The sequence below is a fragment of the Kitasatospora sp. NPDC087315 genome (assembly GCF_044744345.1).
In the GTDB taxonomy this organism is placed as follows: Bacteria; Actinomycetota; Actinomycetes; order Streptomycetales; family Streptomycetaceae; genus Kitasatospora.
Window position 1 is genome coordinate 1 of record NZ_JBIUYD010000040.1, and the last position, 50442, is coordinate 50442.

Sequence of the window (50442 nt, forward strand, 5' to 3'; positions counted from 1 at the left end):
GTGCGGTCAAGAGGGTGTTCAGGTCGGTCGTCACAAACTGATCTTGGACACCCTCTGCCCTTTGGCGGGCCAGAACTTCGGATCTACTCGTCTAGAAAACCGCTCCCCCGATCCGACGGCCTCTCGAAGTCGAACTGACCCCCAGGGGGCCGACATGGCCGCGACGGCGACCTCCCGGGCCAACGGCGGCGGGCTCTTCCACCGTCAAGGAAGAGCGCGGCGCTCAGGCACTGATCCTGAACGCCGCGCCCAAGTCCTCGTGCTCCCAGGCCCTCGTGCTCCCAGGCCCTCGTACACGGGTCGGCCACCGACGGAGGCGTCCAGTGCACGACCACGAACGCACGGGCTCGATGTTCCCCCCCGGGTTCACCGCGCTTGTGCTACGTCTGTCAAGGTGCCCGGATCAAGGTGCCCGGATCCGGGCAGGCGCCGGGCAAGAGCCTCAAGGGCACGCGCGAACGACGGCGCCCTCGGAGCCGTCCCGATGCCGCTGATCCGACGGAGCGCGAGCTCACGACGGGGACGGACGTGCCACGGCGAGACAGGCGGAGGACCATGGAGGACAGCGGACAGGTCGGCGACCGCGCCCTCCCTCGGACCTACCGGAGTCGCGGAGTCCGCCGGCCCGCTCACCGGCCGCACACCGTCGGAGGTCACCATGGGCAACGTTTCCACTCACGGTTCCGCCGGCCCGGTAGTGGTCGGTACGGACGGCTCGGAGCCCGCCCGTCGCGCCGTGCTCTTCGCCCTCCGCGAGGCACAGGTGCGCGGCGTCACCGTGCGGGCCGTCTGCGCCTACGGCTCCAGCCACACCGGGCGGTCGGATCTGGGCGGGGCTGCCTGGCCCCGCACGAGCGGCGAGTTTCCGACACACCTGCACGACATCGTCGCGCGCGAGGTGACGGACTCGGTCGACGAGCTACGCCGACAGGTCGGCGAGCCGTTCGTCGAGGTCGAGGTCCACTGCGAGCGCGGCCGGCCCACGCAGGTCCTGCTGCACGCGAGCCGGGACGCGAGCCTGCTCGTGGTGGGCACCCGGGGCGCCGGCATCTGGGGTCGCCTCGCGCTCGGCTCGACCAGCACCGAGGTCATCCACCACGCCCACGTTCCCGTCGTCGTCGTGCCGCCCGCGCCCGAGGCCTCGGCTGCGTGAATCGGCGCACCACGCCACCCGCGGACCGCCCGGACCCGGGAAAGGCCGTCCGATCGGCACCGCCGGCCGCGGCGGCCTGTGGACCAGGGACGCCGGTCAACCGGTTGACCGGCAGATCCGGCAACCGCGGCGCGGATGCCGGTCCGGTCGAACGACCGGCAGAACCCGGCGTCAGGTCAGCTGAACGGCACGACCGCGACGGGGCAGAGCGCATGGTGGATCGCCGCATGTGCGACCGCACCCAGGTGCGGTCCGACGGGCACGCGCCGGACGTGGCGGCCGACCACCAGGAGCCCGGCCCGCGACGCCGACTCCACCAGAGCGACCTCCGGACTGCCGGACACCAAAGCTGTCGCGACCTCCACGTTCGGACAGCGCTCGCGCCAGGGTGCCGGTATCTGCGCGAGGGCCCGCTCCTCGGCAGCCGCCAAGTCCTTCTCCTGGCCGCCGCCGCTTCCGAAGGACAGGTGTGCCCTGCCACCCGGCGGGCTCCAGGCATGGACCACCCGCAGTGGCACCGAACACACCGAGGCCTCCTCGAAGGCGAAGGCGAGCACCTCGTCGTACGGCTGCCGAGGGTCCCTCGTGGGCCGCCCGAGGGGAGTCTCGCGGAATCCGGGGCTCGGGCAGCGGGCGCCGCTCCCTCATGGTGGTCCTGCGTGCGGACCGAGTACTGCGGGCGTTGCTCCGTCGACGCTCCGCCCGTCACCGCTCCGCCCGTCACCTCCGACCTTCCTGCGGCCGGCGGGGCTGCGCCGGCCGTGGGTTCCCGTTCACGATGCCGAGAACGACCTTGCCGTCCACGGTCTCCTGCTCCACCAGCAGCCCGGCCAGCTCCTCCAGCTCGCGGCGGTGACCGCGCAGCAGCCCGACCGCCCGTGCCTCGGCCTCCCGGAGCAGCCGGGCCACCTCCTGGTCGACCGTGCGCTGGGTCTGCTCCGAGTAGGGCCGGCGCAGCAGGTCCTCCGGGCTCTCGCCGAGGTGCTGCGGGGTGGTGATGGCGTATCCCACCGGCCCGAGTTCGCTGGACAGGCCGAACTCGCGGACCATCCGGGTGGCGAGCGCGGTGGCGTTGGCCAGATCGTTCGCCGCGCCGGTCGATCCCTCCCCGAAGACCACCAGTTCCGCGGCCCGGCCGCCGAGCTTGACGGTGAGCAGGTCGGTCAGGTAGCTCTCGCTGTACAGGTGCCGCTCCGCCTCGGGCAGCTGCTCGGTGGCACCGAGGGTGACGCCGGCGGGCAGGATGGTCACCTTGGCGACCGGGTCCGCGTGTGCGCACAACGCGGCCATCAGGGCGTGCCCGGACTCGTGGACGGCGACCGAGCGGCGTTCCTCCGGGAGCAGCGCGTTGGAGGACTCGCGGCGGCCGAGGAGCACCCGGTCGCGGGCGGTGTCGAGGTCCTGCGCGCTGATGGTGGCGCGCTCGGCGCGTACCGCGTTGATGGCGGCCTCGTTCACCAGGTTGGCCAGGTCGGCGCCGGAGAAACCGGGGGTGCCGCGGGCGACGCGGTCGAGGTCGACATCGGGGGCCAGCGTCTTGCCGTGGACGTGGACCGCGAGGATCGCGGCCCGCTCGGCCTGGCTGGGCAGCGGCACGGTGACCTGGCGGTCGAACCGGCCGGGCCGCAGCAGCGCCGGGTCGAGCGCGTCCGGGCGATTGGTGGCGGCCAGGACGACGATGCCGGTGCCCTGGTCGAAGCCGTCCATCTCGGCGAGCAGCTGGTTGAGGGTCTGCTCCCGTTCGTCGTTGCCGCCCAGCCTGCTACCGCCGCCGCGCCGACCGCCGACCGCGTCGATCTCGTCGATGAAGATGATCGACGGGGCTCGCTTGCGGGCATCGTCGAACAGGTCCCGGACCCGGGAGGCCCCGACGCCGACGAACATCTCGACGAAAGCCGAGCCGGTCACCGAGAGGAAGGGGACCTCGGCCTCTCCGGCGACCGCGCGGGCGAGCAGGGTCTTGCCGGTGCCGGGCGGGCCGACCATGATCACGCCACGGGGTCCCTTGGCCCCGGCTGCGGCGTACCGCTCGGGGCTGCGCAGGAAGTCCACGACCTCGCTGACCTCCTGCTTGACGCCCTCGTAGCCCGCGACATCGATGAACCGGGTACTCGGCCGTTCCGCCTCGATGATCTTCGCCCGTGACCGCCCGATCGCGCTCAGACCACCGGTCATCGTCCTTGAGACCGCACGCCCCGACCAGAGGAAGAGCGCGGCGATGACGATCAACGGCAGGAAGACGAACAGGGTCGACAGGATCGAGCCGCCGCCGCTCTGGGTCGCGGTGATCGCGACGTGCTGGGTCTGCAGCTGTCTGGTGAGCTGACTGTTGTCCAGTGCGGTCGGGATCTGGGTGGTGAACCTCGTCCCGTCCTTCAGCGTGCCGGTGATCGCGCCCTTGTCGGTGATGTCGACCGTCTTGACCTGGCCCGCGTCCACCCTGCCCGCGAAGTCGCTGTAGGCGTAACGGGGTTCTGTTCCGGGACGGCTGTGCGTCAGCAGGAGGGCCAGCACCGTGACGGCGAGGACGGCCGGCAGCAGCCATCGCCGCCAGCCCGGCGACTGCGGCGCCGATGTCGGCGGCCCAGGCTTCGACGGCCGCCGCACAGGCCCGGGTCCGGACTTTCCGGCCGCGTGCAGAACGGGAACCAGCATGCGTGCGATCATCCGATGCATTCGAGCCTCCCGTCCCATGGTCCGTCGGCGGCGCGGGCGACGGGCGGAGCCGGTCGGCCCACCGGCCCGGGACATCCGGTCACCGTTGCCGGGTCCGTACGCCGACCCGGCACGGGAGGACGATCCTGCGGGTGCAAGCGCGGGTCGGCCGCCGGAGCGACCTCTCGGCCGGCGCCCCGGGCAGGGCTGGACGGTGGAACGTCCCACCACCCGGAGCCCTCGGGTGGACGTCAGCGGGCGATCGGGTCGCCCTGAACCTGTCGCAGACGCTCCGTCACTCCCGCACCTTGTGGGGGCGGGGGCGCACGACAGCCACGGGGCAGATGCCGTAGTGCAGGAGAGCGTGGCTGACGGATCCGAGAGCAAGACCGTGGAAGCCGCCCCGGCCACGCGAGCCGACGACCGCGAGATCGGCCCGGTCGGAGGCACGGACCAGCAGTGGCGCGGCTCCTCCGCGGACCACGTCACGCTCGACCTCGACATCGGGGAACCGCTGGACGAGGTCGCCGAGCTGTTCGTCCACTTCGCTCCGCTGCCGGGCCTCCTCCTCGTCCGGGTCGACCTCGGCCCCGTCGGTGCCGGCCGGATTCGGCATGCTCCACGCCCGCAACACCTGGAGACGCGCCCCACGCAGCGACGCCTCCTCGAATCCGAACTCCAGGGCGCTGTCGGAATGCGGGGAACCGTCGGTGCCGACAACCACTCTGCGATGGCCCGTGGTGATCTGCCCGACCACCACCACCGGGCCCGCCGCGTGCCCGGCGACCTGCAGACCGACCGAACCGACCAGCAGGTTCCAGAAACCGCCCTCCCCCCGGGCGCCGAGCACCACACTGTGCGCCTGCTCGGACATCGCGCGGAGGATCTCGGCGGGGGAACCGGGGAACTGGGCCGACCCCACCTCCAGACCGGGATGGCTCTCCTTGATGATCGCCTCCGCCTCCTTCAGGATGCCCGCACCCCGTCGGCTGAGGCCCTGCGAGCGTCCGGGCGGGAAGAACGGGGCGTCGAACTCCCAGCCGGGCAGCACATGCACGATGTGCAACGGACAGCCGTGCAGTACCGCCTCGTTTCCCGCCCACACGAGGGCGCGCAGGCTCCGTCCGGAACCGTCCACTCCCACAATCACCGGATCATTCATCGCTCCTCCTGCCAGATCGTCGCGGCGAAACGTCGTAGTGCCCGGTTTTCCTGAGCCGACGGGCCCACGTCGCCGGTCCGGGGCCGCTCATGCCAACGGCTCCTACCATCCAGACTCGCGTGCCCCGTGCCTGCCCGCCATCGGTCGGGGCGACGTGCTCCGAGTGGTCCGGTCAGCCACAGAAGCCGACCGGGCGGTGTCCGTCGAGTACCGGCAGACGCCTGACCCCGGCACGGCGGAAGACCCGGTAGGCGGCTTCCAGATCGTCGGTCGCGTCGACCGTGACGGCAGGTGCGGACATGAACTCCGACACCGGCGTCTCCGGGTCGGTGCCCGTGGACAGTACCCGGACGGCCAGGCCCCGGTCGGTGACGACGCCGTGCAAGGTGTCGTCACCGGCGACCAGCACGCAGCCGACCGCCTCGGTCTCCACCCGGCGCGCTGCCTGTCGTGCGGTCGCCCGTGGTGGCACCGTGACCGGCGGGGTGATCATCACGTCGGCGATCCGCATCGCTACCGCTCCGGGGCGATCGACACGGCCGCGGCCTGCCGCACCAGCAGCGACGCCAGGTCCCCGGCCTCGCCGGGGGTCAACAGGATCCAGACCGCGTCACGGTCGTACGGCTCACAGGCGGTTTCCAGGACGATGCGGCCCTGGTCCAACGGCAGGACTTCCGGGGCGTACCGGGAGATCGCGATCGTACGGCCGCTCCGGGTGTGCATCAGGCTCTGCTCGAAGGGGACCTCGGTCTGCGGCATGGTGCGCCTCCCTCGGAATGCTTCTCGCCTCCCAGGGAAGCGCCGCGCCCGGCGTTGCGGCCAGGGCTGGCCGGTACCGGGCGGGTGGGCCGGTCGGCCCTGGCGGGTCGGGTATCTCCGTCGAACTCGCCCGGGTGCTGGGCCGCCTCCCCCGGCGGCTCGTCGTCTACGCCGTCGAAGGAGCCGACGGCAGTTTGGGCACCGGTCTGTCGGCACCGGTCGCGGCCGTCGTGGCACCGCTGGCCGAACGGATCGCGGCGGAGATCGCGCTGTGCCGGGTGCCCCCCCTCGACGGCGCGGGACGGCGCTGTCCGTCCCTGAGGCCTGGGCGAACCGGCGCCCGGGGCGGGCGTCGGCCGTAACCGGAGAGCCGTCCCCGATCGCCCGTCCCCGGGCGGCCGTTCCCGCCCTGGTGGTCGCCACGTCTCCCCGGACGTTTCGAATCAGCGCGTCAGAAGTCGCCCGCCAGGGTCGGCGACCTGCCGCTGCCGACCCGGCGGCCGGTGATCTTCTCCGTGCGGACGCGTACCCAGAGCGGTCGGTCGCCGCCGGCCCACGGCGTGGTGCCGGGCAGCCGCTGCAGGTGACGGACGGTGTCGGGGTCGTCGACGTGCTCGGCTCTGCCGAGGATGAGGACGCTCCAGCCCTGGCTCAGGTGATCGTCGATCCGGTCGACCTGGAACGCTACCGAGGCTCCGTCGTCCGGCGCCGCGGCGCCTTGTGCGGCTGTCCGGTAGACGATCGTCGCGGCGTCCACGGTGTAGTTGACCGGGAAGACCGCGGGGCCCGGTTCGACGGGCAGGGCGATCCGGCCCACACCATGGGTACCGACCCTGTCCCAGCACTCGGCGGTGGTGAGGTGGACCAGCAGCGGACGCGGCCCGGCGTCCGGCTGTCCCGGCGGGGCGTCGGCGCGCCCCTCGACCAGTTCCTGGTAGGTGAGCCGCAGGGCGGCGGCGATCCGCAGGAAGCCACCCGGGTCGAAGTCCGGTCCGGTCTCCAGAAGGTACTTGAGGTAGCGCGGCGCCATGGCCGCCTGGTTCGCCAGCACCTCATCGGTCAGGCCGAGTTGGGAACAGCGATCGGCGACCCTGCGCGCGACGGCTGCGGGATCGACGCGGCGGACGGCTTCGTTGTGGAGGTTCTGGTTCACCGTGTGCTCCTTGGCTCGCCGGTGTCGGGTTCACGTCCGGAAGAGCGCGACCTTGAGGGCGCCGTCGGTGTCCGCGTCGGCGAAGATGTCGTAGGCGCGGGTGCACAGCTCGAAGGATGCGGGGACGCCGACCGCCTCGATGGGGTCGCGCACCACGGGGTCGGGGACGTCGCCCCAGGTCCGACGGCCCGGTCCGTGGTAGGTCAGCGCCTTCATGGCCTGGTCACTCCTGTCGCACCTTGCCGGAGCGCGACGGCTGCGGTGCCGTCCCGTCCTCCCCTCCAGCGTTCCTCGGGCGACGGGTGATCGCCATGGGCCGGGCGGGGCCGGCGCCTGGGGCCGATGGGCCCTGGTGGCCCAGCGGGACACGACGCGCCCGGGCCGCCGCGTCTAGTCTGGGCAGTGGCACCCGGCGAGTCTCGGAGGAACCGGTGGGCAGCGAAGCGGAGAGTTCGACTCCTCTGCCGCACCTGCGTCTGGACGACCTGCTGGACGAGCTCCAGACCAGGCTGAACGCCGCGCGCGGCACCCGGGACCGGGTGCACAGCCTGCTGGAGGCGGTCCTGGCGGTGGGCCGGGAGCTGGAACTGACCCAGGCGCTGCAGCACATCGTCGAGGCGGCGGTCACCCTGGTGGACGCCGGGTACGGCGCACTCGGGGTGATCGGTGAGGACCAGCGGCTCTCCCAGTTCATCCCGGTCGGTATGACCGACCAACAGGTGAAGCGGATCGGAGCGCTGCCGTCCGGTCACGGGGTCCTGGGCGAGCTGATCCGCAACCCGGTGCCACTGCGGCTCGGCCGGATCTCGGACCATCCGTCGTCCTACGGGTTCCCGGCCGACCATCCGCCGATGCGGAGCTTCCTCGGGGTGCCGATCCGGGTCAGGGACAAGGTGTTCGGCAACCTCTACCTGACCGAGAAGCGGGGCGGCGGCGAGTTCGACGCCGAGGACGAGTCGGTGCTCGCCACTCTGGCCGTGGCCGCCGGGGTCGCGATCGACAACGCCCGTCTGTACACGCAGACCAGGCTGCGCGAGCGCTGGCTGACGGCCAACGCGGAGATCACCAGCAGTCTGCTGTCCGGAAGTTCCGAGCAGCAGGTGCTCGACCTGCTGCTCGCCCGGGCGGCCGGGATCGCCGGCGCCGACCTCGCGGTGGTCGCGCTGCCACTGCCCGGCTCCGACGACCTGAAGGTGCGGACCGCCGTCGGACTCGGGGAACAGCAGCACCGCGACCTGGTCCTCCCGCTGGACGGCTCCTTCGTCGGCGCCGCCGCCCGGACCGGCGGGCTCGTGGTGAGCTGCGATGTACGGAACGACCCGAGGATCACCGTCGGTCCGCCGCGTTGGGAGGGCTTGGGACCCGCCGTCGCGGTACCGATCGGCATTGCGGGGCACGGGGTGCGCGGGGTGCTGATGCTGGCCCGCGCGACAGGATCGCCCGTGTTCGGTGAGGACGAGTCCGGGCCGTTGCTGGGCTTCGCGGGCCAGGCTGCGGTGGCCATGGAGCTGGGTGAGCGGCGTCGGGACTCCGAACAGGTCGGGCTGCTCCAGGAGCGCGACAGGATCGCCCGCGACCTGCACGACCTTGCCATCCAGCGGCTGTTCGCCACCGGGATGACCCTCCAGGGTGCCGTCCGCTTCATCGACCACCCGGAGGCCGCCGACCGGGTCCTGCGGGCGATCGACGACCTCGACGAGACCGCGAAGACCATCCGGGCCACCATCTTCGGCCTGCGCGCCCGCGAAGCCGGCCCCGCGTCGAAGGGGCTTCGTTCCCAGGTGGTCCAGGTGGTCGAGCGTGCGGCGCGGACTCTCGGCTTCGCGCCGGGTCTGCGGATGGCCGGTCTGCTCGATGTCACGGTGCCACCGCTGATCGCGGAGGGCACGGTCGCCGTGCTGGAGGAGGCGCTGTCCAACGCCGCCCGGCATGCCGCCGCGAGCGCGGTCGACGTGTCGCTGACGGCAGGATCCGACCTGACACTCACCGTCACGGACAACGGCTTGGGCCTCCCCGAGGACGGTCGACGCAGCGGGCTGGCCAATCTGGCCGAACGGGCCGTCGAGCTCGGCGGCACGTTCAGCGCCCGGGCACGGCCCGGCGGCGGCACCGAACTGGCCTGGCGCGTCCCGCTGCCCTAGGTTTCCCGGTCCAGGACATCGGCGGCCGCCAGGCGGGGCGTGGGCGCGCCCTCGGGGCCGTAGCCGAGCCGGACCAGCATCTGCACGTGCCCCGGCCGCTGGTGCGGCTCCCTGGTGGTCCAGCGCAGGTGCGGCCACTCCATCGCCTGGTGCAGGAGCGAGGCCCGGACACCGTGCACGGTGGCGGTCAGCAGGACGTGCTCCAGGGCGAGCCCGGTGCGCAGCCAGTCCTCGGGGCGGTCGTGCTCGGTGGTGAGCACCGCGATGCGCGGCTCGCGTTCGAACGACGCGAACGGTTGGTGCTCGGTGGGACGGATGGCGGAGAAGTCCCGCATCGGCAGCCGGCCGGCCCGGTCCTGCGGGCCCAGCGCGTGGACCGGGATTCCGTACGCCGGCTGGTCCCCGCTCCGGATCCAGCTGCGGCTCTCGGCCCGCTGCGCGGGGTCGGTGGTGCTGCGGCGCTCGGCCTCGGTGGTGATCTCCAGCAGCCGGGCCGTCTCCTGCCGGTCGGGCAGCTGGAGCGTGGCCCCCTCCACCCGCGCGGCCGCCACCAACTGGTCCAGGACGTCCGCCGGGACGGGCCGTCCGGTGAACGGGGTACGGATGGAGTGGCGGTGCCAGATCGCGTCGTACAGCTCCTCGGTGCCGGGGAGCCGCACGGGGGACGCCTCGTCCAGCCGGACGCCGGCGAACAGGTCCGGTTCGGCGGGGTCGGGCAGCAGGCGCACCACGGGTGCCCAGCCGAGGTGGCGGGCGGCGACCCGCAGATTGAGTACCGCCGCGCCGACGGAGATGTGCATCGCCCGCCCCTGGGGGTCCGCGGCCGGCACGGCACGCTCCCGCACGGCGCGCACCTCCAGGATCGAGGTTTCGGGCTGGAGCCGGAAGTGCCAGGGCTGGCTGTTGTGGATCGAGGGGGCGGCGACCGCGGCGGAGACCAGTTTCTCCAGGGCGGTGGCGTCGAGGGCGAGCGTGGACATGGCGGTCTCCCGGGGTGTGCCGTCAGCAGGAGGGCGGTCCGCCGCCGGGGCACGGTGTCCCCCGGCGGTTGCCTCATCCCCACCGTGCTGCCCGGACCCGGCTCCGCGCTTGGGCCGACCGGCTCTGTCGGCGGGGCCGGTCGGCCTCAGCGCGAACGGTCGGACCGGTGTTCCGGGTCGGCGTGGGCCGCGAGCACGGCCGCCTGGAGACGCCGTTCCACGCCCAGCTTGGCGAGCAGCCGCGAGACGTGGTTCTTGACGGTCTTCTCGGCCAGGTAGAGCTCCTGGCCGATCTGCCGATTGGTCTTGCCCTCCCCCACCAGGGCGAGGATCTCCCGCTCACGCGGGGTCAGCTGGGACAGGACCGTCCCGGTGTCGGTCTCCTCGTGGTGGCGCAGACTCTCCATGAGCTTGCGCGTGGTCGCCGGATCGAGCATGGACTGACCGGAGGCCACCGTCCGCACCGCGCCCACGAGGTCGGCGCCCTTGACCTGCTTCAGCACATAGCCTGCGGCACCCGCCATGATCGCGTCCAGCAGGGCGTCGTCGTCGTCGAAGGACGTCAGCATCAGGCAGACCAGATCCGGCATCCGGTCGCGCAGCTCCCGGCAGACGGTGACCCCGTCACCGTCCGGCAGACGGACGTCGAGGACGGCGACCTGCGGCCGCAGCGCCGGGATACGGGCGAGCGCCTGCGCGCAGCTGCCCGCCTCACCGACGACCTCGATGTCGGTTTCCGCTTCCAGCAGATCGCGCACCCCACGCCGGACCACCTCGTGGTCGTCCAGCAGGAACACCCGCACGGGCCCCGCGGACTCGGCGGGTTGCACGGGCTCGGTCACGTCCATCGCCGGCTCCCCGGGTGTTGGTGTCCTCTCCCCACCGATTCTGCGCGCCGGACCACCGCAGCGCACCGGAGGAGAAGGACCGGCCGTCCGGCTCCGCCCCGACCGGGTACCGGAAACGGTGGACGAGCGGCTCGGCTCGGCCGGGGAGCGGCCCGACGGCCCGTTGCGCAGACTGGAAGGACGCCGACAGCACGGAGGCCGCGCGTGGAACCGGACACCGCCACGACGACGGCGGCCAACGCCGCGATGCCCGATCCGTGGACCCTGTGCTACCAGGGCTTCGACCCGGCCGAGGAGGGGCTGCGGGAGGTCCTCTGCGCGGTCGGCAACGGCTACCTCGTCAGCCGGGGCGCCGCACCCGAGTCGGTCGCCGACTGCGTCCACTACCCGGGCACCTACCTGGCCGGCTGCTACGACCGCGCCGCCTCGACGGTCGCGGGCCGGGTGGTCACCAACGAGGACCTGATCAACACCCCGAACTGGCTGCCCCTGACCTTCCGCCCCGTCGGCGGCACGTGGTTCACCGGCCCGCCCGCCGAGCAGGCCCTGGAGCTCGACCTCCGGCGCGGTGTCCTGACCCGGACCGCCCTGGTGGTGGACTCCGGCGGGCGCCGGACCCGGCTTGTCCAGCGGCGGATCGCCAGCCAGGCGCAACCGCACCTGCTCGTCCTGCAGTGCACGCTGACGGCGGAGAACTGGTCCGGTCCGGTGGAGATCCGCTCGGAGCTGGACGGCACCGTCACCAACACCGGAGTCGCGCGCTACCGCGGCCTGGCCGACCGCCACCTCCTCCCCGTCGGCCAGGGCGTGGACGAGGACGGTCTGCTCTGGCTGGAGGTCGCCGCCATCGGGTCGCCGCTGCACATCGCGCTCGCGGCCCGCACCCGCCTGCACCACGCGGGCGGCGCGCCCGTCCCGGCCCACCGCACCGAGGAGTTCCGGGACGGCCGGGCGGCCCAGACCCTCGCGGTGGAGATCCGGCGGAACCGCCCGGTGACGATCGAGAAGACCGTCGCGGTCCACACCTCCCGCGACCCGGCGATCGAGGCGCCCCTGCCCGCCTCCCGGCTCCTGGCCGCGCAGGCCGCCGCCTTCGACCGGCTGCTGACCGAACACTCCGTGCGCTGGGCGGAGTTGTGGGGCCGCTGCCGGATCGAGGCGGACTTCGACGGCGCCGGCCCGCTGCACCTGAACCTGTTCCACCTGCTCCAGACGTACTCCGAGCACTCCGCCGACCTCGACGTCGGCATCCCGGCCCGCGGGCTGCACGGCGAGGCGTACCGGGGCCACGTCTTCTGGGACGAACTGTTCGTCCTCCAACTGCTCAACCCGCGCTTCCCCGAACTCGCCCGGGCCGTCCTGCGTTATCGCCACCGGCGGCTGGGCGCCGCCCGGCAGAGCGCCCGCGAAGCAGGACTGCGCGGCGCCATGTACCCGTGGCAGAGCGCGAGCGACGGCCGCGAGGAGTCCCAGCGGCTGCACCTGAACCCGCTCTCCGGCCGCTGGCTGCCCGACCGCAGCCACCTCCAGCGGCACGTCGGCTCGGCGGTCGCCTACAACGTCTGGCAGTACTACCAGGCCACCGGTGACATGGACTTCCTCTCCGAGGCCGGAGCCGAGATGCTGTTGGAGATCGCCCGGTTCTGGTGCTCGACCGCCACCTACGACCCCCGGCGGAAACGCTATTCGATCCGCGGTGTGCTCGGCCCGGACGAGTACCACGACGCCTACCCGTGGGCGGCCGGTCCCGGCCTGGACGACAACGCCTACACCAATGTGCTGGCCTCCTGGGTGCTGGCCCGCGCCCTGGACACCGTACGGATCCTCCCGGAGTACCGCCGCGACGAACTGCTGGAACGACTGGCGCTGGACAGCGCCGAGCTCGACCGCTGGCAGGACGTCGGGCGGCGTCTGCACGTCCCCTTCCACGACGGGGTGCTCAGCCAGTTCGACGGTTACCAACGACTCGACGAACTCGACTGGACGGCCTACCGGCACCGCTACCCCGACCTGCGCCGGCTCGACCGGATCCTGGAGGCCGAGGGCGACACCGTCAACCGCTACCGGGTGTCCAAGCAGGCGGACGTGCTGATGCTCTGGTACCTGTTCTCCGCCCGCGAGGTCCGCGACCTGCTCCGGCGGCTCGGCTACCCTGCCGGGCACGAGCTGCTGCGCCGCACCACCGGGTACTACCTGCGGCGTACCGTCCACGGCTCGACGCTCAGCTCCGTGGTGCATGCCTGGGTGCTCACCCGCTCCGACCGCCGCGCCTCCTGGCGGTACTTCCGCGACGCCCTGGTGGCCGACCTCCGGGACGCCCAGGGCGGCACCACCGCCGAGGGCATCCACCTCGGCGCGATGGCCGGCGCGGTCGACCTGCTGCAACGCTGCTACACCGGCCTGGAGATCCGCGAGGACGCACTCTGGCTCGATCCCCGTCTGCCGTCCGCCCTTGGCCGCCTGGAGCTGGAGCTCCGCTACCGCGGCCACTGGGGTGTGGTGATCGCCACCGACCGGCGGGCGGTGACGGTGAGCCTGCGGCAGAGCCGCCAGGAGCCCGTCCAGATCCGGTTCCGGGGAGCGCCGACCATCGTCCGGCCCGGTGAGAGACACACCTTCAGTCTGTGAGCCGGCCGGACCGGAGCAGTCCACCGTACGACGTGCGGTGCGCCGGCGTGGACCAGCCGGTCGATGCCGTACTCGTCCGGTCCGCCACTGGCGGTGATGCCCGGGGCCGAGCAGGTGTATCGCGGGCCGGGGTGCACCGACACGGTCGCACTGCGGGACGATCCCGCGCCCGAGGACACCATCCCGCTGCTGGAGACGGTGATGTCGGGCGGTGAGCGGACCGCCGCACGGCCTCCGCTCGCCCGGGCCCGGGCCGCTTTCGAGACCGACCTGGCCCGGCTCCCCGCCGGTGCACGTCGGATCAACGCTCCGCAGCCGCCGGCCGTGGCCGTCTCCGGCCGTCTGCGCCGGCACACCGGCGACGTCCGGCGGCTGATCGAGAACCGGCTGCGGGCCGGACAACCGGTGCCCCGTGCGGTCCGGCCCTCCCGCATGGGGCCGGACGGCCCTCGCACCGAACGCCCCGGTCTCCCTACCGTGGGAGCAGGGCCGGTCGTCACGGACCGGCCGGCCGATCCGGTGGAGGAGCCATGACATCCGCCAGCGAGCGCCGCCCGGTCGTCCTCGGCGTGGACACCCTCACCCCGGGGAGGATGGTGGTGGCCTGGGCGGCCGACGAGGCCGACCGCCGCAGACTCTCTCTGCGGATGGTCCACGCCCTTCCGCCGGTGTCCGAGGATCCGCATGCCTTCAAGGAGTTGCGGGAGCGCGGCGACCGGGCCCTGGACGATGCCGCGGCCTTCGCCCGCCGACGGCACCCGAACCTGCCGGTGGCCACCGCCGTCAAGGAGGCGGCACCCGCCCCGCTCCTCTGCCGGGAGTCCGCCCACGCCGCACTCGTCGTCCTCGGCTCGCGCCGGCTGAACCGGCTGGAGGAGGTGCTGAGCACGTCCTCGGTGACCGTCCCGGTGAGCGCCCAGGCCCACTGCCCGGTGGTGGTCGTCCGCGAACCCGAGCACGTCACCCAGGAGCCGCCGTACGTGGTGGTCGGTGTGGACGGCAGCCCGTCGTCCGGGGCGGCCGTGGACTTCGCCTTCGACCTCGCCGAACGGCGGCAGGCCGCGCTGCGCGCCGTCTGGGTCTGGCAGTCGCACCTGGACGGCCACGTCGACGAGGGCGCGACCGTCCAGACCCTGCGGCGGCGGCTGGGCGAGACCACGGCCGGACGCCGGGCCGTCCACCCCGATGTCACGCTCACGCACGAGGTGATCCGCGGCCACCCCGTCGAGGAACTCGCCAAAGCCTCCGAGCACGCGCTCGCCGTCGTGGTGGGGCGTCGTGGGCGTGGCGGGTTCACCGGCATGCGGCTCGGGTCCGTCCCGCACGGCCTGCTGCACCGCGCCCACTGCCCGGTCGTCACGGTGCCCTCCGCCCCGGGCGGCGGACGCTGACCACCGGCGTCGCGGTCCCGGCCGGTCCGTCCGCCGCCGGGCCCGCTCCCCTCGCGGACTCGCGGCCCGTGGTCCCACGATGGAGGTACCGGACACGCCTCGCCCCCGTCCCGGCGGGCCGCGCGGACACACCGGCGGCACCGGTCCCCGTGGACGGGCCCGCGTGGCCCGCCCCCGAACGAACGGACGCGAACATGAACGAGGGCACCGCACCCCAGCCGGCCCGCACCAAACGGTGGACCCTTCGCCTGGACCTCTTCGAGGAGGGGGACGTCACCAAGGTGCACGCCGTACTCGACACCGGCGACAACACGCTGGAGAGCCGGACCACGGCCCGTCGCAACCCCCACGACGACCCCGTACCGGAGATCGGCGACGAGTACGCGGCGGGGCGGGCCCTGGTGGACCTCGGACACCAACTGCTCCGCGCCGGTGTCACCGACGCGGCCACGAACGCCCCGTTCCCGCCGTCCTGACCTGTCGGCGCTGCCCCGCCACACGCGCTGCCCGGTGGCGGCCGTCCGGTACGGCTGACGCGCCGGCATTCCGGTACCGGCGGGCCCGGGCCTGCCGTGGCGGGCGCTCCCTGACCGTGCGGGGTGGCGACGCGCCCGCCGCCCCGGGTTCACCGTCGCGGCCGAACTCTTGCCCGGTGGCGGTCGTTCCGCTGTGGGCCGGGGTGCGGTCAGCCGGCCGGTGGCCCGCCGTCGTCGAGGTCCCAGGCGAGGTGGTCGGCGAGGCCGGTGAGTCCCTCGATGCGGGCGATCTGGAGGCAGAGCGCCCCGGCGTCGCCGCGGGTGCGGGTGCGGCCGGCCACCCAGACGCGGCCGCGCTCACAACGGATGTGCAGTGCGCCGGGGACGATGCCAGTACCAGGGGTGAGGGCGAGGGTGAGCGCCTCGGCACGGATCTCCTCGTCGTCGCGGCGCAGGGCGTCGAGCAGGTCGTGCGAGGAGAGCAGGCCGGTGAGGTGGCCGTCGGCGTCCACGACGGGCAGGTGGTGCAGGGACTTGCGGCTCAGCAGGGCGAGCGCCTCGGCGGTGCTCAGGTCCTCGGTGGCGGTGACCGCCGGGGCGGCCATCAGGTCGCGGGCCAGCAGTTCCCGCTGCGGGTCCTCCTCGGCGTAGGCGGCGAGCAGGTCTGAGACGGCGACCACGCCGGTGACCGTACCGTCCGCCGTCACCACGGGCACGATGCCCCGCCGGGAGGCGCTCAGCACGGCGGCGACGGTGGCGAAGTCCGTCCCGGGGGTGACGGCGACCCCGGGGCGGCTCATGCAGTCGCGGACCCGGGTGCGGGCGGCGGGCGGTGCGGGATGGGACGACGGGAAGGTGTCGGCCGCCGTGCCGTCGAGGATGCTGTGCTTCACGGTGTTCACGTCCCTTCGGCGGTCGCCGGGCGCCGCAGCCGCCGCAGGTAGGGGTCGAAGGACGGCCTGCGTTCGAGACGGACCCGGGCGTCCACGCAGACCGCGCCGTCGGGGCGGGCGATGACGGGGTTGAGGTCGGCCTCGACGAGCTCCGGGAAGTCGTCGGCCAGCCGGGACAGCCCGGCGAGCACGGACCGCACGGCGGCGAGATCCACCGGGGGCGCGCCGCCGTTCCCCAACAGCATTGGTGCGCTGCGGAGTTCGGCGACCATGGTGGTCAGGTCGCGTTCGCTGAGCGGGGCCAGCCGGGCCGTCCGGTCGGCCAGGACGTCGGCGGCGGTGCCGCCCAGGCCGAGGACGACGAGTGGGCCGAAGACCTGATCCTGGACCACGCCCGCGAGCAGTTCCACCCCGGGCGCCGCCATCGGCTGGACCACCGCTCCGGCCAGCTCGGGACCGAACTTCCGCGTGAACTCATGGTAGGCGGCGCGCACTTCGGCGTCGGCGGCGAGGCCGGTCCGGACGGCGCCCAGTGCACTCTTGTGTACCTGGCCGGGCCAGTACGCCTTCAGGGCCACCTTCCCCTCGTACCCGAGCCGGCGCAGACCGGTGGCGGCGACGGAGGCCATGTGTTCGTCCCGGGCCCACACCGAGGCGGCCAGCGGCAGCCCGTACGCCTCCAGCAGGTCGGCGGTGGACAGCGGGTCGAGCCAGCCTCCGTCGGGGTGGGCGGTGAGGTAGCCGTCGATCAGGCTGCGGGCGGTACGCCGGTCGCAGTCCGGGGCTTCGGCGGGTGCGGAGGGGGCTTCGGCGAGCCACCGGGCCCGGTCCCGGGCGTGCGCGAGGGCCCGGGCGGCGGCGAGGCTGTCGGAGTAGGCCGGCAGCACGCCGCCGTCGGCGCAGGTCCGGTAGCGGACGGGCACCTGCTGGTCGAGCAGCACGGCGGCGATCGGGACGCGTCGCCGGGCCGGGCCCTCCAGCAGGGCGCGCACCGGTTCGCGCGCGGGGGTGGCGCACAGTGCCGTCGGCACCAGGCACACCAGGATCGCGTCGACGGCCTCCTCTTGCTCCAACGCGCGGAGGAAAAGGGTGAGTTCGGTCGGAAGCACCGCTGCCGTGGTGTCCACCGGGTTACGGACGGAGGCGCCGGGCGGAAGCAGATTCCCGAGTCCCGGAGGGAGTTCCGGCAGCACCAGTCCGGCCTCGGCGCAGGCGTCTGCGGCCAGGATGCCGATGCCGCCCGCGTTGGACACCACCGCGACCGCTCCGCGTGGAGCGGGCAGCGGCTGGGCGTGCAGCAGGGCGGCGGCCTCGACGAGTTCCTCGATGCTCCGGGTGGCGGTGATGCCCGCCTGTCGGAACAGCGCCTCCCGGGTCACGGTCGGGGTGGCGGCGGCCGCGGTGTGCGAGGCCGCGCCCCGGCGGCCGGCCGTCGAGCGTCCGGCGTCGACGGTGAGCACCGGGACGGTCCGGGTCACGCGGCGGGCGGTACGGGCGAAGGCGCGCGGGCTGCCGAAGGACTCCAGGTGGAGCAGCGCGAGGTCGGTCCGGCCGTCCGTCTCCCACCACTAGAGCAGGTCGTTGCCGCTGACGTCGTACTTGTCGCCGAGCGAGACGAAGCTCGACACCCCGATGCCCAGCCAGGCCAGCCGCGACAGCAGCGCGATTCCCACGCCACCGCTCTGCACGGCCACCCCGGCGGTGCCGGGCCGGGGGAAGGCGCCTCCGAACTCGGCGTCCAGCCGGATGGAGCGATCGGTCTGGGCCATGCCCAGGCTGTTCGGCCCGACCAGGCGCATGCTGTGGCAACGGCAGGCGCGCATCAGCCGCCGGGCCTCCTCCGCCGAGAGTCCGGAGGTGAGCACCACCAGCGCCCGGACCCCGGCGGCGCCACACTCCTCGGCCACCCCGGGGACCGCGGCGGCGGGCACGGCCAGCACGGCGAGGTCCGGCACGGCGGGCAGCTCGCCGACGGACGGGTACGCGGGTTCTCCGTCGATCTGCCCGGTGTGCGGGTTCACCGCCCAGAGAGCCCCGACGAATCCGCCCTGCCGGATCTTCGCCAGGACGGTCCGCCCGACCGACCCCTCCCGGCGCGACACCCCGACCACCGCGACCGAGGCCGGGCGCAGCAGCGCCGCGAGGCTGGCCACGTCGGCCCGGCGGCCGCGTTCGTCCACCGCCGAACGGTAGTGCTCGTCGCTCTCGTCCAGCGGTACCCGGATCCTGACCTCACCCTGTGTGTAGCGGCGCTGGACGGGCAGGCCGAGGTCGGCGAAGACTCGATGGACGGCCCGGTTGCCCCACAGGGTGTCGGCCTCGAACCAGCGGATCCCGGCGGCCCGGGCAGCATGCACCAGGTGTTCCAGCAGCAGGGTGGCCACGCCCCGGTGGTGCCAGCGGTCGGCCACCGCGAGGGCCAGCTCGGCCGTCTCCGGCGGGTCGTCCAGCAGCTCGCAGTCCGCCTCGCCCACCAGTTCCTCCCCCGTCCAGGCCCCCAGCGCCAGCAGGCCGGTCACCGGCGGACCGCACAGCCGGTCGGCGGCCTGCCCCGGCGCGTTGCGGCTGACCCCGAGGAACCGCATCCGGCGGCTCTCCTCTGACATCCCGGTGGCGTGCAGATCGAGCACCGCCTGGTGGTCCTGCGGGCCGAGCGGACGGATCCCGACGGTGGTGCCGTCGGCCAGCAGGGCCTCGGCGGTGGTGCGCGGCGGATGGACGGTGGACATGGCACGCCTCCTCGGCCTCGCCGATCGGTCTCCTCCAGCTTCCCCGCCCGCCCTGCGCTACGGGAGGGCCGACCGGCCCCGCCCGGCCGAACGGTGTCCTGGCCCCGTACCGTCCGACCGCGCACCGGCCGAAGGGCGGGCCGGGAGGCCGAGCCGGGCCTGTGGTGACGGCGGTGACGGTGTGTGTTCTCCGGCCCGGAGCCGCGTTCCCAGGGCCGGACGGGCCACCGGCCCGGGACCTTCCGGCCCCTGCCGTGCCCGGCCTCCGGTGGTGTCATGGAGGTACGGGCGGCCGGCCCCGTCCCGTACCGACCGCAGGAGGACGGCATGAAAGCCGCCGTGGGAGACCGCATCATCGTCCAGGGCACCCGGCCGGGCGCCACCAGGAGGGACGGCGAGATCATCGGCCTGCACCACCCGGACGGCAGCCCGCCGTACGACGTGCGCTGGTCCGACAGCGACCGGGTGACGGAGTACTTCCCCGGCCCGGACGCCCGGATCCACCACTTCCGCCACGAGCACGAGGCCCCCGCCGCGCCCGTACCGCTCAACCCGCACCTCTTCGCCGACTGACGGGCCGAGCGACCGGCCCGCGCCGATGAACACGGTCGCCGGACGCCCGACGACCGACGACCGGCTCCGGCGACTCGTCGAGGCCGGGTTGGCTCTCCGTCGCGACCGCGGCGGCCTCGGCAACGATGCCGGCGCCCCGCCGCACCTTTCACGTGCCCCTCACGGCCAGACCCGCTCGGCCGCGCGACCCACCCACAGGGCGGCCGTCCGGCCCCGGCGGCGGGGCCGTCCGAGGAGCTCGACCGTCCGGGCGACGGCCTCCGGAACCCAGGCCGGCGCACTCGACGACCCCGGCCTACGAGGAGACGCCCCGGCGCACCGCGTAGGCGGCGGCCCCTGCGGCCAGGACAGCCGCGCCCGAGACGACCGCGGACGCCGGCAGGGCGAACGCCAGCACCAGGCAGCCGGCCAGACCGACTACGGGAACCAGCCTCGGCGGGCGGCCCTCGGCCCGGGTCAGCGTCCAGGCCGAGGCGTTCGCGACGGCGTAGTAGGTCAGCACCCCGAAGGACGAGAACCCGATCGCCCCGCGCACGTCCGCGGTCGCCGCCACCACCGCGACGACGGCGCCGACCGCGAGCTCGGCACGGTACGGCACCTGGAACCGGGGGTGGACCGCCGCCAGAGCGTGCGGGAGGTGCCGGTCGCGGGCCATCGCGAGCGTCGTGCGGGAGACCCCGAGGATCAGGGCGAGCAGCGAGCCGAGCGCGGCCACGGCCGCCCCCGCCCGTACCACCGGGGTGAGCCAGTCCGCGCCCGCCGCCCGCACCGCCTCGTCCAGCGGCGCAGCGGCGCCGGCCAGGCGTTCGGACCCGAGCACCAGGAGGACCGCGACGGCGACGAGGGCGTAGACGACGAGCGTCATGCCCAGCGCGACCGGGACGGCCCGGGGGATGGTACGGGCCGGGTCGCGGACCTCCTCCCCGAGGGTGGCGATCCGGGCATAGCCGGCGAACGCGAAGAACAGCAGGCCGGCCGCCTGCAGCACCCCGTGCGCCGTGGCGTCCGCACCGATGTCCAGCCGGACCGCGTCCGCACCGCCCGAGGTCAGCGCGGCCGCCACGACGGCGGCGAGCACCGCGAGCACCATCGCGACGATCACCCGGGTCAGCCATGCGGACTTCTGCACGCCCGCGTAGTTCACCGCCGTCAGCGCCACCACCGCGGCCACCGCCACCGCGTGCGCCTGGCCGGGCCACACGTAGCCGCCCACCGTCAGCGCCATCGCGGCGCAGGACGCGGTCTTGCCGACGACGAACCCCCAGCCCGCCAGGTAGCCCCAGAACGCTCCCAGCCGCTCCCGCCCGTAGACGTACGTCCCGCCGGACTGCGGATACCGGGCGGCCAGCCGCGCCGAGGAGGTCGCGTTGCAGTACGCCACCACCGCCGCGAGCGCCAGTCCCAGCAGCAGGCCTGACCCGGCCGCGGCGGCGGCCGGAGCCAGCGCGGCGAAGATCCCCGCGCCGATCATCGACCCCAGACCGACGACCACCGCGTCGAACACGCCCAGCTGACGGCGTAGTTGCGGCTGCGCGCTCTCGACCCGTCGTCCCATGACAAACCCCTGTATCGCCCCTCGATGACGGTGCACGGTATCCCACCTCGGCGACGGGACGGTTGCCCCTGGATGCGCCGGCCCCGGTCCGGCCGCCGACCGGACCCGATCCCGAGACCCCGCGGCTCTGTCCCGTGCCGCCGGGCCGGGCGGACAGCGTCCGGGGCCGGCGCATCCAGGGCAATCTGAGAGACGAGAAGCCCGCAGTGTTCCTGCCACCATGAGGAGAACCACGAAGTTGCCAGCCGGGCAGGAATTCCACGCGTCCCCCCGGTATTCGGAAAGGCCTGCGGGGCGACCCGTACCGTCGAAAGGGAAGGCGATTACCCATGACCGATCCGAATGTGCTGAGCACGGTTCGCGTCCCGCTGGTGGAGGAGGCCGAGGCCGAGGGCCGGACGAAGGAGCTGTACGACGCGATCAAGTCGCGGATGGGCATCCCCTTCGTGCCGGACATGTTCCGGCTGGTCTCCAGCCGCCCCGACCTGCTGGAGGTCGTGATCGCCGGATACGGCGGAGTCTTCAACGACGGGGTGCTACCGCGCGCGACCCGCGAGATGATCTCCGCCTGGAGCTCCAAGGTCAACGGCTGCCCGTACTGCGTCGGCACCCACAACTGGTTCCTGGCCCAGTTCGGCGGCCCCCGGGAGCTGACCGACGCGATCGAGAACTCCCCCTCGGTGGAGGAGCTGCCGATCGACGAGCGCACCAAGGCGCTGATGCGCCTGGTCACCAAGGTCGGCACCGGCGCCTTCCGGATCACCGACGAGGACTGGGCTGCGACCGAGGCCGCCGGCTGGAGCAACGAGGAGATGCTGGAGGCGGTGTTCACCGCCGCCCTGTTCGCCTTCATCAACCGCCTGGTGGACGGCCTGGGCCTGGGCAACTCGGTGACCCGCAGCCGGATCGCCTCGCAGCCGGAGGACGCCACCGTCTCCGAGGAGCGCCTGGCGGAAGGCAGGTGAGCGGCCCTCGCCCGCGGTCCTGCTGACTGGCGCCTCCTCCAGCACCGGCATGTCCTCCGTCACTATCTTCCTGGGCCCGCTGCCGCCGAACGCCCAGGCCAGGCCAGGCGCTCGGCCCGGTGCTCCGGGTGCTGATCGGCCTGATGCGCGCGTCCGTCCGGGCGACGGCCACGCCGGGCACGTCGCTGTCGCTGCTGCCGGCCGCGCCGCTGCCGCCGGACCTGGACCGGGCGGCGGCCGATCCGCGGATCGCCGACGCGCCGGCCCGCGGCACGGCGGCCGTCGACCGGGTCGGCGCCGAACCGGTGCCCGAGCCGGTCCGGGAGGTGGTGGCCGCCGAAACAGCCCGCCGGGACGGCACCGACCCCGGCCTCGGCCGGGCCCGGCTGGACGCCCCGCTGGGCGAACTTCCGTCGGGCGAACGCCCGGTGGGCGAACTCGCGCTGCTCACCGCGCCGGACCTGCCGGCACTGCCGGAGCCCGACTCCCTGCGGCGGCCCGCCCCCGGCACCGCCCCGGTACACGCGCCCGCCCTGACCGGGACGTGAGGGGCCGCCGCACGGCGCGCGGCGGCCGGACCCGCTCAGCGCCCGACGAGCGGCTCCACCTCGGCCGCGGGCGGCGCGAACGGGCCCCAGGCGAACGCCTCCGCCCACTTCCCGGCCGATCCCCCGGACCACTCCAGGCCCTCGATCTGCGGCCAGGTGCGGCGGCCGGTCAGCGACCGGAACACGTCCACCGCCACCCCGCGCACGGTAGCGGCGGGGGCGCCCTCGCCCACCACCCAGGCCCGCCCGGGGGTCTCGATCCGCAACGCCGGCAGCCCGCCGCCGTGCACCGCCAGGCCGAAGCCCATGGTGCTCAGGTCCAGCGCACCGTCGAACGCGGGGTGCGCGGTCGGCTCGGCGGGCGCGTCCAGCCCCAGCCGCAGGTCCAGCTCGTGCGAGAACACGTCGAGCAGCAGGATCCGCCGGCGCAGCTCCGGGGTATGGCCCAGGGCCTCGAGCAGCGCGCCGTCCAACCCGTCCCAGCGGTCGAGCAGTTCGGCCGCCGGGACGCCCTCCAGCGGGCCCAGGTCGATCTGGCTGTCCTCCAGGGCGACGAACGACTCGCAGATGTGCACCAGGTGCCCGATCAGGTCCCGCACGCTCCAGTTCGGACAGGCGGACACGCCGACGGCGGCCGGGTCCGGCAGCCCGGCCACCAGGGTGGCGATCGCCTTCCGGCTGCGCCGGTAGGCCAAGTGCTGCTCGGCCGGATCGTGCTGGGTCTGCGCCGCTGTCACGGTCGTCTCCTCTGGTTCCGGGGCGTCGCGCGGCGCCGCCGTCATGATGTGGTCAGTTCGCCCGCGGCGCCCGCCTGGCGCCGCGTCAGCAGACCCGTACGGTACAGCCGGTGGACGATGTCGGCCATCGCCTCCTCGACCGGCCGGGGCGCGGGACCGCCGGCCGTGGCGGCCGCCACGGCGGGCACCGCGTGGACGCAGGTGCAGGCCGCGCCGAACTCGGCCGGGATGTGCCGGGCCCACCAGCGCTGCACGGCGTCGGCGAGCCGGGCCGCCGGGAGCGTGGCGTGGCCCGTCCGGCCGGCAGCCACCGACTCGTTCGTTGTTCTGGCACGGCGCCTCCCGGTCCCTCGTGGCGGGCGGGCCGAACCGGCCCGACAGCGAGGAAACCAGCCGCCGAGTGGCCGATCTATACGCGATATTGCCCAATGCGGCCGCGCCCCTCGCCGGGCGGGCCGAGGTAGGTCTGGGCGATGCCCAGCCAGTGGTCGGCCGCCGCGCCGACGGCGGTCAGCGCGAGGTCGTCGCGGTGCCTGCGACGGGTGACGAGCAGACAGAAGTCCGCGGCCGGGCCGCAGATCCGCTGCTCGGCCTCCTCGGGGCCGAAGGCCCAGGAGACGCCGGACGGGCCGGTCAGCTCGAACCGGAACGGCTCGGCGGGGGGCTCCAGGCCGCGGGCCCGGTAGGCCAGGTCCCGGGTCCTGGTGCCGAGGAAGGCGATGTGGCCGATCCGATCGGTGAAGGCGTACGGGACGCCCAGGGCCTCGTGGACGTCCTGGCCGTGCGCGAACAGCTCCATCAACGCGACCGCGGCGAGCACGCCGGCCGGCAGCGGACCGGCCAGCCACGGCACCGGTTCGCGCCGGGGAGCGGCGGCGAGCCCCTTCTCGGCGGCGGCCCTCTGCTCGGCCCAGCGGCGCAGCAGGTCGGGGACGGGCTCGGCGAGGCCTTCGGCGAGCCGGGCCGCCATGCCGGTCCCGAAGTCCTCCCGGATGGGCGCGGTCTCGGCCTCGAAAGCGACCGGGTCGCGCACCCCGAGGTCGATCAGGTGGCTGACCAGCGCCAGGTGCGCCACCTGGTGCCGGACCGTCCAGCCCGCGGCCGGGCTCGGCGCGGACCACTGGTCGGGCGACAGGCCCGTCACCAGCCGGGCGAGTTCGGCCCCTTCCGTCGCCAGGTCGGCGCAGACGTCCTGCATTGCGGTCATGTGGCCATTCCCTTCCTTGCCGAAGCGCGCTCAATCCGATCCCGCGTTCATTTTCCGGACGCGGCCCCGCGCGTGCTTCTCCATACGTGCCGCCCGTATCCGGCACCGGACATTCGCCGGCCCAGGACGACGACCTGCCGCCGCTCACCCTGCCGGCCGCCCGGACCGGCCACGGCCCGTCCACCGTCACCGGGCAGCTCCACCTCCCCTCCGACGTGACCCTGCTACACCCATCCCAACCGAGCCCGAAAGGCCGCACGGCAACCCGGGCGACCGCCTCTCAGCACCTCCGGGCGACCAGACCCGCAACCTCACACGCGCACCTCTATACGGGCGCTACCGCAGCTCAGCGCACCCGACCCCGCGCCTTCAGCGGGATGTCGGGAAGCTCCGGAGCCCTCAGTCGGGCACCGTCGTAGCCGTGCATCTCGCCGAAGCGGGGGGTCTCCCAGTCGCTCCGCGCCTGCTGGACCTCCTCACCGGACCGGCCACCTCTACCCCGCCTTCCGCAGCCGCCGGATAGGCACCTTCGACCACAAGGTCGTCGAGGCCTTCATCCAGACCATGGAGCGCAACGGCGTCGGCCTCGCTACCCAGTCCAACGCCTTCGACAAGCTGAAGTCGATCCTCCTCGACGCCCACCGCCTCGGCCTCCACGACGAGAACCCGTTCGACGGCGTCAAGCCGCCCCAGCACGACCCGAAGCGCGCCGTCATACCCTCCCCAGCCGAGCTCCAGGCGATACGCACCGCCGGCGACGACACCTTCCTCCTGGTGGTCGACCCGATGAGCGGCTGCGGTCTGCGCAACGGCGAGGCCTTCGCGGTGAACCTCGCCGACATCGTCGCCGACGACGTCTACCGCGTCACCGAGCAGGTCAACCTTCAACCGCGTCGGCGTCGCCGCGGCCTCCGTGACGGCGCCGGCCGTTGCCGAGGGAGCCGTCCTGGCGGGTACCGAAACGGGATTGCTCCGCGCCCCCGCGCCCGTCACCGGGCCCGACTGGGACGCACCGGGAGGGCTGTTCAGCAGCGGGAACCACGTCGTCGACCTGGACGTATCGGCGCAGGGCGGGTCGCCGGCCTGGAGGACCCGGAGAGTCAACCTGCGGTGCACCGCCGAGCGGAGCACCGACGGGGCCATGACGTGGCAGGAGCGGGGATCGTGGCAGGACGCCGTCTTCGCCGTCCGCGCTCGCGCAGCCAGTCGGCGTAGAGCATCTCCACCGCGCTCGGCACGGGCACGATGGCCATGCTGCGGTTCTTGTTGGCCGCGCCCTTCGGATGCCCGCCCCGCTTCCGCAGACGGAGATGCGGCCCCGGAGACAGGGGCGCCCCGGCACGGTCCGGCCGATCGGGACGCAGTGGGTGTCCTCGCGCATCAGTGACACGAGCTGGTCGACGCGCGGTGCGCAGCAGGCCGTGATTGCCACCATGTACCTGTCCCGGGCGGTTTCCGCCGCTCTCAGGAGGCCGGCGAACTCGGCGTGGGTTGCGGCCGGTGCACGCGCCGAGCAGTGGCTCGGCCGCGAGTCCACGCGGATCCGCGGCTTGACCTGTGCTTGACGTGCGTCCAGGCCGCGAGTACGTGCACCAGTAGGGCGCACGACGGACCACCCCCGGGCGGCACGGAGGTGCCCCGCGATCGTGCCGGCCTTGCCGGCCCGATCAGCAGCACCCGACCGCGCGCGGAACCGGCGATCACCCCGGGACTCGTTCCTGTCCTGCGCCCGGGGGCGGTCCGCCCACGTGCTACTTGACCAGCGCGTAGAACTCCTCGAAGTCGAGGACGCGGTCGCGGTTGCTGTCCGCCGCCATCGCCTCCTTGACCTTCTCCTTGAGCTGCCCCTGGTGGCCCTCGCTCTTGAAGTGGTTGGCGAGTTCGACGACGTTGATCTGTCCGTCGGAGTCGCTGTCGATCTTTGCGAACAGTTCCCTGGCCTCGGCTTCGGTCATGGCGCGTCCTTCCAGTCATCATCAGGATCCTGAAGATCCATCTGGCCGCAGCCACATTGGCAGAGGTGTGCCGCGCATTGCACGTCAGCGTGGGGCCATGTGGGTGAGAGGGTGGCAGGCTTCCAGCCAACCCCGGCGCCGGCCTATGCAGCCAGCATGGTGCACGCCGACGAGCACCATGAGCATGAGCTGCTGCATGCCGAGGCATGCTCCTGCCGGCCGGTGGACTTGCCCGGGATCATCACCAGGGTCGGTGTCGGATGTCGATGACGCGCATGCCGGCGGCCGTGGCGGCGGTGATGCCCTCGTCGCTGTCCTCGTGGGCGAGGCAGTGACCGGGTTCGGTTCGCAGCAGGTGGGCGGCGTGCAGGTAGGCGTCGGGGGCGGGTTTGGGCTGGGCGACGTCGTCGCGGCCGACGATGGTCCAGGGGAGGTCGTCGAGTCCGATGACGGTCAGGCCGTGGCGGACGATGTCGCTGTAGTTGGCGGAGACGACGGCGAGGGCGGCGTGTTCGGCGGCGGTGCGTGCGGCGGTGGCGACCGCGGAGATCGGTTTGATCCGGTCGGTGTTCGCGAACCAGTAGGCGCGGGCCGCCTGGACGAAGGTGTCCTCGGGCAGGGCGGCGGGTGGGAGGGCGAGGCGGCGGCGCAGTTGGCCGGCGGTGAAGGCGGGTTCGGCGGCGAGCCAGGTGAGGGTGACGGTGATGCCGTGGGCGGCGAGTGAGGCCTGTACCGCGCCGTGGTTGATGTCGGCCGTGTCCGCGAGGGTGCCGTCGAAGTCGAAGGCGTAGGCGGAGTACGTGTCGTGGCCGGCAGGAGTCGTGGTCGCCACCGTTCGTGTGGTCCCTTCCTGGTGGGTCGGCTGTGCGGGTGACGGGTCAGGGGGTGAAGTCCACCGGGAGGCGGGCCGGACCGTGGACGACCCGGTGCCGGTGGGTGGCGACCTCGTCCGGGTCGGTGGCCAGTCGCAGGTCGGGGAAGCGGTGCAGCATGGTGGTGAGCAGGGTGCGCAGTTCGGTGCGGGCGAGTTGGTCGCCGATGCAGTGGTGGGGGCCGTGGCCGAAGCTGAGGTGCTTGGCGGCGTCGGGGCGGTGGGGGTCGAAGTGGTCGGAGTCGGTGAAGCGGGCGCCGTCGCGGTTGGCGGCGGGCAGGTGGAGGACGACCCGCTCGCCCGCCGCGATGGGCTGTCCGGCGAGGGTGAGGGGCTCGCGGGCGACCCTGAGCAGGCCGAACTGCAGGACGGTCGCGTGGCGCAGGGTTTCCTCGATGACGCCGTCGACGAGGTCGGGTCGGCGGCGGACGGTGTCCCACAGGCGGGGCGGGCGCAGCAGGAGGAGGGTGGCGAGGCCGATGACGTTGGCGGTGGTCTCGTGGCCGGCGATGAGGATGAGCTGGGCAAGGGCGGCGATCTCGTCGTCGGTCAGCGTGGTGTCGGTGGCCTGGGCCTGGAGGAGGCCGGAGAGCAGGTCGTCGGCGGGCTCGGCGCGTCTGGTGCGGATCAGGTGCAGCAGGTAGTCCTTCATCTCGGCCTTGCTGGCCAGGAGTTGTTCGCGGGTGCGGTCGAGGGAGAGGAGTTCGGCGGTGAGGCGCTGGTAGCGGTCGCGGTCGGTGTAGGGGACGCCGAGGAGTTCGCTGATCACCAGGGACGGGACGGGCAGGGCGACGGTGGTCATCAGGTCCACCGGGCGGGGGGCGGCGGCCAGGGCGTCGAGGTGCTGGTCGACGATGTCCTGGATCCGCGGGGCCAGCAGGGCCATCCGGCGGGTGGTGAACTGGCCGTTGACCAGGCGGCGCAACCGGGTGTGTTCGGGCGGGTCGCTGGTGAGCAGGTCGCTGGGGCGCAGTGCGGCCATTTCGGCGGGGGTGATGAGGCTGGCCCGGATGTGGGAGTTGAGGTGGGGGCGCCGCGAGCTGAGCCGGGGGTCGGCGAGGGCGGTGCGGACGTCGTCGTAGCGGGTGACCAGCCATCCCGGTGGGCCGTCGGGGAAGGCCAGCGGCGCCACGGGCAGTTCGGTGCGCAGGTACTGGAGTTCGGCGGGCGGGTCCAGCGGGCAGGGGCGGTCGACGGGCAGGGGCCTCGGTGCGCGGGTGGTACTCGCCTGTGCAGGGCGCCCGGTCACCGCGTCTCGTCGCTGTCGCAGCCGGTCAGGGCGAGCAGGACCCAGGTGTCGGTGAAGATGGGCGCGTCGAACAGCAGGGGGCGGGGTGCGACCTGGTCGGGCAGTGCGGTGAAAGCGCCGTCGGGTCCCTGTCGGGACAGCAGATGGGCCACGCCCGCCCGCACGACGGCGTCGTCCTGCGGGCGTCGGCCCATGGCGGCCAGGGCCATCAGCGAGTAGCAGGTGCTGGTGGTGTCGCTGGGGTCCTTGGGCCGGTAGCCCCAGCCGCCGTCCTCGTTCTGCGCCCGGGCGAGGAACCGGTGGGAGGCGGCGCTCGCATCGGCGATGCGCTCCTGGAGGGTGGTGCGGGTCGGTTCGGGCAGCGAGTGCAGCGCCCACATCGCCCGCCAGATCGTGTTCGCCTCGCTCAGGCTCCAGCTGCGCTCGAACGTGCCGTCCTCGTGCTGGGAGTCCAGCAGCCAGCGGGCCGCGCCGTCCAGCAGGTCGCCGTGGTCGGTCCCGTTCCATGCCAGCGCGCTGACCGCGCCGGCGGTCATGCCGACCTCCGACGGATCGCCCTTCACGTAGGTCGGGAACCCGCCGTCCCGTCCGACGATGCCCCGCAGGTACCCGCCGGCGCGCAGCAGGGCCTCACGGTGGCGCACCGGGTCGACGGTTGCCAGGCAGGCCGCGACGTAGGAGGTGTCGTCCACGTCGTTGTGCCGCATGTGCTCACCGAACGCCCAGCCGCCGTCCGGCATCTGCTGGCCGATCAGGTAGTCGCACATGCGGTGCAGCAGCGCGCGGTCCGCTCCCGCCCGGGTCAGGGCGATCCCGGCGGGCGCGGTGCTGAACACGTCCAGGTCCGACATGCTCGGCACCCCACCGTCCGGGTTGCGGCACACCAGCACCGCGGCCACGCCGGTTTCGACCAGCCGGTGGCCGGGGGCGAACTCCTGGACGGCCAGCAGCGCCAGCAGGTGCGCGGCGGGGTAGTTCTCCCACACCGGCGCCCGGCTTGAGCCCAACAGCTCCAGCAGGCGCTCGCGCTCCCCAGCGTCGACCTGCGCACCCGTACCGAGACCGTGCGCGACCAGGACCCGCACACTCAGCATGATCATCTCGACCCAGGTGACCGTGTTGTCCCCGTTCTCGCTGCCCCGGTCCGCCGCGCGTGGCGGGCACAGCATCGACGCGTCGAACGGCACAGCACCCGCCACGGCCAGGCAGACGTCGAACAGCAGCCGCTTGCGCGCCATCGAGAAGTGGTCGAACCCGGCCAGCAGCTCACCGCCGACCACATCGGCGCCGACCGTCCGGCCGTGCAGGACCGCCTGCACCAACGCCGCGTCGAACCCGTCGGCCTGCGCCTGCGGGGCGGCCAGGAACTCCGCGAGCTCCCGCTCCTGCCGCGGGTGGTCACCGCGCCGGTGCAGCAGTACGAGTAACAGCGCCGACTCCAGCGTCCGGCTGGTGCACGGCCTGCGCACCGCGCCGTCCGGGCCGACGGCCGCACTCAGGCTCGCGCACACCCGCTCCCGGGCCGCCGCGAACCCGTCCACCGCTTCCAGCCCGCGGGCCGCGCCCGGGCGGGCCGTCCCGATCTCACCTGTCGTCACCGTCAGCTCCTCGGTCGGGATCACGACAACGAGGACGAGCGAAACGCACACCCCCGCCGCAAAGCCGCCGATGTTCGAAACTGGCGCCCAGACGACCGACTTGCGCCGCTGACTGCACGAACCGAGACCACCCGCTGCCGGAGAGTCGCGCACCCGGTGTGCACCGCGCGACAGACCTTCAACGAACAACCGGCGCCAGGCAGAGCGCCCACCCGACCGCCGCCCGGGTCACCCGGCTCGCCCGCAACCTCCTCGCCGACCTCGGCGAACGGGCCACAGGCTTCCGCTACCCGCCGCGTACCGCGACAGCCGCTACACCCACACATTCGACGCCGTCTTCACCGCCGACGGCATCGAAATCCTCAAGAGCGCGCCGCAGACACCACGGATGAACGCCCACGCGGAGAGGTTCATACGCACCGCCAGGTCCGAGTGCACCGACCGGCTGCTCATCTACAACGAGCAGCACCTGCGGCACCTGCTCGCCGAATACGCCCGGCACTACAACTCCGCCCGGCCGCACCGAGCGCTGCAACTTCGCGCTCCTGCCGACAACCCCGACGTCATCCCGTTCCCCGCCCAGCGGATCCAGCGCCACGACGTCCTCGACGGACTCATCCACGAGTACCACAACACCGCTTGACGAAGACCAGAGCAGCTGACGAACACGCAGCTCAGCGCATGTGCAGGACTTTTGGAACCCTACAGGCCGGCCGTAGCAGTCCGTACAGCAGCGAGAGCAGGGCCGCCGTCACCAGCACGTCCACCCAGCGCAGCGCGGGGCGTCGCCACACCCCGCGCGACGGGAAGCCGCCCTCGCCCGCCACCCGCACCACCCCGCGTCCACACCGCCGCCACCGGTACGCGGACACTCAACCATCCCCGCGCGGCCCAACGGGCGTGCCGGCGCCCGTCGAGGCGTTCAAGCGGCGCGGTGCGGACTTCGTGGTCGCGCGCACGCTGCAGGAGCTCGTGGAACGGATGAACGCGCTCACCGACGAGCCCCTGCTCGACGCGGCGCTGCTACGCCGGCAGATCGAGGCGCGCGACCTCCAGGTGGCCAACCCCTTCGGCAAGGACTCGCAGGTCCAGGGCATCCGCAACGCCCGGCGCCACCTCGGCGACCGGCTCGGCCGCGCCGCCGCGCCGCACCGCATCCTCGACCCGGCGGCCGGCCCGCTGATCGGCGTCAAGCTGCACGTCCTCACTCGCAAGACCCTCGGCGGCATCCAGACCGACCTCGACTCCCGGGCCCTCGGCCCGGACGGGCGGCCCGTCGAAGGCCTGTACGCGGCGGGTGAGGTGGCCGGTTTCGGGGGCGGCGGGGTCCACGGATACAACGCGCTGGAGGGTACCTTCCTCGGCGGCTGCCTCTTCTCGGGCCGGGTGGCCGGGCGCGCTGCGGCTCGCGCCACAGCTGTCTGACTGATCGTCAACTATTGCTTTCCTCTGCTTCTTTCGGCCGAGTTCGGCCCTGGCCTTCGCGTTTCGGTTGGGGCTGGCCGAGCCGGGTCGATCTTTGGGGTGGTGGTGCCCGGCCTGTTCGGGGCGGGGTGGGCATGCCGAGGGCCCGACGCGCGGTCGGGTGCTCCTTGGGTCCTTGGGTCCTTGGGTCCTTGGGTCCTCGGGTCGTGGGTGGTCGGTGGCGGTGTCGTCGGGTCAGGTCACCGTGCGGGGCCGCGCTGCGAGGCGGGCGAAGGCGAGGGTGAGCTCGTGGCGCCAGGGCCAGGCGGAGGCGATTCGAAGGCGGATGCGTCGTGCGGCGCGGGTGATCCGGGCGGCGGTGTGCAGGATCCGGTAGCGGAGCTTCTTCGGCTCGGCGGTGGCCGGCTCGCCGTCCAGCAGCAGGGTCCGCGCCCGGGCGAGCAGGTCGACGGCGGTCAGGGAGAGCTCCGGCCAGGCCGCGTTGATGGCGAAGTGGCGTGAGGAGAGGCGCCCGAAGCCGGTGGTCTTGCCGCTGGGGGTCCCCCGGACGGAGTCTGGGGGAGGATGTGGTCCTCGACTCCGGCGTGGGCGCGGTGGCGGACCTCCGGGTGTTGCGGCGAGCCTCCACCGGCGGCGGGTGTGTCGGCGAGGAAGACCTGGTGGCGCATCCCCTCGTCCAAGTCGAAGAGCGAGAGCTGGGCGCCGGGGTGGGGGCGTTCGCGCCGCACGATGGCCCGGGTGCCGTCCGGGTGGCCGGCGAGATCGACCATGCCGGTCAGTTCGGCGGCCTCGGCCCCGGTGCGGAGGGAGCCGTCCTGTTCGAGGGCGGGGTGCCGGAGCTGCTCGGGCAGCGCGCGGATGGCTTTGCGGAACTCGGCGGTGATGGCGTGCCCGAGGGAGAAGGCGGTCGGGATGCCGCGCTGCCTGAGAGTGCGCAGGTGGGTTGGGAATGCCTTGGCGCTGCCCGCGATGTCGGCGCGGATGAGGATCTCGGTGCCGTGACGGTGGGCGTCGGGGATCTGAGCGAGGGCGGCGTCGACCGTGATGTGGTCGGCGGCGGTGTTCGCTCCGGCGTTGCCTGGTCGCAGGAGGATCACGAGCGCCCGGCCACCCGACCTTCGAGTGAGCCACCCCGACTCGGCCCTCTGGATCCCCCCGGGTACTTCATTGCGGCCCATACGCCGATCACGCCGAGCCATGACATCGCCCTCCTCATCCCTGATCCCCCAAGGAACATACGCAGAACCGAAAAAACCGGCCAGCCGTCATGTTCGCCCACTTGCCCCCTGGGCACGGCGGCACCGGTCGCCGGCAAGTCGCCGGAGATCGCACGGAGGGGTGAACTCCCCGGTGCCCCATTGGTGTTCACTCACCCCTCGGCACTTTTCGACAGCCGGCCGATGACACGCGGATCGTTTCAACCCGCCGCGATCTCAAGTGGGGGGCGAAACGCAGACGCAAAACATGCGCAGATACGACAAGTTTGAATAAACCAGTGCTTTACTCCCCTTCAGAATCGGGTGCTTGCCGGCCTGATTCCGGTGCGTGGACGGGGTCCGATGCTGCGCGCGCCGTGGCTTCCTATCAGGAGGGTGTCCCGTAAGTGGGCTGGTTGAAGCGGTGGTTGAGAGCTGGCGCCGAAGGACCCGGGGAGAGACCGCCACCGCGGCAGCCGGAGTCCCGGCCCGGCGCGGACAGGCGAGGCCGACCCGAGGAGGTATCGGAGCCGGTCCAGCCGATGTCCGATCCCGTCACGTCGTCGACGCCACCGCCGCCGGAAGCGGCACAGGACGACACCGAGTCTTCGACGACCGTCCCCGCGGAGGCCTCCGGCCGAACGGAGACCTCTGCCGGCGCAGCCGCCGAGCAGGCCTCGGAGTGGCCCGGCAGAGGGCAGTTGCATCGAGCACGAAACGTTCTTCGCGGGATACCGCGACAGAGACCGGAAGGTACTGAATGAGCACCATAGTTCGCCGCTCAGGGCGGCACAGAGGGCGCCCGCGCCGCTCGCTCACAGGACTGCTGTTGATGGCCTTGTTCATCGGAGCAGGCGCCTTCGCGACCCCGGTCGTCATCGCGCCTCAGTCGCACGCGGCGGCCGGTGACCCGTTCGATCCGGCCGAACCGCAGGTGTTCATCGGGCAGGACGTGCCGACCCGGCCCTACAAGGCGATCACCGGCGCCTCCGGCAGTGTCACCTGGGCCGGAGATCGTCAAGCCGGGTGCGGCCGTGACGTACACGCTGACGGTGAAGAACAACGGGCCCGGTAACTCCAGCGGTTACACCGTGACCGACACCGTCCCGACACCGCTGACCAACGTGAAGACCTCGTGAGGGTGTGGAGGCCGGCGCGGCCGAGGGCCGTGTAGAGGGGGGTCGGCGGTGCGCGGCATCGGCGCTCTGCCGGGCCTGGTAGGCGGCCTCGGCGGCGCGGCCAGGGTGAGCCCGGCCGCCCGGCGCCGGACCCGGGTGCGGATGTCGCCGAGCAGCTGGTGTTCCTGCTCCTCGTCCTGATCCCCGGACTCGTCCTCGTCGCCGGGGTGGGCGGGGTACTGGGCGAGGGCGGCGTGCGTCCACCGCGACGTGCCGCTTGGTTCCGTTCACCTTCTTGCCTGCGTCCCAGCCGCGGCCTGTGGTGGCCACGGTCTCGGCGGCCCGCAGCGACTGCGAATCGACGATCGCCGCGCTCGGCTCGGCATCGCGGCCCTCCCGTCGGCGAAGCCGATCCCGGAGCCGATCGTGCAGGTCGTCGACGGCCTGGGCCCGTTCCCAACGGACGAAGAAGGAGTAGACGGTGGCGTGTGGCGGGAAGTCCGCGGGCAGGGCCCGCCACTTGCAGCCGTTGTCCACCACGTACCGGATCGCATCCACGATCACCCGGCGGCAGCGCTCTTCCGGACGCCCGCCCTTCCCCCACCGCCACGCCGCCAGGGGCAGCAGCGGCTCCGTGACCAGCCACTCCGAATCGCTCATGTCCGAGGGATACCGACGCGGCCACGGCGGATGCGCGCCACCGTGGCCGAACCGGCAGGCCACGCAACAACACGCCGGAGCCGGGACAGAGTTGGCATCACCAGTCCCGGCAGGGTCAAAGGACACAAGGAGCTCCTGGCAAATGCGACCGGCCTAGGGAGCGTATTTGGTCGCGATCAAGGGATGATCCTGTTGAGGTCTTTGATCCAGATCATCGCGCCGCGGAGATGGAGGCCGGCGAGGTAGCCGGCGGACGTCTTGTCGTAGCGGGTGGCGATGCCTCGCCAGGCCTTCAACTTGTTGATCAGCCGTTCGACAGTGTTGCGCTCTTGTAGAGGTCGGCGTCGTGGCTGACGGGCCGGCCGCCACGGCTGCCCTTCCTCGTCCGGTTGACGGCCTGGTCCTCCTTCTCCGGGATGACGGCCTTGATCGCGCGTTGACGCAGGTGGGCGCGGTTGCCGCGGGACGAGTAGGCCTTGTTCCCGGCGACCGCGTCAGGCCGGGTGCGGGGACGGCCGACCGACCCGCGAACCCGTAATTTCTTGAGCACGGGGATGAACTGCGGACTGTCGGCGGCCTGTCCCTCGGTCAGCACGAACACCAGCGGTCGGCACTTCCGCTCACCGGCGACATGGATCCTGCTGGCCTGCCCGCCTCTGGAGCGTCCGGGCAGGGCCGCCTTCAGCCGGAGCCTGCGCCGCCGCCGGGCACGTCGTCGTTCTCGCCCCGCCTCGCGGCCTCCGCGATCGCACCCTCCAGCAGGGCTTCGAAGACGCCCGCGTCACGCCATTGCCGGAAGCGATCGGAGACGGTTGACCACGCGCCGAACTCCGCCGGCATCTCCCGCCGCTGCCCTCCGGTCCTGAACCGCCAGATCACGCCCCCGAACTGCTGCCGCAGCCGCTCCGGGTACGGGCCGTACTCGCCGATCGGCAGGTACGGCTCGATGAACTCCCATTCCGCATCCGTCAGTTGCACTCGCGTCACGCGACATGATCTACCTGATCAGGCCTCGCCGTGAGGGCGATTCCCACAGATTGATCGCGACCCGATACCCGCCCTAGTGCTGTGACCGGGATGGTTCACCGTGATCGGAAGGCGGCTCGCGGGATGAGCGCGCACGCGAAACGGCTGGTATTACTGGGGCATGCAGGAAGAGACCGCACGCTCCGCGATCGACACGTTCATCTCCGCGTTCAACGCCTCGGACGACAGCTATGTGACTGCCCTGCTCTCCCAGGCCCTGACCTCAGACGTGGTCTTCTGGGGGCCGTTGGGCCGCATCGAAGGAATCGCGGCGGTCGAGCGGTTCGTGCTGGACATCCGGCGCCACCCGGCGGGGACCGGCACGATGCTGCGCTGCTCAGCGGTGGACATGCCTGACGAGTGGGCCCGGTACCAGTGGGTCTTCACCACGCCCGATGGAGGCCCCCGCCTGGCGGGAACGGATGTCGTCCATCTGCGGCGGAGCCTCATCGACCAGGTCATCGTCTTTGCGGGGGAGATCGAGCCGTTCGCCTCCTGAGTCATCCTTCTGTCGCTTGTCCTTCTCCTGAACCTGCCCCGTCGGCGTTCGGGGGCTGCTGTTCGCGGTTGGTCAGGCTGCGGTGTTGAGGGGGCGCCGCCCCAGCGGATGCCCTTTTCGCTGCGGATGCGGGCACGTTCCTTGCGTTGGGCGGCGAGTACGTCGGGGTGGCGGGCGTTGGTGTTGCGCCAGCGCAGGTAGCGGTGCAGTGCCTGGGTTTGCGCGGGGTGACTGCGGTGGTGGGAGTTGGCCAGGGTGAACTGCCGCGGCGGGCCGAAGTGGGCCTCCGCATCCGCCAGGAGCCCCGCCCGCATTACCCGCCCGGCCCGGGCAATCTCCTCACATACCCTCAAGCCGTTCATGGAGCTCCTCGGCGAATCGCGTCCGGTAGACGCCGTGGACGATGGCCCCGGGAGACTGGTAGCCCCTGTGCTCAGAGTCCGAGACATCCCCGTCCCACGGCGCCACGCCTTCTGGAAGCAGCGGAGCACGGCCCAGATACATCTGAGCGACTTCTTCCAGCCGCAGTTCTCCCACAACCACCGAGCTCCACAGCCCGTAGCCCTGCCCGACCACCCACATGCACAGATCTTCGGTGCTGTCTTCGGACCAGACGTCCCCATCCACGCTCACACCTTCCGAGAAGTCGGCCAGCGATTCCGCCGCGGACTCGTATGCGAGCGCGAAGGCTTCAAGCACCTCCCGCGAGTGGGACTCCAACCACAACTCCAGAGCAGACAGACGCGGTCGTGTCGCTTCCAGGACCTCCCAGAACCAATCAGAAACATGATCCGGTCCCATCTCGGCTCCTGTGTCGACGGCTGCGGTACTCGCCCGACCGTACAGCGCGGTGGAGTTCCCTGGACGCTCCCGGGCCTCGTCGTCGGCGAATGGCGCTGACCATCTGCACAGTCACCGGTTTTCAGTCAGGCACTCAGTGGGCGTTTGATGTGAACGGATTGCCCTTTATGCCCTAGTAAGTCCCTCGCCAGGTTGGTGTGGTCTCGCCCGTTATGCGCTTGGCAAGGTTGTCGATCGAGGCGATGTGGATCATGGCTTCGGAGCTGGCCGGCAGGGTCTCGTAGTCGCGGGCGAGGCGCCGTCTTAGCATGATCCACCCCAGGCTTCGTTCGACCACCCACCGCCTTTTCGCCACGTGAAATCCAGGGGCGTCGGATTTGCGGTGGACGACCTCGACGTCGACTCCCAGGCTGGCTCCGTGCTCGACCATGGCGTTCTCTTCGCTGCGTCGGTTCCTTGGCTGGTCAGGGGCATGTTGGTGGAGGTCTTCACACTCTGGGTGTCGATGACGGATGCTGTCGGCTCGGGGTTGCGTCCCTCCTTCACGCGGGCCAGGCCGGTCAGGTCGTAGTTGAGCTGGGCAAAGATTCCCTCGTCGCGCCAGGCGGCGTAGTAGGCGTAGACGGTGCCGTGGTTCGGGAAGTCGTGTGGGAGGTACTTCCAGGGGATTCCCGTTCGGTTGACGTAGAGGATCGCATTGAACACGTCGCGGGACCGCCCCGGAGGAACTCTGCACTAACCAACAGGCCGTCTGATCAAGGCGGATGTTTATCAGTATCCACAGATACCAAGGACACCGGCTGCAACTGGCTGACGCCCACGGAACGTGTGCATCAATGTTCACCAAGCCAAGAGCGAGGGATCCGCGTCTACCACCTCGACTCACGGTTGTAGGCAACACACAAATCCGCCGCACGACCCCAGACGCTCTCACCCACGCCCCCTCCACCGCCCGCAGCACGGCGGCGGCAGCCCTGCCCGGCGCCTGTCCACCGGCGCCCGTTCCAGCCGCGGCGACGCCGCGTCGAGAACGCGATCCCCCACCCCGCACCTGACGAGACGTCAGCAAAGTGGGCATTGAGTCAGCATTGGCCTGACTGAACCCGGTTACAGATGGCCGCACCCGAAACTCGCGGCCGATCACCGGAGCCATCACTCGGCGGCAGGGACGTCCCATCAGAGCGATGGATCGCAGACCGTCCCAACAGCAATCCACCGGGACTCGGCGCGCCCGCCTTGGGTGCATAGCCCCAGGTCAGCGTGCCCTTCCCCGTGGCTTCAGCGGCAGTTGGGGAAGCTCGGGCGCGGCAAGCCGATCGCCGTCGTAGCCGTGCACCTCGCCGAAGCGGGGGGTGTTCTCCCAGTCGCTCCGCGCCTGCTGGATCTCCTCACCGGACCGGCCGATGAAGTTCCACCACATGACGATCTTCTCCTCGAACGGTTCGCCGCCGAGGAGGAGGACGGCGGCGTCGGTGCGGGCGAGGAGGGGGAGTTCGCGGCGGCCGCAGCCGAGGTAGAGCATCGAGCCGGGTTCGACGCGGACGCCGTCGACGTCGACGCTGCCGGACATCGAGAGGACGGCGTACTCGAAGTCGGGCACCAGCGGGAGCCTGAGGTCGGCGCCCGCGGTGAGGGCGAGGTCGGCGCCGACCAGGGGGGTGTGGGTGGTGCCGGGCGAGGTGGCGGTGTCGAGGGTGCCCATGATGACGGTGCCGCGCAGGCCGGGGGCGGCGACGACGGGCAGTTCGGCGTGGTGCTCGAAGGCGGGGGCGGTGTGCCGGTGGGCGTCCGGGAGGGCGACCCAGAGCTGGGCGCCGTGCAGGAAGCGGGCGTGCTCGCGCGGGGACTCCTCGGAGTGGGAGATCGCCCGGCCGGAGGTCATCAGGCCCAACTCGTAGGGGCGGACGGTCTGCAGGCTGCCGAGGCTGTCGCGGTGCAGCACCTCGCCCTGGTGCAGCCAGCTCACCGTCTGCAGGCCCATGTGCGGATGCGGCGGGACCTGCATGCCGGGCTCGTCGGCGATGTCGTCCGGGCCGTAGTGGTCGACGAAGCACCAGGCGCCGACCATCCGGCGGCCCAGGTTGGGCAGCAGCCGGCGCACCATGGTGCTCTCGCCGAGCTTGACCTGACGACCGGTCAGCAGTTCCTTCACCGGACCGGTGCCGGCCTCACCGCCGCAGCGGGTCGGTTCGGGCTTGAGATCGAGGTTGCTCATGTCGCGGGTCCACCACCGTACGGATCGGGGCCGGCCGGGGCCGGGGGTCGTCGCCAACGATCATCCACCAGCCGGCCCCGTTCCTCCACCCGCGGCCCGCGTCCGGCCGCCGCGCGCCCCGCCGCCATGCGGTCAGGCGCCATGCGGTCAACCGCCTCGGGCGGCGAGCGCGTGGCCGAGGAAGGAGACGACGTCCGGGAGCACCTTCCGCCAGTACGGCGCGTCGTGCCCGCCGGGGGTGAAGCGGGCCTGGACCGGGTCGCCGGTCAGCTCGCGGGCGGCGGCGCAGAACGGGTCCTCGGTGCCGCACCAGACACCGGTCGGGCGGCCGTGCGGCTGGTCCTGGTGGAGCAGCGGCTCGTGTGCGCGCCAGTCGGCCTCGTCCCGGAACACGCCCACCGCGTCGGCGTCGGCCCAGCTGCGGAACAGCGCGGGGCTGAGCACCGCCACCGGCCCGAAACCGGCGCCCCGGTTGCGGGCGTAGCGCAGGGAGCCGAAGCCACCCATGGAGATGCCCATCGCCGCGTCCGGCGCGCGCAGGCCCTGCCGGGCGAGCCGACCGGGCATTTCCTCCAGCAGCATCCGCTGCGGGTCGTCGCCGGACGCTGTGCGGCGCCAGTACGTGGCGTCGCCGCCGTCGACGGCGACCACCGCGAACGGCGGGACGCCGGACGCGAAGGCCGCGTCCAGGATCGCCGGCAGCCCGAGGTCCGTCCACGCCCGGGCGGTGGCACGGCGGCCGTGCAGGGCGACGCAGACCGGAAGGCCGGCGGGGCGGGCGACGCCCTGCGGGACGATCGTGATCATCCTGACCAGGGCGCCGCCCCGGGCCGCCGAGCGCTCTTCCTCGGTGCGCAGCGAGGGGCCGGAGGGAGCGGGGCCGGAGGGAGCGGGGCCGGAGGGCCGGCGACCGGCGGAGAGCGCCACGGCCGCCCCGGCACCGGCCACGGCGAGCCCGCCGGTCCCGAGGGCGGCCCTCAGCAGCCGGCGCCGCCCGGGCGTCCCGGGGTCGAACCCGCCCGGGCCCACCCCGTCTGCGGCCGCACCGCTCCCGCGGCCACCACCACCGTCATCGTCCAGGCCCACGCCGCCCCTCCCCCACCCTCAGCCGACCGGCACCGCACCATGTCCATCCCCGTCGGTCAACACCCCGACACCCCGACGCCACAGGCCGGGGAGAAGGAGACGAAGACGGAGCCGCGCGACGCCGCCCCCGCCGCTCAGTGCCCGCAGGTCCACCAGGCCTCCGCCGTCGCCGAGTCCGCGAGCGCGCGCAGGTCGCGCACGGCGCCCGCCGGGTCCTTCGCGCCGTACACCGCCGAGCCGGCCACGAAGACGTCCGCCCCGGCCTCGGCACAGCGCTCGATGGTGCTCGCCGAGACGCCGCCGTCCACCTGCAGCCACAGCTCCAGGCCGTGCTTGTCGATCAGCTGACGGGTGCGGCGGATCTTCGGCAGCATGATGTCCAGGAAGGCCTGGCCGCCGAAGCCCGGCTCGACCGTCATGATCAGCAGCATGTCCAGCTCGGGCAGCAGGTCCTCGTACGGCTCGATCGGCGTCCCCGGCTTGAGCGCCATGGAGGCGCGGGCGCCCTTGGCCCGGATCTCGCGGGCGAGCCTGACGGGTGCGGCGGCGGCCTCCACGTGGAAGGTGACGGACCCGGCTCCGGCCTCGACGTACTGCGGGGCCCAGCGGTCCGGCTCCTCGATCATCAGGTGGCAGTCGAGCGGGATGTCGGTGGCGCGGGCGAGCGACTCGACCACCGGAACGCCCAGCGTCAGGTTGGGCACGAAGTGGTTGTCCATCACATCGACGTGCAACCAGTCCGAGCCCTTGACGGCCTCCGCCTCCTCCGCGAGCCGGGCGAAGTTCGCGGACAGGATGCTGGGGTTGATCTGCGCCATTTCCGTTGCCTTCACAGGAGGGTAGGGGTGCCGGGAGCTGGCACCCGGCCCCATCATCTCGCGGGCCGCTGGCGCGAAGTGAACAGTGAGACCTCCCCGTGACCCTCGTCACACCCCGCCCGGGGTTATCGTGACCGCCGCCGTGGTCATCAGCCCTGTACAACGACCCCGCCTCCGCCTCCCGTTCCTGACCCCCGCCCCATCCCCGTCCCCCCGAGGAAGGTCTTCCGTTGGCCGATCTGGTCCATCCCGCCCGGGCCCTGTGGTGGCTCTTCGAGCCGGTGCACGCCGTCACCTACTTCTCCCCCGAGGGCCGTGCCGCGTTCGAGGAGGCCGGCCTGCGCGGCGGCTGGCGCGGCTACTTCGCCGGCCGTTCGGCGCCGCTGGGCGCGGTGGACGCGGCACCGGTGATCGCCGCGTTCTTCAGCTTCGCGCCCGCGACGGTCGAGCGCGCCCTGCCGGACGTCTGGTCCCAGGCCGGACCGGACGCCGCGCTCGCCGCCCGGCTCGACGGCTCCTCGGCGGCGCTCGCCCGGCTGCTGGAGCACGTGAAGCCGGAACAGGTCGAACTGGTGGCGGACCTCCTGGAGCAGGCCGTGGCCCGCCTGGACTGCGCCGGTCGGGTGCTGGCCGCCGCCAACGCCGCCCTCCCCCGGCCCGAGGGCCTGTACGGGCGGCTCTGGCAGGCCGCCACGGTGATGCGCGAGCACCGGGGTGACGGGCACGTCGCCGCGCTGGTCTCGGCCGGGCTGGACGGCTGCGAGGCGCTGGTGGTGCGCTGCGCCCTGGACGTCCGCCGCGAGGTCCTGCAACCGCTGCGCGGCTGGAGCGACGAGGAGTGGGAGGCCGCCGCCGCCCGGCTGGTCGAGCGCGGCTGGCTGACCGAGCGCGGGACGATCACCGAGTGCGGCCGGATCCGGCACCAGTCGCTGGAGGCCGCCACCGATCTGGCCGCCGCCCGCGTCTGGGAGCACCACCCGCGCGCCGAACTCGACCGCCTGGCCGCCGCCCTCAAGCCGATCTCGGCCCTCTGTCGCGGCTCGATGCCGCCCATCAACCCGATCGGTCTGCCGGCCGCCTCGGCGTAGCCGCGGCCCTCAGCCCTCGGGCGGGCCCAGGACGATCCCCCGGCCCGCGTAGAAACGCTCGAACCGCCGCCACGGCACGTGCGCGAAGGCCTGCGACTCGCCCGCGAACCCGGACGGGTTGTGGATCACCAGCGCCGTGCCCGTGGTGCCGACCGCCAGTACCAGGTGCCCGCCCCGCCGTCCGGGTTCCGGCCCGTCCGGGTTCCGGATCGCGGGGTGCACCGACACCATGACGAGCCGCCCGCCGGCCACCTCCGCCGCGATCTCCTCGGACATCAACTCCCTTGCCTGCGCGGCCAGTCCCCAGCGATCCCGCGCGTACGCGGCGAACGGCGTGTGGATCAGGCCGCGCAGCCGCTCCCCGTCCCTGACGTACGCCCCGGCCGCCTGGCACTCCCCCGCCAGCCCGACCGCCGCCGGCGCCACCCCCCACCAGTGGTCCAGCGCCATCCGCAGGCAGGCCACCCCGCAGAGCCGCCACGACCAGTACTCGTACTCCTCCGGCGTGGCCGCCCCCGACTCCCCCCACCGCGGATCGTCGGCCGCGCTCACCGCCCCCGTCACGATCTCCCGGACCAGCCCCGCGGACTCCCACTGCGCGTAGTACGGCACGTCGTGCACGACCGCCGCCCCGCCGCTGCCATCTGCCATGCCCCGACGCTCTCACGCCCCCCGGGCACCACCACCGCGCGACACCCACTCACCCGGAGTGCCCTCGCCGGCCTGCCCTCCGCAAGGGCACCGCGCCACCACCGGCGAGGAGCCCGACGAATCCGAGGACGACCTCGTCGGCCGTCGAAGTCCGTCCCGCATCCGGAATCGCCGGCAGGACGCCCGAGCGCCAAGGATCACGACTTGCCGTCAGCGGCGGCGGCCAGCCGGGTCACCCGACTCCCAGCAGCCCGCACAACCACGATCGGATCACGCAGTTGATGGCGAAGACCCTGGGCTCGGTCAGGACTCCGAACGACACCAGCAAGGCGCCGGCGATCGACTCCCGCCCGAGTCGGGCCGATGCGCGGCCCTCCTCGACCTCTGCACCCAGATCCCCCCCGGCGGTCCTCCGACGTCTCCTCGGTATCAGCCCAACAGCTGCCGAACGATGGGCCGCCGGGACCGCCGGGACCGCATACGCGACGGAAGTCGCTCGCCGATCGTGAGGGTCCTACTGGATGCTCCAGCGGTGCGGGTGGTCGGGATTCTCGGGGCAAGCGAAGATGTTGAGCTCGCCCCAGCGGCCCACGGTGACCTCCGTCGGACTGGCGTCCGGGTGCGGGGGCAGGCCTTGTTCCTCCACCGGTTTCCAGCTGCCGCTACCGCCGTCCCACTCCGAACTGTCGATGGTCAGCAGCAGGTGCATCGGTGTCGCGCAGGTGAGACAGTCCATGGGAGCCGGGTCGGTGGCGTGCCAGGAGGCGAAGCCACCGACGCGCCAGCCCGGTGGGATCGACAGGTCGTACTGGTAGCCGACCACCGCTGCGGCATCCTCGTCCGCCGATTCCTCGGCCTCCTCCTCCAGGGCCTCCTCCCAGGCATCGATCCGGGCGCGCAGGTCCTCCGGAAGGAGGCCGGCGAACGGGTAGGTGGCCACCTAGCACGCACGGCTCCGGCACGTACCCCTCATAGCCGACGACCTGCGGCTGCGGCGGTGCGGTCAGCACGTCGGTGACCTCCCACGACCGGCGCCAGCGAAGGTCGAGCAGCATGCCGGCACCGCTTGGGCCGTGTGCGTCGAATGGACACCAGAACACCTGGAGCAGATCGCAGTCATCCGGCCCGGCCGGCAGGTCGGGGATTTCTCTCCGGTACAGCTGCGCAAGGCCGATCAGTGGCAGCGGATCGGCCGCAGTAGCCTCCTCAACACGGTGGCGCCGGTCGAGTTCCTTGAGCAGCTGCCGTTCTTCGTCGGTGGGGCCGGGGTTCGGTTCACGGCGCCATGCTGATGCCAGGATCCGGCGTCGCTGGTGGATGTCAGCCGGCCGTTGGCCACGTGCGTGGCTGTGAGGCTCGGTGCACACCGGCCAGGGTTCATTCGACGGCCACAGCAGCGGGCCACCTACGGAACTCGCCGCTACGTCCGGTCGCCCCGGGCTCGGATGGAGCCGGGTGGTGGTGCCTCGGTAGGCCGTCAGCTCCGGGAAGAGCGCCTCGACATCGAGTGGGCGCGGCGGTGTGGTCCTCGACATGTACGTGACCTTAGACAGCTGTCAGCCACCGTGATTCAGCACCCCCTCGGACAACCACCTGCACATCACGGCTGTCGGAGCCGTGGACACAACCGCTGTTCCCAGCAGCCCGAACAGTCAGTGATCAGGCTCCGAATGAGCACGTCTGTCGTACCGTCGGCCAAGTGGGCGATCTGTGAAGTCTTTTGGGTGGTTCCGGCCCACCCGGGGCGGGTTCGCTCGGCCCAGGCGGCCACCGGGGGGCCTGCTGCGCCCAGGCCTGCGAAGAATGCGCCGAGGAGCAGCCATCCCGGGTGTCCGAGCGCAAGGACCGCTCCGGTCAGGATCACGGGGGCGAGGGCCTGGCCTGCGTCGAAGCCGACACCGAGGAGGCCCTGATATTGCCCTTGGGCATGGTCGGGTGCGAGGCCGAAGCCGAGCGCGAAGCCGGCCGAGGACTCCCACACCTCTCCGACGCTGTGGATGCACACGGCAAGGACGGCGAGTGCCGGCGCGACCCAGGCGGGAACATCGGCTGTCAGTGCCGTCAACGGGCAGCTGACGAGGAACAGGAGCCCGGCGAGGCGGAATGCGCGGCCGCCCTGCCGCGGGGTCTCCACCTTGGAGCCGAGTCTGCTCTGCAGCAGCACGCAGACGCCGCTGTTGACCGCGTAGACCACTGCCACGGTCCAGCGCGGTGCGTCGGTGTGGGCGGTGAGCCAGACCGGCAGCAGGAGGGAGACGGTTTGGTACTGCAGGCCCATGGCACTGTAAGAGCGCGACGAAGGACACGTACGGCCGGTCGGCCAGGACGGACCACTGACGGTGCTCCTCGGGCCGGGGCAGAGGCCGGTCGCTCGTCGCCACACTGGACCGGCTGGCTGCCACGGCAAGCGGCGCCGCGGGCGGTGCGCTCATCGCAAGGGTCGGCGGTGAACGCCCGGCCGCCTTCCGGGCCAGACTCCGCACGTTCGTCAATCTCGGCGTCGTCATGGGCACCCTGGGTGCGGCCTTCGCCATCCAGATCAACACTCGCCCTGCCCACACCGGGCTGATCCTCGCCAACGCCGCCAGCTTCGCCTGTGCCGGACTGATCGTGTTCATGGGCGTCCCGAACCACGGAACGCGAGCCAGCTGTCGATGAAGACGAAAGCCGCCATGGTGACGGCCTGCAAGGCGAGGGTCGTCAGCCAGATCGTGCGTGGTCCGTACCGGTCGGCCAGATTCCCCGCCGGTATGCCGGCCGCCAAGCCGCTGAGGCCGGCGATCGTCAGACCCGCTCCGACCTGTGTGGCGGGCAGGTGCACCACGAGCGTGAAGTAGAGGATGGCAGCGGTGTTGAAGAGACCGTTGCCCACCCTGCCGACGAAACTGGCGATGATCAGAGCTCGCTGCGGACCGGAGGCCGGCCCGCTGGGTACCCGTTGCTTGAACCCCCTGATCATGTCGATCAGGCTGACAGTGGCGTCTCTCCAGGGCTCCGGTCCGCTACGTCGACGGCAGCGGCTGCGAGTGGCGCCGGCTCCCGGCCGGCCCGCGCCCGGAAGGGCCGCGCCCGGGGTGCGGGCGCGGCCCGGGTGGGCCGGTGGTCCGGGCGCGTCCGCCGGATCTACCAGGCATAGTCCTCCGGGGCGGGCTGGTGACCGGGGAAGATCTCGTCGAGGCGGTCGAGGGTCTTCTGGTCCAGGGTCAGGTCCAGGGCGCGGAGGGCGCCGTCGAGGTGGTCGAGGGTGCGGGGGCCGACGATGGGGGCGGTGACGGCGGGGCGGGTGAGGAGCCAGGCGAGGGCGATGTCGGCCGGGTCCTCGCCGAGTTCGGCGGCGAAGTCCTCGTAGGCCTGGATGCGGTCGCGGTTCTCCTCCAGGATCTCGCTCGCGTGGGCCATGGCGCCGCGGACCCGGGAGCCCTCGCGTTCCTTGCGCAGGACGCCGCCGAGCAGGCCGCTGCGGAGCGGGGACCAGGGCAGCAGGCCGAGGCCGTAGAACTGGAGGGCGGGGATGACCTCCAGTTCGATGGCCCGGTCGAGCAGGTTGTAGAGGGACTGCTCGCTCACCAGGCCGAGGAAGTGGCGGGAACGGGCGGCTTCCTGGGCCTGGGCGATGTGCCAGCCGGCGAAGTTGCTGGAGCCGACATAGATGATCTTGCCCTGGGCGACCAGCACCTCCATCGCCTGCCACACCTCCTCCCAGGGCGTGTCCCGGTCGATGTGGTGCATCTGGTAGAGGTCGATGTGGTCGGTGTTCAGCCGGCGCAGGCTGCCTTCCACCGCGCGGCGGATGGCGAGGGCCGAGAGCCGGCTCTCGTTGGGCCAGTCCCCCATCGGGGCGTACGCCTTGGTGGCGAGCACGGTCCGCTCGCGGCGGCCGCCGCCCTGGGCGAACCACCGCCCGATGATCTCCTCGGTGCGGCCCTTGAGATTGCCCTCGTTGTCACGGCCGTAGGCATTGGCGGTGTCGAAGAAGTTGATGCCCCGCTCGTGGGCGGTGTCCATGATCAGGTGGGCGTCGGACTCCTCGGTGTGCGGGCCGAAGTTCATGGTGCCCAGGCACAGTCGGGAGACGGTCAGGCCGGTGCGGCCGAGATGGGTGAACTCCATGCCGCCCACCATCTGTCCCACCGGCCCCGCTGTCCAGCTCATTTCACCGGAGCGGCGGAACAGCGGCGGATCCGTACCGAAACACGCCGGTCCGCGCGCCCATCCGCGCCCCTCCGCGCCAACGCCCCGCCCATCCGTGTCAGTTCCGTGTCAGTTCCGTGTCAGTCCACGCCGGGGCCCGGCGGATCACCGCCCGTGCGTGACGAACTTCCGTACGGCCAGCGGGCCGAAGACCGCCAGCAGCAGCGCGCTCCAGAGCACGGTGGCGGGCACCGCGTGCTGCATCGGCCAGGACGGCCCGGGCGCGGACGGGTTGCCGAACAGTTCGCGGCAGGCCTGCACCACCGCGCTGACCGGGTTCCAGTCCGCGATCACCCTCAGCCAGCCGGGCATTCCGCCGGTCGGCACGTACGCGTTGGTCACCATGGCCAACGGGAAGACGGCGACGGCGAGCTGGCCGGCCGCCTCCTCCTTGCCGACCATCAGGCCGAGGCAGGTCCCGACCCAGGTCATCACGAAGCGGAACACCAGCAGCAGGCCGAACGCCCCCGCGGCGTCGGCGAGTCCTCCCCGGATCCGCCAGCCGGCCGCCAGGCCGACGGCGGCCAGCAGCGCCAGCACCAGGACGCTGACCAGCAGGTCGGCCAGGGTCTGCCCGAGCAGCAGGCCGGTGCGCGAGACCGGCATCGAGCGCAGCCGGTCGGTCACGCCGCGGCCGACGTCCCGGGCGGCGCCGACCATGGTGGGCATGACGCCGTTGACGGCGACCATCGCGAACAGGCCCGGCATCAGGAACTCGCGGTAGTTCCCGCCGCCCGGCACGGCGATGGCGCTGCCGAACACGTACCCGAACACCACCACCATCACCACCGGCACGCCCAGCGAGGCGGCCAGCAGGCCGGGCGAGTGGCGGTAGTTGAGCAGGATCCGGAGCATCGAGGACCAGGTGTCGCTCACCAGGCGGCTCGGGGCGGACAGGACGGGCGGCGCGGTGCAGACGGCCATCAGAGGACCTTCCCCGGGGAGTGGTCGGCGGTGCGGTCGGAGACGCGTTCGGCGGTACGGCCACCGGCCCGGCCGGCCGAACGGCCCGCGCCACGGCCCGCGCCGCGGTCGGCGGTGAGCGCGAGGAACACGTCGTCCAGCGAGGGCGGGCGCAGCGCGACGTCCTGCGCCACCACCCCGACCGCGTCCAACTCCCTCACCAGGGCCGGGAGCAGCACGTCGGACCCCGGCGCGGTGACGACCGCGACCGTCCGCTCGGCCGGGTCCACCACCGCCTCCCCGCCCGCGAGCGCGGACAGCACCACGGCGGCGGTGCCGAGCTGGTCCGGGTCCGCGAGGGTGACCGAGAGCCGGGTGCCGATCGCCGCCTTGAGCCGGTGCGGCGGTCCGGTGGCGATGGCGGCGCCGTGGTCGACGACGACGATGTCGTCGGCGAGCCGGTCGGCCTCCTCCAGGTACTGGGTGGTGAGCAGCACGGTGGTCCCGCCCGCGGCCAGCTCCTTGACGGCGTCCCAGATCTCCTGGCGGCTGCGCGGGTCGAGCCCGGTGGTCGGCTCGTCCAGGAAGAGCAGCGGCGGGCTGGTGACGAGGCTGGCGATGAGGTCGAGCCGGCGCCGCATGCCGCCGGAGTAGGTGCGGACGAGCCGGTCGCCGGCCTCGGCGAGGCCGAAGCGTTCGAGCAGTTCGTCGGCCCTGGTCCGGGCGGTGCGGGCGCCGAGGTGGTGCAGCCGGCCGAACAGGCGCAGGTTGTCGCGGCCGGTGATGCCCTCGTCGACGGCCGCGTGCTGCCCGGCCAGCCCGATGCTGCGCCGGACGGCCTCGGCCTCGCGCACCACGTCGTGGCCGGCGACGCGGGCCGTGCCGCGGTCGGGGGCGACGAGGGTGGCGAGCACGCGGACGGCGGTGGTCTTGCCGGCGCCGTTCGGGCCGAGCAGTCCGCAGACGGTGCCGGCCGGGACGTCGAGGTCGAGGCCGCGCAGGGCCTCGGTGGTTCCGAATCGTTTCTCCACGCCCACCATTTCGACGGCGGGCCGGCTGGTTTCCGGCATGGCTCTTGCCCCTCTCTAGGTACATCGTACGTAGAAGTGCGCGCGACCGCATCCTACTACGTACGCCGTACGTCTCTAAGATGGGAAACCGAGGTGATCGTCCAGTGCCGTCCAGCAAGCCCCCCGCCGGTGAGTCCGCGCCCCCCGCAGCACCCACCACGCCCGAGCCACCCGAGGCGCCCGAGCTGATCTGGCTGCGCCCCGAGCGCACCGGGCGCGGCCCGAAGCCGGCCCACAGCCGCGCCTCGATCGCCGCCGCCGCGATCGCGATCGCCGACGCGGAGGGCCTGGACGCGGTCTCCATGCGCCGCGTCGCGGCCGCGCTCGGCGCCGGGACGATGTCGCTGTACAACTACGTGCCGAAGAAGGAGCACCTGCTCGACCTGATGCTCGACGCGGCCACCGCCGAGTACGACTTCCCGGCGACCCCGGCCACCCCCGCCGACGACTGCCGCGAGGGCCTGTACCGGCTCGCCCACCAGCAGCTCGCCATCATGCGGCGGCACCCCTGGCTGCCCGCGCTGGTGATCGCCCGCCCGGGCATCGGCCCGAACGCGTTGCGCTACACGGACCACTTCCTCGCCGTCACGGCCCCCACCGGGCTGGACGGCACCACCCGGATGGAGGCCCTGGCCCTGCTCAACGGGTTCGTCTGCCAGTACGCGCAGTACGAGCGGACGGCCGCCGCCGGGGCCAAGTGGCAGGGCGAGCTGGTGGGTTACCTCACCAGGGCCGCCATGAGCGGCGACTACCCCCACCTCGCCGCCGCGTTCGCCACCGCCGGCCCGCCGGCCGACCCGGACACCGCCTTCGACCGGGCGCTCCACCGGGTGGTCACGGCGATCCTGGCTCCCGCGCAGAGCGGTTGACGCCATGTGAGACTTTCATGGCGTGCCGGTTCCGGTGGCACGCGCCTGCCCCCCCAGAGGTGTGAAACGTTGGAGCCCCGTCGGCCTGGTGACCAGTTGGTCACCAGGCCGACGGGGCTCCGTACGGTCAGAGAACAGAGGGTCAGAACAGCTGGACGGCGTTCCAGTCCCAGTTGTCGGCGGCAACACTGTTCGGCGAGGCGTTGAACTCACCGATATGACCGGCCGTATCGGCGAGAGCCGTGTAGAAACCGATCGAGCTGTCCCAACGACGGTAGAGCATCGCAAGGTCCGTACGACGGTCACCGTTGAAGTCACCGGCCACCAGCTTCATCGCACTACGGTCCCAACCGGCCGCGGCAGAAACGGTATAACCACTGGTGAAATCACCCAGAGCACCACTGGGCGCCGTCAACGACGTATAGAAACCGATCCCCCCGTCACCACGGTAGTAGGCCATCAGCACGTCGTCACGGCCGTCCCCGTTGGCATCACCGGCGAACAACTGGACGGCGTTCCAGTCCCAGTTGTCGGCGGCAACACTGTTCGGCGAGGCGTTGAACTCACCGATATGACCGGCCGTATCGGCGAGAGCCGTGT

44 protein-coding genes and 8 pseudogenes are annotated in these 50442 nt (G+C 72.6%); 15 read left to right on the forward strand and 37 right to left on the reverse strand.

What is annotated here, in order from left to right; translation table 11 throughout:
• The first annotated feature begins 658 nt into the window (after positions 1-658).
• Positions 659-1153, forward strand: coding sequence for a universal stress protein (locus tag ACIO5D_RS36235; RefSeq protein ID WP_363612838.1), 495 nt, complete (start codon positions 659-661; stop codon positions 1151-1153).
• Positions 1154-1329: 176 nt separating this feature from the next.
• On the opposite strand, the gene ACIO5D_RS36240 is transcribed toward ACIO5D_RS36235, so the two are convergent.
• The 7 genes from ACIO5D_RS36240 to ACIO5D_RS36270 all read right to left on the reverse strand — a co-directional run bounded on the left by ACIO5D_RS36240 (position 1330) and on the right by ACIO5D_RS36270 (position 7098).
• Positions 1330-1710, reverse strand: coding sequence for a universal stress protein (locus ACIO5D_RS36240; RefSeq protein ID WP_400800421.1), 381 nt, complete (start codon positions 1708-1710; stop codon positions 1330-1332).
• 163 nt (positions 1711-1873) lie between these two features.
• A complete protein-coding gene (gene ftsH / locus ACIO5D_RS36245; RefSeq protein ID WP_400800423.1) occupies positions 1874-3808 on the reverse strand; it encodes an ATP-dependent zinc metalloprotease FtsH in 1935 nt (644 codons plus the stop codon).
• A 295-nt stretch (positions 3809-4103) separates the two neighbouring features.
• On the reverse strand, positions 4104-4970 hold the full coding sequence (locus ACIO5D_RS36250) for a universal stress protein (protein ID WP_400651001.1): 867 nt from the start codon (positions 4968-4970) through the stop codon (positions 4104-4106).
• Between the two features lie 172 nt (positions 4971-5142).
• Positions 5143-5481 carry a cyclic nucleotide-binding/CBS domain-containing protein gene (locus ACIO5D_RS36255; protein ID WP_400800425.1) on the reverse strand — a complete coding sequence of 113 codons (339 nt, stop codon included), beginning with the start codon at positions 5479-5481 and terminating at the stop codon, positions 5143-5145.
• A 2-nt stretch (positions 5482-5483) separates the two neighbouring features.
• A complete protein-coding gene (locus ACIO5D_RS36260) occupies positions 5484-5729 on the reverse strand; it encodes a hypothetical protein (RefSeq protein ID WP_363612828.1) in 246 nt (81 codons plus the stop codon).
• 451 nt (positions 5730-6180) lie between these two features.
• Positions 6181-6882 (reverse strand): pyridoxamine 5'-phosphate oxidase family protein, encoded by a 702-nt coding sequence (locus tag ACIO5D_RS36265; protein ID WP_400800428.1) that lies wholly within the window; start codon positions 6880-6882, stop codon positions 6181-6183.
• A 30-nt stretch (positions 6883-6912) separates the two neighbouring features.
• On the reverse strand, positions 6913-7098 hold the full coding sequence (locus ACIO5D_RS36270) for a hypothetical protein (protein WP_400800430.1): 186 nt from the start codon (positions 7096-7098) through the stop codon (positions 6913-6915).
• 215 nt (positions 7099-7313) lie between these two features.
• Between ACIO5D_RS36270 and ACIO5D_RS36275 the strand changes: the two genes are divergently transcribed.
• The gene (locus ACIO5D_RS36275) at positions 7314-9023 is read left to right on the forward strand and encodes a GAF domain-containing protein (RefSeq protein ID WP_400800433.1); all 1710 of its coding nucleotides are present in this window, start codon (positions 7314-7316) and stop codon (positions 9021-9023) included.
• Here ACIO5D_RS36275 and ACIO5D_RS36280 read toward each other — a convergent pair.
• On the reverse strand, positions 9020-10003 hold the full coding sequence (locus tag ACIO5D_RS36280; RefSeq protein ID WP_400800436.1) for an Acg family FMN-binding oxidoreductase: 984 nt from the start codon (positions 10001-10003) through the stop codon (positions 9020-9022). The genes ACIO5D_RS36275 and ACIO5D_RS36280 overlap by 4 nt on opposite strands.
• Before the next feature lie 146 nt (positions 10004-10149).
• Positions 10150-10851, reverse strand: a complete 702-nt coding sequence (locus ACIO5D_RS36285; protein WP_363612818.1) for a response regulator transcription factor — start codon at positions 10849-10851, stop codon at positions 10150-10152.
• Between the two features lie 204 nt (positions 10852-11055).
• Between ACIO5D_RS36285 and ACIO5D_RS36290 the strand changes: the two genes are divergently transcribed.
• The 4 genes from ACIO5D_RS36290 to ACIO5D_RS36305 all read left to right on the forward strand — a co-directional run bounded on the left by ACIO5D_RS36290 (position 11056) and on the right by ACIO5D_RS36305 (position 15346).
• Entirely contained in the window at positions 11056-13479 is a 2424-nt protein-coding gene (locus ACIO5D_RS36290) for a glycoside hydrolase family 65 protein (RefSeq protein WP_400651046.1), read from the forward strand.
• A 63-nt stretch (positions 13480-13542) separates the two neighbouring features.
• Complete coding sequence (locus ACIO5D_RS36295; RefSeq protein WP_400800440.1) at positions 13543-14013, forward strand: hypothetical protein; 471 nt, start codon at positions 13543-13545, stop codon at positions 14011-14013.
• Positions 14010-14870, forward strand: a complete 861-nt coding sequence (locus ACIO5D_RS36300; RefSeq protein WP_400800443.1) for a universal stress protein — start codon at positions 14010-14012, stop codon at positions 14868-14870. The genes ACIO5D_RS36295 and ACIO5D_RS36300 overlap by 4 nt, the downstream gene beginning before the upstream one ends.
• A gap of 194 nt (positions 14871-15064) precedes the next feature.
• Positions 15065-15346, forward strand: a complete 282-nt coding sequence (locus ACIO5D_RS36305; protein WP_363612810.1) for a dsRBD fold-containing protein — start codon at positions 15065-15067, stop codon at positions 15344-15346.
• A gap of 209 nt (positions 15347-15555) precedes the next feature.
• Here the strand turns inward: ACIO5D_RS36305 and ACIO5D_RS36310 are convergent, their stop codons facing one another.
• Together ACIO5D_RS36310 and ACIO5D_RS36315 are read right to left on the reverse strand one after the other, a co-directional pair.
• A complete protein-coding gene (locus ACIO5D_RS36310; protein WP_400800446.1) occupies positions 15556-16239 on the reverse strand; it encodes an HPP family protein in 684 nt (227 codons plus the stop codon).
• A gap of 5 nt (positions 16240-16244) precedes the next feature.
• Positions 16245-18968 (reverse strand): annotated as a pseudogene (locus tag ACIO5D_RS36315) (GNAT family N-acetyltransferase).
• A gap of 327 nt (positions 18969-19295) precedes the next feature.
• Here ACIO5D_RS36315 and ACIO5D_RS36320 point away from each other — a divergent pair.
• Positions 19296-19541, forward strand: coding sequence for a DUF1918 domain-containing protein (locus tag ACIO5D_RS36320; RefSeq protein ID WP_363612808.1), 246 nt, complete (start codon positions 19296-19298; stop codon positions 19539-19541).
• Between the two features lie 295 nt (positions 19542-19836).
• Here the strand turns inward: ACIO5D_RS36320 and ACIO5D_RS36325 are convergent, their stop codons facing one another.
• Positions 19837-21096, reverse strand: coding sequence for an APC family permease (locus ACIO5D_RS36325; protein ID WP_363612806.1), 1260 nt, complete (start codon positions 21094-21096; stop codon positions 19837-19839).
• Positions 21097-21425: 329 nt separating this feature from the next.
• On the opposite strand from ACIO5D_RS36325, the gene ACIO5D_RS36330 reads away from it, so the two are divergent.
• Together ACIO5D_RS36330 and ACIO5D_RS36335 are read left to right on the forward strand one after the other, a co-directional pair.
• Positions 21426-22061: a carboxymuconolactone decarboxylase family protein gene (locus ACIO5D_RS36330; RefSeq protein ID WP_400762460.1), complete on the forward strand. Its 636-nt coding sequence runs from the start codon at positions 21426-21428 to the stop codon at positions 22059-22061.
• 119 nt (positions 22062-22180) lie between these two features.
• Positions 22181-22609: a hypothetical protein gene (locus tag ACIO5D_RS36335; RefSeq protein WP_363612802.1), complete on the forward strand. Its 429-nt coding sequence runs from the start codon at positions 22181-22183 to the stop codon at positions 22607-22609.
• Between the two features lie 35 nt (positions 22610-22644).
• Here ACIO5D_RS36335 and ACIO5D_RS36340 read toward each other — a convergent pair whose 3' ends face one another.
• From ACIO5D_RS36340 to ACIO5D_RS36375, 8 genes are all read right to left on the reverse strand, one after another.
• Positions 22645-23346, reverse strand: a complete 702-nt coding sequence (locus tag ACIO5D_RS36340) for a maleylpyruvate isomerase family mycothiol-dependent enzyme (RefSeq protein WP_363612800.1) — start codon at positions 23344-23346, stop codon at positions 22645-22647.
• A 41-nt stretch (positions 23347-23387) separates the two neighbouring features.
• Positions 23388-23657 carry a hypothetical protein gene (locus ACIO5D_RS36345; protein WP_400800450.1) on the reverse strand — a complete coding sequence of 90 codons (270 nt, stop codon included), beginning with the start codon at positions 23655-23657 and terminating at the stop codon, positions 23388-23390.
• Between the two features lie 98 nt (positions 23658-23755).
• Entirely contained in the window at positions 23756-24553 is a 798-nt protein-coding gene (locus ACIO5D_RS36350; protein ID WP_400651069.1) for a TIGR03084 family metal-binding protein, read from the reverse strand.
• Positions 24554-24952: 399 nt separating this feature from the next.
• On the reverse strand, positions 24953-25441 hold the full coding sequence (locus ACIO5D_RS36355; protein ID WP_400651072.1) for a hypothetical protein: 489 nt from the start codon (positions 25439-25441) through the stop codon (positions 24953-24955).
• Between the two features lie 863 nt (positions 25442-26304).
• Positions 26305-26508, reverse strand: a complete 204-nt coding sequence (locus ACIO5D_RS36360; RefSeq protein ID WP_363612789.1) for an EF-hand domain-containing protein — start codon at positions 26506-26508, stop codon at positions 26305-26307.
• Positions 26509-26749: 241 nt separating this feature from the next.
• On the reverse strand, positions 26750-27340 hold the full coding sequence (locus ACIO5D_RS36365; protein ID WP_363612787.1) for an HAD family phosphatase: 591 nt from the start codon (positions 27338-27340) through the stop codon (positions 26750-26752).
• 46 nt (positions 27341-27386) lie between these two features.
• Positions 27387-28628: a cytochrome P450 gene (locus ACIO5D_RS36370; protein ID WP_400800453.1), complete on the reverse strand. Its 1242-nt coding sequence runs from the start codon at positions 28626-28628 to the stop codon at positions 27387-27389.
• The gene (locus ACIO5D_RS36375; RefSeq protein WP_400800455.1) at positions 28625-30226 is read right to left on the reverse strand and encodes a prenyltransferase/squalene oxidase repeat-containing protein; all 1602 of its coding nucleotides are present in this window, start codon (positions 30224-30226) and stop codon (positions 28625-28627) included. The genes ACIO5D_RS36370 and ACIO5D_RS36375 overlap by 4 nt, the downstream gene beginning before the upstream one ends.
• A 388-nt stretch (positions 30227-30614) precedes the next feature.
• Here ACIO5D_RS36375 and ACIO5D_RS36380 point away from each other — a divergent pair, with 388 nt between their 5' ends.
• Both ACIO5D_RS36380 and ACIO5D_RS36385 read left to right on the forward strand, forming a co-directional pair.
• Positions 30615-30869 (forward strand): integrase core domain-containing protein, encoded by a 255-nt coding sequence (locus ACIO5D_RS36380; RefSeq protein ID WP_363612781.1) that lies wholly within the window; start codon positions 30615-30617, stop codon positions 30867-30869.
• Positions 30870-31123: 254 nt separating this feature from the next.
• A pseudogene (locus ACIO5D_RS36385) lies at positions 31124-31651 on the forward strand (FAD-binding protein); the annotation flags it as partial.
• 234 nt (positions 31652-31885) lie between these two features.
• Here ACIO5D_RS36385 and ACIO5D_RS36390 read toward each other — a convergent pair.
• Positions 31886-32760, reverse strand: a pseudogene (locus tag ACIO5D_RS36390) (transposase); the annotation flags it as partial.
• Positions 32761-33842: 1082 nt separating this feature from the next.
• Between ACIO5D_RS36390 and ACIO5D_RS36395 the strand changes: the two are divergent.
• Entirely contained in the window at positions 33843-33986 is a 144-nt protein-coding gene (locus tag ACIO5D_RS36395) for a hypothetical protein (protein WP_400651089.1), read from the forward strand.
• Between the two features lie 291 nt (positions 33987-34277).
• Here the strand turns inward: ACIO5D_RS36395 and ACIO5D_RS36400 are convergent.
• Together ACIO5D_RS36400 and ACIO5D_RS36405 are read right to left on the reverse strand one after the other, a co-directional pair.
• Positions 34278-34625: pseudogene (locus ACIO5D_RS36400) on the reverse strand (transposase); the annotation flags it as partial.
• Positions 34626-34801: 176 nt separating this feature from the next.
• Positions 34802-35612: pseudogene (locus ACIO5D_RS36405) on the reverse strand (IS5 family transposase).
• A gap of 160 nt (positions 35613-35772) precedes the next feature.
• Between ACIO5D_RS36405 and ACIO5D_RS36410 the strand changes: the two are divergent.
• A complete protein-coding gene (locus ACIO5D_RS36410) occupies positions 35773-36150 on the forward strand; it encodes a nuclear transport factor 2 family protein (RefSeq protein ID WP_363612767.1) in 378 nt (125 codons plus the stop codon).
• A gap of 95 nt (positions 36151-36245) precedes the next feature.
• Here the strand turns inward: ACIO5D_RS36410 and ACIO5D_RS36415 are convergent.
• The 6 genes and pseudogenes from ACIO5D_RS36415 to rpe form a co-directional block, all read right to left on the reverse strand.
• Positions 36246-36437 (reverse strand): annotated as a pseudogene (locus ACIO5D_RS36415) (IS630 family transposase); the annotation flags it as partial.
• 52 nt (positions 36438-36489) lie between these two features.
• Positions 36490-36951 (reverse strand): hypothetical protein, encoded by a 462-nt coding sequence (locus ACIO5D_RS36420; RefSeq protein ID WP_400800458.1) that lies wholly within the window; start codon positions 36949-36951, stop codon positions 36490-36492.
• A gap of 172 nt (positions 36952-37123) precedes the next feature.
• A pseudogene (locus ACIO5D_RS36425) lies at positions 37124-37662 on the reverse strand (transposase); the annotation flags it as partial.
• A 544-nt stretch (positions 37663-38206) separates the two neighbouring features.
• Positions 38207-39166 carry a pirin family protein gene (locus tag ACIO5D_RS36430; protein WP_400651110.1) on the reverse strand — a complete coding sequence of 320 codons (960 nt, stop codon included), beginning with the start codon at positions 39164-39166 and terminating at the stop codon, positions 38207-38209.
• Positions 39167-39313: 147 nt separating this feature from the next.
• Complete coding sequence (locus tag ACIO5D_RS36435; protein ID WP_400800461.1) at positions 39314-40252, reverse strand: alpha/beta hydrolase; 939 nt, start codon at positions 40250-40252, stop codon at positions 39314-39316.
• A gap of 134 nt (positions 40253-40386) precedes the next feature.
• Complete coding sequence (rpe, locus tag ACIO5D_RS36440; protein WP_400800464.1) at positions 40387-41070, reverse strand: ribulose-phosphate 3-epimerase; 684 nt, start codon at positions 41068-41070, stop codon at positions 40387-40389.
• A gap of 230 nt (positions 41071-41300) precedes the next feature.
• Between rpe and ACIO5D_RS36445 the strand changes: the two genes are divergently transcribed.
• Positions 41301-42158 (forward strand): SCO6745 family protein, encoded by an 858-nt coding sequence (locus tag ACIO5D_RS36445; RefSeq protein WP_363612222.1) that lies wholly within the window; start codon positions 41301-41303, stop codon positions 42156-42158.
• A gap of 9 nt (positions 42159-42167) precedes the next feature.
• Here the strand turns inward: ACIO5D_RS36445 and ACIO5D_RS36450 are convergent, their stop codons facing one another.
• The 7 genes and pseudogenes from ACIO5D_RS36450 to ACIO5D_RS36480 all read right to left on the reverse strand — a co-directional run bounded on the left by ACIO5D_RS36450 (position 42168) and on the right by ACIO5D_RS36480 (position 48943).
• Positions 42168-42809: a C39 family peptidase gene (locus ACIO5D_RS36450; RefSeq protein WP_400800466.1), complete on the reverse strand. Its 642-nt coding sequence runs from the start codon at positions 42807-42809 to the stop codon at positions 42168-42170.
• A 514-nt stretch (positions 42810-43323) separates the two neighbouring features.
• Positions 43324-44344: pseudogene (locus ACIO5D_RS36455) on the reverse strand (hypothetical protein).
• Between the two features lie 65 nt (positions 44345-44409).
• A complete protein-coding gene (locus ACIO5D_RS36460) occupies positions 44410-45087 on the reverse strand; it encodes a hypothetical protein (protein WP_400800469.1) in 678 nt (225 codons plus the stop codon).
• 336 nt (positions 45088-45423) lie between these two features.
• Positions 45424-45768 carry an MFS transporter gene (locus ACIO5D_RS36465; RefSeq protein WP_363612214.1) on the reverse strand — a complete coding sequence of 115 codons (345 nt, stop codon included), beginning with the start codon at positions 45766-45768 and terminating at the stop codon, positions 45424-45426.
• Positions 45769-45932: 164 nt separating this feature from the next.
• Positions 45933-46919: an aldo/keto reductase gene (locus tag ACIO5D_RS36470; RefSeq protein ID WP_363612212.1), complete on the reverse strand. Its 987-nt coding sequence runs from the start codon at positions 46917-46919 to the stop codon at positions 45933-45935.
• 186 nt (positions 46920-47105) lie between these two features.
• A complete protein-coding gene (locus tag ACIO5D_RS36475; protein WP_400651124.1) occupies positions 47106-47924 on the reverse strand; it encodes an ABC transporter permease in 819 nt (272 codons plus the stop codon).
• Positions 47924-48943 (reverse strand): ATP-binding cassette domain-containing protein, encoded by a 1020-nt coding sequence (locus tag ACIO5D_RS36480; RefSeq protein ID WP_400800507.1) that lies wholly within the window; start codon positions 48941-48943, stop codon positions 47924-47926. The genes ACIO5D_RS36475 and ACIO5D_RS36480 overlap by 1 nt, the downstream gene beginning before the upstream one ends.
• Before the next feature lie 134 nt (positions 48944-49077).
• On the opposite strand from ACIO5D_RS36480, the gene ACIO5D_RS36485 reads away from it, so the two are divergent.
• A complete protein-coding gene (locus ACIO5D_RS36485) occupies positions 49078-49842 on the forward strand; it encodes a TetR/AcrR family transcriptional regulator (RefSeq protein WP_400800472.1) in 765 nt (254 codons plus the stop codon).
• A gap of 142 nt (positions 49843-49984) precedes the next feature.
• Here the strand turns inward: ACIO5D_RS36485 and ACIO5D_RS36490 are convergent.
• On the reverse strand, positions 49985-50442 hold a 458-nt coding region (locus ACIO5D_RS36490), incomplete at its 5' end, for an FG-GAP-like repeat-containing protein (protein WP_400800475.1).

Excerpts from the sequence above, each read along its gene's own strand:
- ACIO5D_RS36235 (WP_363612838.1), top strand. The coding sequence starts at position 659 with ATGGGCAACGTTTCCACTCACGGTTCCGCCGGCCCGGTAGTGGTCGGT.
- ftsH (WP_400800423.1), bottom strand. The coding sequence starts at position 3,808 with ATGCTGGTTCCCGTTCTGCACGCGGCCGGAAAGTCCGGACCCGGGCCT.
- ACIO5D_RS36250 (WP_400651001.1), bottom strand. The coding sequence starts at position 4,970 with ATGAATGATCCGGTGATTGTGGGAGTGGACGGTTCCGGACGGAGCCTG.
- ACIO5D_RS36255 (WP_400800425.1), bottom strand. The coding sequence starts at position 5,481 with ATGCGGATCGCCGACGTGATGATCACCCCGCCGGTCACGGTGCCACCA.
- ACIO5D_RS36260 (WP_363612828.1), bottom strand. The coding sequence starts at position 5,729 with ATGCCGCAGACCGAGGTCCCCTTCGAGCAGAGCCTGATGCACACCCGG.
- ACIO5D_RS36270 (WP_400800430.1), bottom strand. The coding sequence starts at position 7,098 with ATGAAGGCGCTGACCTACCACGGACCGGGCCGTCGGACCTGGGGCGAC.
- ACIO5D_RS36280 (WP_400800436.1), bottom strand. The coding sequence starts at position 10,003 with ATGTCCACGCTCGCCCTCGACGCCACCGCCCTGGAGAAACTGGTCTCC.
- ACIO5D_RS36285 (WP_363612818.1), bottom strand. The coding sequence starts at position 10,851 with ATGGACGTGACCGAGCCCGTGCAACCCGCCGAGTCCGCGGGGCCCGTG.
- ACIO5D_RS36295 (WP_400800440.1), top strand. The coding sequence starts at position 13,543 with ATGCCGTACTCGTCCGGTCCGCCACTGGCGGTGATGCCCGGGGCCGAG.
- ACIO5D_RS36300 (WP_400800443.1), top strand. The coding sequence starts at position 14,010 with ATGACATCCGCCAGCGAGCGCCGCCCGGTCGTCCTCGGCGTGGACACC.
- ACIO5D_RS36305 (WP_363612810.1), top strand. The coding sequence starts at position 15,065 with ATGAACGAGGGCACCGCACCCCAGCCGGCCCGCACCAAACGGTGGACC.
- ACIO5D_RS36320 (WP_363612808.1), top strand. The coding sequence starts at position 19,296 with ATGAAAGCCGCCGTGGGAGACCGCATCATCGTCCAGGGCACCCGGCCG.
- ACIO5D_RS36325 (WP_363612806.1), bottom strand. The coding sequence starts at position 21,096 with ATGGGACGACGGGTCGAGAGCGCGCAGCCGCAACTACGCCGTCAGCTG.
- ACIO5D_RS36330 (WP_400762460.1), top strand. The coding sequence starts at position 21,426 with ATGACCGATCCGAATGTGCTGAGCACGGTTCGCGTCCCGCTGGTGGAG.
- ACIO5D_RS36350 (WP_400651069.1), bottom strand. The coding sequence starts at position 24,553 with ATGACCGCAATGCAGGACGTCTGCGCCGACCTGGCGACGGAAGGGGCC.
- ACIO5D_RS36360 (WP_363612789.1), bottom strand. The coding sequence starts at position 26,508 with ATGACCGAAGCCGAGGCCAGGGAACTGTTCGCAAAGATCGACAGCGAC.
- ACIO5D_RS36380 (WP_363612781.1), top strand. The coding sequence starts at position 30,615 with ATGAACGCCCACGCGGAGAGGTTCATACGCACCGCCAGGTCCGAGTGC.
- ACIO5D_RS36410 (WP_363612767.1), top strand. The coding sequence starts at position 35,773 with ATGCAGGAAGAGACCGCACGCTCCGCGATCGACACGTTCATCTCCGCG.
- ACIO5D_RS36420 (WP_400800458.1), bottom strand. The coding sequence starts at position 36,951 with ATGGGACCGGATCATGTTTCTGATTGGTTCTGGGAGGTCCTGGAAGCG.
- ACIO5D_RS36430 (WP_400651110.1), bottom strand. The coding sequence starts at position 39,166 with ATGAGCAACCTCGATCTCAAGCCCGAACCGACCCGCTGCGGCGGTGAG.
- rpe (WP_400800464.1), bottom strand. The coding sequence starts at position 41,070 with ATGGCGCAGATCAACCCCAGCATCCTGTCCGCGAACTTCGCCCGGCTC.
- ACIO5D_RS36450 (WP_400800466.1), bottom strand. The coding sequence starts at position 42,809 with ATGGCAGATGGCAGCGGCGGGGCGGCGGTCGTGCACGACGTGCCGTAC.
- ACIO5D_RS36460 (WP_400800469.1), bottom strand. The coding sequence starts at position 45,087 with ATGGGCCTGCAGTACCAAACCGTCTCCCTCCTGCTGCCGGTCTGGCTC.
- ACIO5D_RS36465 (WP_363612214.1), bottom strand. The coding sequence starts at position 45,768 with ATGATCAGGGGGTTCAAGCAACGGGTACCCAGCGGGCCGGCCTCCGGT.
- ACIO5D_RS36470 (WP_363612212.1), bottom strand. The coding sequence starts at position 46,919 with ATGGAGTTCACCCATCTCGGCCGCACCGGCCTGACCGTCTCCCGACTG.
- ACIO5D_RS36475 (WP_400651124.1), bottom strand. The coding sequence starts at position 47,924 with ATGGCCGTCTGCACCGCGCCGCCCGTCCTGTCCGCCCCGAGCCGCCTG.
- ACIO5D_RS36480 (WP_400800507.1), bottom strand. The coding sequence starts at position 48,943 with ATGGTGGGCGTGGAGAAACGATTCGGAACCACCGAGGCCCTGCGCGGC.